Source organism: Mycolicibacterium vulneris (genome assembly GCF_002104765.1).
Taxonomy (GTDB): domain Bacteria; phylum Actinomycetota; class Actinomycetes; order Mycobacteriales; family Mycobacteriaceae; genus Mycobacterium; species Mycobacterium vulneris.
Genome location: NZ_NCXM01000003.1, coordinates 57,672 through 115,342 on the forward strand (window position 1 = coordinate 57,672; position 57,671 = coordinate 115,342).

Genomic DNA, 57,671 nt, shown 5'->3' on the forward strand with positions numbered 1-57,671 from the left:
CAAGGCGGCTAACGCCCTGTGTATCTCAGGCTTGGCGGGCCGGTTCGTCGTCAGTATGTAGGTCGTCCGCCCGATCCTGGAAGGATGTTCGTCCCGAATGGCAGCGTACTTCTTTGCGAAGCCGACCAACGTCTTCTTCATCCAGGAGGCGGTCCACTGACTGTGATCGTTGACGGTCGAGTGCTTGAATTGCCGATAGATGACCTGTTCAGCAGTGGCAAGGTTTTTCGTGCCGTAGTACTCAGCTATGTCGATGACTTCTTCGCCGCCCCCGGACTGGGTGTCCGCAGCGGACGTGCCTTCGACGGCGATCATCACCATGCGGCTGGTCGGGTCAAGCATGGACAGCGATCTCCGTGCCGCCCAGACGTAGTGAAATTGATCGCCGTCGCGACTCGGGCGTACGTACTCAGCGGAGTCCATCAAGCTAGATTACGAAGCGCGACAATCCGAAAGCCGCTGAACTCGATAGTTCATGCCGATCTTCAGGGTTGCGAGAATCTCCACAGTTGAGATCCGCGATGGCTGATCGCGACGATGCTGTATCGAATATCCGAGTTTGGCCAAGATACCTTCCGGTAAACGACAAAAATATTTGCCGCCAGATCCCTGGCCATATACGCCTTGGCTACGGGCACAGGCGGATCTTCAGCGAAGTCATCAGACTGCATTTCGTTTACGAGATCGAGGACAGCCCGCTGCTCCTCGCTAGATAGACCCAGCAGGACGCCCAGAGTGCCACCCGAGAACGACACACGCGACCGCTGTGCTCGCACTTCCTGTTCGAACTGCTCTTCGTTGGCGATAGTTAGCCCCTCGCGCGAAAGCCTCGGCGTCTGAATTTTTCTGGTTCTGAGGCTACCCGCCCAACAGACTTTCTCTTCCCTAATCTCGAGTGATGGCCCGGACAGGAGCTATGCACCGGCAACGCCTCAGCTACTATTAGGTGGCTGGATTGAGCCCGGTAACACCGGGTCTGGCACTGCTCATGGTTGCGGTGGCTGTAATGCTCTACGTCACACCAGCGCTCGTGTCTCGTCTCCGAGACGGCAAGCGAAAGGAGGCAATGCGTATGAACGGTGACTGCAATGAGAGTCAGATGCTTATCGCATCTACAACTGTTACATCAGCTCTGATGACAAACATCGCTGCCGCAGCTGTAGTGCCGGGCTGAGTCCAGCAAACTCGCACATTGGATGCCTGTCAGATCTGGCTCATTTGGTCAGAATCCGATTCGTCACGCGGCGACCACATGAGCGACGGGCGCCGATGGTGAACCGGACCGCCGCTCAGACAACGACAACTCGAGTTGGTAAGCCGATAATTCCGAGATGCGTCACTGGGCGCAGCGGGGGTCGCGGCAATCCCGACGAGATGGCTCTGCTCAACGCGAGCCGACCTCGCGGGAGATCTCAACGATCTGCCCGCGGATCGCCCAGCACTTATCGACCGGTTCGGCTGGCAACAGTTCGCCGGCCAAGCACCAGTGATCGCCGGGGTTCCAGGTGCCGGCCGGTCGGTGCGGTCGGACCAGTTGCGGCACCGTGCCGAGCACCGCGCGCTGTTCGTCGCTCAGATAGTGGGCGATTTCGGTGCTTGGCGCCGGCAGCGCGGTCGCAAGTCGGGCCGCGACATCGGCGAGGACGGCGGTGTCGGTGTGGGCCTGGAAGGAGGCGATCACGCCATCGAGGATGTTTTTCATCTTCAGGTCCGGCCGCGGCTCTCCGACGGTATGCGGCGATCGGATCGTCACTGTGACGGCAAATGGTGTGCCGGCGCGCAGCGGTATCGGAGCCACGGTGGCGGTGTGGTTGCGCTTTAGTGCCAGCCACACCTGGGCGACCCTCCGATCTTCGGGGAAGGCGCCGAGCTCGACCCAGTCGAACGACGCCAGCTCTCGCACTGCGTGCCATCGTTTGAAGCCTGCGGATGCTGGTTGTAGCTCGTAGCGGTAGTAGAACGGATAGTCGGCGCCGTCGCTGGCGGGTGGAACTTTGGTGCCTTGTTCGAAGCGGATTCCGTTCGCTCCCGCTGTTTTGAAGGCGTCGATGTTGTACAGCAGGAGGTTTTCGACGTCCGAGTCGTCGGGTCTGTCGCCGACGAAGGTGGCGTGCAAGATCTGCCCGGCGGAGGGCTTCAGCTTCCGGAGCAGCGTGCGCAGGTCGTTGCGCAGATCGTGTTGCCACGGTGGACGCGCGGCACCGTAGCGGAGGTAGTCATCGGCCCAAGCCTGAACGGCACGGCACTGTGTGGTCGGGCCCTCGGTGCGGGCGCGGCCCTCGGGAAGCGGCGCCTTGGCGTGGCGGCGAACTGCCGCGGCCGGGCGGGCCGGCTGAGCGCGGTAGCAGGAGCCGCATGGCGGCGGCAACGGAAGCGTGTGTTCGGCCGCCCACTGCTCGAGCTCGGCCACCTCGACGGCGCAGACCTTTGTGTACGAGCCGGTCGCGGACTTACCTCGACGAGGGGCGATGTGGGAGCAGGGGGCGTGGTGCACCTTCGCCTCGGTGGGACTGTGGCTGGCTGCAATGTTGAGCACATAGCCGGTGCGATGGGTTGCCAGCCATGTCGCGTAGCCGCGGTCGTCGTTGCGGAACTCATGTGCTGCCACGGGTTCATCCTGCCGCGCGATCCGCATTTCGTGACACTGGCTGTCAGCGGGACCGGGATAATGGTGGACGCACACGGACCGAGACGGGGAGGCGGCCAATGAGTGGCTCCGGGGTCGGTGAGCTGTTCACGTCGAATGAGTCGCTGCAGGATGCGCCGGCGGTGCGGCTGTTCGCCGCCAAGAATTTGGCTTCCTACGTGACGTTGATGGAACGGCACCTGGATGGCAGCGCGAAAATCACTGAGGCAGAACTTGTCTCGCGTATCGAGCAGGATTTAGCCGAGGTGGGGCTGCCGGATCAGACTGGCTTGGGGCTGATCAAATGGTGGGCCAGTTCAGGGTGGTTGAACCGGGTCTCCGATGGCACTGGTCAGGCCGCGCAGAACGTGTGCTCCCTGACTGAGGATGCCCGAAGCGTGCTGGCGTTTCTGCGGCGGCAGCGGCGCGCGGACAGCGTGGCAACCGGTGGGTCGATGGTCAGTATTGCCAGTGGTCTCAAGCGGATCGCCTCGCAGCTCGACGGCGATCCCGAACGGATCCGCATCGACCTCGAGGAGCAGATCGAGGCGCTCTACCGCCAGCTCGAGGACCTCGCCGAGGGGCGGCGACCCCAGCCCAATCTGGTCGACCTCGCCGATGAAGGACGGGCGATTGCCTATCAGATGGAGCAGATCATTACCGATATCGTGCGTTACGGCGGGATGCAGAACGAGATCACCACGGCGTTGATCGAAGGTCCCGAGGATTCCGACACCGCGTTTCGGGACCGGTCGCGGCGGCTGTTCACTGACTACGAGGCGCTGTTCGATTCCCGGGAGAGGGCTTCCTACACCGCTTTCACCCGGATGGTGCAAGACCCGGATCAGCGGGCCCGGTTGCGCTCGGATATCACCACCGTCGTTGAATCGCTGCCCGACCTTGACGCCAGTCTGCGCGAGGTCATGGTGCAGTTCTTCCCTCGGGTCGCCGAGCAGATCGGTGAGGTGATCCGGATCGAGCAACGCTGCGCGCTGCGGATCAAACGGTTTTTTGCGGCCGGCACCGCCGAGCAGGCACGCGGGTTGGCTCGCCAGATCAATGAAGCCATCGGTGTGGGGCATGCGTTGTTGAGGCAGTCGGTGGTCGACTCCCCTACCCGAGCGGAGTTGCCGATCGGGCGTTCAGCGTTGACCAGTGTGGGTGCGATCGCTTTCGATATTCAGGATCCCTCGCCGCCGCGCCCGGCGCGGCAGGCCGAAGCCACCGCTGACCTGAGCGGGTTCACCGGTCTGGCCAGCCAGGTCGACATTCCGCAACTGACTGAACTGGTGAACACCGCCGTGCAGGCGGGGCCGGTGTCGTTGCCGGAGATGATCGGCATGGTTGATGCACCGTACCTCGGTGATGTGGTGGTGTTGTGGGCGTTGGCGGTGCGCCAAGACCCCGACGCCGCGGCCTCGGCGGCAGCGTCGCGGGTGCGGTTCCGATCGCGCGACGGGGTCGACCGGGAAATTGAGGTGCCGGCGTTGATGTTTCGTGACCGAGCGGCCAGCGCAGGCGGGCTATGAGCACGCATCTGGACAATTTCAACTTCGACGACCTGCCCGACGTCGACGTCGATGCCTCGGTTGCCGATGCGGTTCGGGTGCCACGCTTTGACGGCGACGTCAGCGAATTGTCCAACCAGGCGTGCTGGGCGTTGCAAAACCTGCTGACCCGCCGCTACTTGACCAAGCAGGACTCCCCTGAGCGGTGGGCGTGGCTGCTGGAGCACCGCAAAGTGCTGGCGTCACGGTTGTGTGAGCTTGATCTGCGGCTACGGATCCACGACGACCTCGAGGTCGCCTACGCCGAACCGGCTTTGCTAGACAGCCCAAATCAGCACAGCCGCAGGGTGTTACGCCGCGAACCGATGGGCACCTATGCCTCAATCGTGGCGTTGCATTTGGCCAAGATCATGCGCACCTCACACGACGAGCATGTGCTGATCAGCAAGGCCGACATCCACGACCTTTTCGCCAACGTCAGGCATAGGGTCGATCGCGACGAAGCCATGCTGCGCAACCGCATCGACGAGGCCATCACCAAGCTGGTCAAAACGCAGATCTTGCTGCGCACCCGCGACGACGACGACACCTACGCCACCAGCCCGGTGATCCTGGCGATCATGACCGGACAGATGGTCGACGAACTCAGCAAGGAATTCGAGCAGCTACTTACCCGCGGCGCTGATCGCGACGCCGCCGAGACCGCAGCCGACGATGAGGGCACGCTGATCGACGACGGGGAGGGCCGCGACGATGACGACTAGCTCGCCGGCGCGGCAGGTGTGGCTGTCTCGGCTGCAGGTCATCAACTGGGGTGTGTTCGACGGCTATCACGACCTGCACCTCAGCCGCAACGGCACGTTGATCACCGGCGCCTCGGGAAGCGGGAAATCCTCACTGCTGGACGCGGTCTCGCTGGCATTCCTGGCGGCGTCGCGGCGGAACTTCAACGCCTCAAGCGACAGCACCGCGGCCGGATCCAACCTAGGTAAGCGCACCGTCGACAAATACATTCGCGGACTGTGGGGTGAGCGCCAGGAGGCCGGCGAACGCGCCAAGCCGATGTATCTGCGTGGCAGCGGGCCGGCCTGGTCAGCGGTGGCGATCACCTACACCGGCAGCGACGACACCGTCATCACCGGGCTGGTCCTGAAATGGCTGGCCGCGGGTGCCGACACCGACGCCTCAAGCTCTTATCACCTGATCAACGCCGACGCCGACATCCTCGAACTGTGTAACACGTGGCGCGACAAGAACTACGCCCGCAGCGTGTTCGAATCGGCCGGCTGGCGCGGCAAGCGCGATAACGAACGCTGGTACCTCGACCAGCTGTACACCAGGATCGGCATCCACGGCTCGACGGCCGCCCTGCAGCTGCTGGGCAAGGCTAAATCGCTGAAAAGCGTGGGCGGGCTGGAGCAGTTCGTCCGCGACTACATGCTCGACACCCCGGAGAGCATCACCGGGATCCGTGATGCGGTCGAAGCGATCACCCCGCTGGTCGATGCCCGTAAAGCGTTAGGGGTGGCGCAGTCCAAACGTCGGGTCCTTGGCGACATCGAGATCATCCACGACCGCTACGTGACCGAGTCCGCGCAGTTGGCCAGCATTGGCATCGTCGACAAACAGATGGTGCATGACTGGGTCGACGAGCTGCGCCTGGCCGCCATCGGACCCGAGGTCAGCGTGCTGGACGCCGACATCGAGCAGATCGGCGCCGAGCGCGATGAGTTGAATTCGAAAAACAGGGTGCTGGTCCGCACCCGTGACGAACTCACCGCCCGCATCGCAAAGGCTGGGTCAGGTTTGTCAACGCTGCGCCACGAACTCGCGGTGGCCGAAGACCGCGCCGACACGACTTCGCGGCGCCGCCATGACTACGACACCCAGATCTTCGACCTGGGTTGGGCCGCGCCCCAGGTGCAGTCCGCCGACGATTTCGACACCATGCGCGCCATGGCGCAGACCGAAATCGTGCGGATCGCCGAGGAGCTCAAGGCGCTGCGGGAACGGCTGGCCAACGAGGAGGGTCCGCGACGTGTAGCAGCGCGTGACCAGATGACGGCCGCCCGCGAGGAACTCGCCCGCGTTGAGCGGCTCGGCACATCGGTACCGGCCAACGAAGACCGCATCCGCGGAGAGATCGCGGCGGCGCTCGGCGCCCCGGCCAAGCAGTTGCGGTATGTGTGCGAGCTGCTCGACCTTAAGGCTGAATACACGCCATGGCGCACCGCTGTTGAAAAAGTCTTGCGGACAACAGGTCTGGTGTTGCTGGTGCCCGACCGCTACCACCGTGAGGTGCTGCGCTATGTCAACGACCACCACATGCGGGGCCTGGTCCGCCTCGAGCACGTTCCCGCTGGCGGGATCGCGCCGATCGCGCCGCAGTCGGGCACGTTGGCTGAATGCCTCGGGCTGACGGATGCGAAGCATGAAAGCGCCGGCACAGCAACGCGACTGATTGCCAAGGTCGGTGACTATGTGCGCGTCAGCGGGACCGACGAATTCCCCCACCACAGGCGTGCGATTACCGTCGAGGGTCTCTACAAGGAAAGCGAGACTCGCTCGGTCAAAGACGACCGCGCCACATTGTCAGCCTCGCAATACATTTATCAAGGCGACATCGCCGCCAAGATTACCGCGCTGCGAATCGAACTCGAGGACGCCACCGCCGACTTCGAGGCCAGCGACGCCGCGATGACCGAGCTGCATAACACAATTGAGTCGCTGTCGATCGGCAGGGACCGGTGGAACACCCTGCACGTGAGTTTCACCATGTTCAGCGACATCGACACCGACGGCGCCGACACCGAGGTTCGCCGGCTCCAAGAACAACTCGAAGCCCTCGAGGCCGCCAATCCCGACCTGGCCAAACTCGAGAATCAGGCCGAAGATCTACTTGATCAGAGCAGCGCGCTGACCGGACGGATCAGCATCCTGACCGAACGCGAAACAGCCAGCGACGATCGCCGCACCAAGCTGCTGGATCTGCAGGAGACACTCAAACCCGGCGTGGTCGGGCCGAGCGCGCGCGCCGCGCTGGAGATCTATCGGGGGCAACTGTCGATCCCCCTTGAGATCCTGGCGCCCGCCCCTTACAAGGCTGAACTCGTCCGGGCGATCGAGAAAGACCAAGGCACGCTGCAAGATTCAGTTAATCGATTGACCAACGAGTTGAAACGGATCATCAGCAACTTCGATGCACAGTTCGAAGATGCGATCCCCAACAACAGCGACGATCTCGACGAAAAGATCCACGACTACGTTGCGTTGTGCCGGCGCATCGATGACCGCGAACTGCCCCAGGCCCACGACCGTATGCTGCGGCTGATCACCGAACAAGCGCCCATGGCAGCGCTGCACCTCTACCAGAAAGCCGAAGAGGAAGCCCAACACATCGAGGAGCAGATCGCTCGGGTGAACCGCGGCTTGGGATCGGTGGAATTTAACCGCGGCACGCGGCTGTCGCTGCACGCCGACCCCAAGAAGCTGACTGCAGTCACAGATCTGCACGAACGGGCCCGGCGGATCTCGGGGCGCTCGCTGGCGGTGTCGATGCGCGATGAGAAGGCCACCCACGATCAGTACCGCGACATTCTGGAGCTGCGGAACCTGCTGGCCTCCGACAGCGCTGAGGCCCGTCAGTGGACGCGCGACGCCCTCGATGTACGGAACCGCTTCACCCTGTATTGCGCCGAAACCGACTCCACGACAGGTGCACTGATCCGCACCTACAGTAATGCCGGCGCCAACTCGGGTGGTGAGCAGGAAAAGCTGATGGCGTTTTGCCTGGCCGGGGCGTTAAGTTTCAACCTGGCCGATCCTTCCACGGGCGATAACCGGCCGGTGTTTTCACAGCTGATGCTCGACGAGGCGTTCTCGAAATCAGACCCGGTGTTCGCCGATCAGGCGCTCTCGGCATTCCGTAAGTTCGGGTTCCAACTGTTGATCGTGGCGACCGTGCAAAACACCACCACCATCCAGCCCTACATCGACAGCGTGGTCATGGTGTCCAAGCGCGATACCCCCGGCACCGAACCGATCGCCTCCACCCGCACCGTGACCGTGCGGGAATTCGCCGAGATCAGCCACGAGCTTGCCGGCACACCGGCAGCCGCCACGGTGCGGTGATGCCGCGGTGATGTTGTCGGTGGAGGCCGCGATCGGTGAGCTGCGCCGGCGTTGCGCCGACTTATGGCTGCACTGGGCACTCGGGCAAGACGGTCCGTGGCCGCTCAAGCTGAACCTGAAGGCCCCCCAGGGCACGCTGTTCGACGACCACGTCATCGCCGCCACTGCCTGGGCCGGCTCCTGGCGCTCAGCCATCGACGAGCAGCGAATACCCGGCCGCATCGTCACTGCCGCGCGCCGCGCCCGCCGGCTGGGCACCCACGCGCTTCCCATCACATGGGTGATCGATGACCTTGACTCCGCGCTCTCGGTCGCCGACCCTGACATCGTTGCCTCGTATGAGCTGGCTGCCGACCGATTCGCGCAGGCCTTGGCCACACCGGAAGTCGCGTGGAATCTGCTGAGCGACATCCCTTTTAAGTCCGGCAAGACCATCGCTGGCCTTGACGACGATGAGTGGGCGACCGCGCTCACCGCGGCGACCCACCTCGTTGCGGTCGGGCCTGGTGATGCGACCGTGCTTCGCCAGATCCGCATACCTGGCGTGCACAGCAAATGGATCGAACAGAACGCGACCTTGCTGTGCGCGATGCTAGGCACCGACTCCGAGGGGGCTGATCCACTGACGCGGCTCATCGCCCGACTGGGGCTTGACGCCAAGCAGACGCGCCTTCAAGTGACGTTGGCCTGCCCGAGGCTACGCGCTCACGCCGCGGGGCTGCGGCGCTTTCAGACGACCATCCCCATCCTCAACGACACCGTGCTGGCGCCGGCGATCATCCTGATTGTCGAAAACGAAGCTCCCGGTCAAACACTCGACCTCGATCTCGGCGGGGTTGCGGTGATCGGCGGCCTCGGTAAGGCCGCGCCAATCTTGGCCCAGCTAAACTGGATTCATACTGCAGAGCGGCTTGTGTATTGGGGTGACATAGACCGCGCCGGGCTTGCGATACTGGCGTCGGTGCGACAGGCCGGGCTGTCGGTGTCCAGCATCCTGATGGACGAGACGGTCCTCGACGCGCATCGCGGTGCCTGGCACACTACCGGCACCCAGCAGGCCACAGACACGATCCCCGCCGAACTCACTGATAACGAGGCTGCGCTATATCAGCGGCTCAACGCCTACCACGGTGAACATGGTCGCGAACTGCAGCTCGAACAGGAGCATCTGCCGAAATCAATGGTAGACAACGTGATCCAGGAATCGACAGTGGCTTCAGCAGATCTGCCCACATAGCGCCGCGGCAGCGTAGGACACGACGACGGGCGCTTTTGGCACCACCTGCATGTTGACCGGCATTCAACATCAACCCCCGCCGTGGCTACAATCTTCGCTGCATCTCTACCAAAAGCTTTTCGTGGGCCAGATAATCCTCAGTTGCGTCAACCGCGAGATGTGAAGTTGCTTGCGACGCTCGCAGTCTTGGCCGGAATTGCTAAGCCGGCGTTGCACGACTGACGGCCAATCATGCTGATGTAACAAAATCGAAATGACCGGTAGGACAACGTACTTGGACGAACCTACACCTCCTACGAGCCGAACTATTGTCGAGATGCAACGAAGATTGACAAGACACGCCTGTCTACTTTGACGAAACTTCGCCGTGTCGCGGTGGCCTGCTAATCTTCGTTGCAAAAGCGCAGGTCAGCGATAATCATCAGGACAGTGCAGAAGGATGTTCCGTGCCGCCTGCCTACCGGTCGAATCGGTGATGCCACGTCTGCGGGCGGTAATCCCCCACATCCATATCGGCGTTCTTCTGATCGTCGGGGTTCTCGATCCCATCCAGTTCGGGCATCCATAGCATCTCGATGTCGATATCACCAGCAAGTGCCGCAGAGACTTCGTGCCAGTCGTAATCTGGCCCATCGTCGGTGTCATCGTCAGGCATCTGTTCACTGGTATCCCACTCCGTTCCGTTTGGAATTTTTTTCAATTGCTTTCGCAGTGAACCAGTTTCGTTGATGTGATTCCTCGCCGACGTTACCCACCCACCCCGGCATGCAATGTAGATCAGTGCTTCTTCTGCGGGAGTCTGGGGACTCTAAGACCTCCCGGTACGAGTCGCCACCACCAGTCGAGAGCAAGACTCGCGCATCGCAACCCACCAACTCCGAGGCTGGGGGGCGCACCAACACCGGAAAATCTGCTATGAAGTCGTCGTCTTGCGCCCCCTTTGCCGGCGGGCATGACATCGCGTCACAACATCGCGAACATTGGCCTCCGACTGACCATGCCGCAGCCGATTAGTCGTTGAGGATCTCGGTAATCCCTTCTCGGTAGGTGGTGACGTCGAAGTCGGGGAATCGGCTGGCTAACTTGGTGGAGTCGAAGATGTTGTCGTCGCGGTAGCGAGGCAGCAATTAGGAGGCTTCCTTGACCGCGGGGTTGAACCATCCGCCGATCTTGAACACAACCTCGGGGACCGTCGTATAGCGGATGTCGCGCATCGTGACCTCTGAGGAAATGTCGAGCATCTGTGCGTAGGTGAGTCGTTCCGGATCGGTTGGTAGGTGCCAGGTTTGGCCGTAAGCGTCGGGCGTGTTACCGATCAATCCCATGCCGCGGCTGGCGTCGGGGGTCCAGATCAGGGTTCTTTTTGTGTGAGCGTTGACCGGGATCATTGGTCGTTTGCCTTGTTTGATCCGGTCGAAGATAGCGGAGTTGGTAAGGCTCTTGGTTTTGCCGGGTCCATAGAATTCTGGCGCCCGGCAGATGACGGCTTCGATGGTGCTGGCGTGCATCTCTAAGAGCAACATCTCCGCGATGTGCGCGCGCACGGCCGCTTTGCGGCTGACTGGTTCAAACGCGGTGTCTTCGACCTGCGGTGCGGAGGTCCGCGGGTACATGTAGGTGTTGTCGAAGAAGACCAGCTTGGTGTCGTGTTTCTGGCACGCAGCGATGGTGTTGGCCATCATTACTGGGAATTGGTGCTCCCACAGCGTCGAGTCGATGGGCAGCCCGACGGTCAGGTAGGCGATGTCACTGCCCGCGTTCCGGTGGTCTCAACCTTGAACTCCCATCAACTGGCGGCCTTGTCCGGGCTCAACCTGCTGATCCTGGTGTCGGTATACATCAAGTTCTTCGACGGACCGAAACTGCTTGCCACGCACACCGTTTGGTCGCTCGGATGGGTGCTGGTGTTCTCCTACCGCATCGCGACCGGCGCACACGCAGACCCCTACCTGGCGACAGCAAAGGCGCTCGCGGGCATCGCGGTGTGGGTGGCGACACCGATAGCCGTGCACTTCGGTATCTGGGTCCTGCGCGGCGGCGCCGACTCGGCGATGACAGATGAACTGACCGGACTGCTCAACCGCCGCGGTCTGCACCTGCTGCTCAACGGCTTGGTCGCCGGCAATCCCGCCCACAATGCCCCCGCTGACACCACGGTGATGATCATGGTGATCGATCTCGACCGATTCAAAGAAATCAACGATACGTACGGGCATGTCGTGGGTGACGACGTGCTTATCCGCACCGCCCGCAGAATCAAGGCGGCGATGCGAAATCCCGCCCTGATTGCCCGGATCGGGGGTCAAGAATTCGTCGTGATTGACGTCGTCGCACCGCACCACGTGACACTAATTGCCGAACGCGTACGCAGCGTCATCGCTGCGCCCGCCGATCACGCCCACGTAACAGCCAGCATCGGCGTCACCACGGTATCCCGAGAACAACTCACCAACCCGCTACACGACACCGCCGCAAGCCTGGAGCAGGCGATCACCCGCGCCGATCACGCGATGTTCACCGTCAAACGACAGGGTGGAAACGCAACAACCATCATTGCAGACTCTTCTCCCCTGACTCCCGGATCGGGACCGCTAAACCCCGCCTGAGAACCGCGCCCGCACAGGTTGATTCAGCGGAACATTCCGGCAAGCGTGACTTATTCCTCGTCACCACCAAATGAGAATCGGGTGACATCCAGGTGACATCAGACTCGAGAAGGTGCCATCGCGCTGAGTCGATCAAGATTCACCGCTCGTCGATCGAACAGTCGACCGGCATGCCCGGAATCGCGCTCGATTCCAGAGTTCAGGGCGCCTGCAAGTTCGGTGATGCGATGCCGCACGCCGGTTCGGACGCTCAGCGCAGAAGCTGCTCGTTGCAGACGTCCAACCGCTAAATTCGGCGCTTGTGGATCAAGCGCAGGTGCGTATCTCGGGCCTACAGAATGGAGGGTCCGCTTCGCACTACGCCGTAATCGGACCATTAGTTCCGCCAGCGTGGCCTGCGCTCGTAGCGGTCGTCATGGTGCGGAACCAATCAGCTTCTCGCACGCGCAAGCGTCCTCCAGTTCGCAGAGCTGACCAATCTCAGCGTAATGAAGATCAGGCCCGAATGCTTGTCGCGTCTCACATCAGTGTGGCCATTTGGCCACGGTGTGGCCAAATGAAGCGAGATGTGGCCAATTCGTTTGAGAACTCCGCGCATCGGGTCGCTTACTCGGACCAGTAACCGAAGATCCTGTGACGAACTGTTCCATGCGCTCGGGTCTCCAACTCCTGATCAGCTGCCCAGCCAGGTTCGCACCCAAAAGCCATGGCTCCGTTGGCGCGGCCCACGGAGGGCCGCCTGCTGGCCGAGCAGGACGCAGACGTTTTGGGTGCGATTCGCCCTGCTGCTTATCCATCCCACGTATGGCGCCGCTGCTCTCGACATCTGTTCGCTAAAAAATTGGCCGACGCCCGAGCCCGGCCTGTATTAGCGGAACTGTCGGCTGGTCTGCAAATATTTTCGCTCCGCGCGGATATAGGAGGTCGTAGGGGACGGTCTTGGCGCGGACTGTGTTGTGAGTTGGGCGATCAACACTGCGCTGAGGCTTGCCGCGCCCAGAGCGTCCTTATGTGCGGCCCACCATACCTGCAGCGCCGCTGCTGCATCGACCGATAGTGAGATATTCTCTCGCGCTGCCGCTTTCACCAATTTACTGATTGCGGTGTGGGTATCTCCGCCCCCTAATGCCACATACACAGCGCATTTCTCGCTCTCGCTGAGACATTGGCTGCATGTTTCAGCGAGCGACCAGGCTAACTGGACATAGCTCATCTTTGCTCTCCTCGCAAACCTTGGGTGACAGGCGCGGACAGCACACCTGCCGCGAAAATTATTGGCGCGTGACAACAGCGGCGTAACTAACGAATGGCGGCGGCGACATCGCCGGACATGGCGCCGAGTTCCGGTCCCCAGCTCGACCAGCCATGATCTCCGGTAACCGGGAAGTCGAAGTGGCCATTCTGACCTCGAACGGTCCGATACTGCGAATAAAACGACCGGCTCGTGCCTTGGGCCTCGGCTGCTGCGCCGAGCATGGCAGCTGGGTCACTTGCTGTGTCCGTCTGGGGGCTGAACACCCATGTGCGAGTCTTGTTTTGTGCCAGAAGTGCAACGTGCACGTACGGGTCGTGCCACTTCCATCTGCCTGCCTGCGGCGGACCCCACATGGCGTTGCCGTCGACTCCGCCGAACTGCTGAAGGCCGGCGAGAATGGCGCCGTTGAAGGCGGTCTCTGACGGGTAGAGAAATCCTGACATTGAACCGGCGTACCGGAAGCGGTCGGGATGGAAAGCTGCGAGTGCCATTGCGCCGTAGCCACCTTGCGCGGCGCCGATGATGGCGTGGCCGCCTGGCGCCAGACCTTTGTTGGCGGCTAACCAATCGGGCAGTTCACTCGACAGGAAGGTCTCCCACTGCTTGCTGCCGTCATGCTCCCAGTCGGTGTACATGCTGTACGCACCACCTGCAGGTGCCGCTACCGAAATCCCTTTTCCGGCCAGCGCGTTCATGGCGTTGCCCGCGGTGACCCACGTGCTGACGTCAGGGCCGGCGTCGAAGGGGTCCAGTAAATAGACAGCGTGTGGCCCGCCAGCCATAAAGGTCACGGGTATGGCACGACCCATGGCCGCAGAGGGCACCATAAGGTTCTCCACCCCGGCCGCGTGAGCCTGTCCAACCCATCTGTGCGCATCCCCGACCACCGCTGCCCCCACCACGAGCGCCACGGCAGATAGCAATCGTAACAATGTCAGTCGTCTTCGCATGCCCGCCTCACTTGTTTCGCGGGAGCGATCCAACTCGTTCGCTCCGCACCGACGCTCCATGACCACACCATGAAATCCGAGTGCGGCGCTCGCCGCTTGCGCAGTGCTTCTGCGACGCGAAGACACCGCGCAGAGAACGCGATTCGTCGCCGATACCCACGTTGCGTCACGGCGCCTCCTGCGTCGGCAGGACGCGGGACTCGATACAAATCACCGTGCAGGCCGCAGAGTCCGGCGCCGGTGATGCGATGAGATCGATGAGCGGCGTCTGCGACAGCGGGTCGCTGGGCGGCAGGCCGTGGATATTGCGAGGCAGCCCAGGCCCGAGCCCCTCAGTTTTCTCCAGATGAAGATCACCGAGCGGTGGCGCCGGCCCGGTAACGGGAGGCAGGTCGACGGGAATTACGCCCGTGGCATAGGCCGCAGCCCAGCCCCACACATTGCGGGCGTACGACATCGAGTTGTTGTAACGCAAGATCGCGGCCATCACCTGCGACTGGTCCCGTAAGTTCATACCACCACTGCACAGATACCGGGCAGCAGCCAGCGTGGAGTCGTATAGATTTTGCGGATCGACCACGCCGTCGCCGTCGCCGTCGGCGGCGTATCGCACCCAGGTGGCAGGCAGAAACTGCATGGGTCCCATTGCCCGCGCATAACTCATTCGCCCGTCGACAATGCGTTGGGCCACAACCTCGTTGCCGGGCAGCGTGCCATCCAATGCAGGTCCATAGATCGGCCGGACCGCGTTACCGCGAGCGTCGGTGGCACCGCCGTTGCCATGCGCAGATTCGACGCGTCCGATGCCGGCCAAAAGATTCCAACTAATCCCACAGCCAGGGTTAGAAGCGGCCATCTTTTCCTCGGCATTACGGTAAGCAGACAGGGCCGTAGACGGAATGCCCAGTGCGCTTGGGGAATTCACCACCGCCGCCGGGGGTGGCACCGGCCTGTCGGCCTGTGCGATGTGAAGGCCCGACGGTGGTCGCGCGGCGGCAACCACAGACGGACCTGAAAGCTCATTTACCACGTTCGTGAAAATTGCCACCGGGGTAACAGGAGCTCGAGCTGGGGCGGGTGAGACCGCGATACCGGGACGCCCCACACCGCTGACTGCGCACGCAAGGACCAGCGGAATCAACGTTGCGACATTCAACGTCGGGTTCACCACCATGCGGATGACCTGCTTGCTCAACGCCCCGCGACGACGCTGGCTACCCTGCCAAACACTCCGAGCCTCAGGCGCCCCGGCTATGAACGACTTTTTGGCAGGTGGCTTCAGGCGGTGCAGAGCCATGTTGTCTCAGTAGCGATTTTGGGTGGGAATCGACATGGTGTCGGCGTCGTCGCGGTACCGCGCGTGGTCGCCGTAATCCGTGGCACGCTGTTGCTTGCTGCTTTCCTGCTTGTCGTTCTCGAACGACTCGAGGATGGCTTCTTGGGCGTCCTTCGGCAGCAGGTGCAGGCTTTCGCGAACCCGGGCTTGGCGGCGGGCTGCGGCCTTACGCTCCGGCATACCGGGGGTTGCGGTGATCTGCGGCGGCACACCGGTGATCTCGTCGACACCGCCGTCGTGGTGGCCGGCCTCCAAGTGGGCCTGCTCCTCGGCCATGGTCGCCTCGTCTTTTTCCTCCGACATACCGATCGGGCCGATCCGGCGACCGTTGAGGAACTGTTTGACGACTGGCTCGTCGCTGGTCAGCAGCACCTCGCGCGGTCCGAACATGACCAGCTTGCGGCGAAACAGCATGCCCATGTTGTCGGGCACCGTGCGGGCGATGTTGATGTTGTGCGTCACGATCAGGATCGTGCAGTCGATCTGGGCGTTGATGTCGATCAGCAGCTGGCTCAGGTAGGCGGTACGGACCGGGTCCAGACCGGAGTCCGGCTCGTCACACAGGATGATCTGCGGGTCGAGCACCAGCGAGCGGGCCAGCCCGGCACGCTTGCGCATACCGCCGGAGATCTCACCGGGGAACTTCTTCTCATCCCCGCCCAGACCCACCAGCTCCAGCTTCTCCATGACGATGTCACGGATCTCGCTCTCCTTCTTCTTGGTGTGCTCGCGCAGCGGGAACGCGGTGTTGTCGTAGAGGTTCATCGACCCGAACAGCGCGCCGTCCTGGAACATCACCCCGAACAGGGTGCGGATGTCGTAGAGCTCTTTGGCGGAGCACTCGGTGATGTCGGTGCCATCGACGATGATCGAGCCGCGTTCGGGGCGCAGCAGACCGATCAGCGACTTCAAGAAGACCGACTTACCGGTACCGGAGGGGCCCAGCAGCACGCTGACCTCACCCTCGGGAATGTCCATCGTGACGTCTTCCCAGATTCGCTGAGCACCGAAGGACTTCGTCAGCCCCTCAACCTGGATACCGATGCCCATGTTGCTCATCGTCGCCGACTCGACCGTGTGGATGCTTCCCTCGAAAGAGCGCACTTAGCTCTCCTCTTCGAGGCATGACCCTCGTGGACGCGGGCTTCGGGTGGCTCTGCGGGCTCGAACGCGTGTCGCCGGCACTGGCTGGCTCTGGGTCCTCATCCAAAGGCCGCATTGGCAACCAAATGCCCAAAATCAGTTTCGACCGCAGGCCAACACTGGAACGCACCAAGCGTCAAATCGGCGCTGCGATAGGGCCGCACAGCTATTCGCCGACTACGACTGCCTCGCGGTCGTTGGATTCGGCAATGGCGGTAGCGTAGCTGTGCACGTGCCACCGCATCCGCCGTGAAGCGGCCCTGGCATCGCGATCCCGGATCGCTGCGGTGATCGCGCGGTGGGCCTTCTCGGTCACAGCTCGAACTTCGGTGTCAACGAAGGCCGCATCTTTGGTGCCGGCATAAATCGCCTGCGACAAAGCGGTCATCAAGCCAATTAGGAGTTCGTTGTGACTGGCGACCGCGACACCGACATGCCAATCCAGGTTGGCCTGTAAAAACTGCTCGAGACTGGCCTCCGTGTCGGAGATCGTGTCGTTGGCCCGCTCGAGTTCAGCGAGGTCCTCGTCGTCGCGGTTGCGGGCAGCAAGTTCGGCGCAGAACGGCTCCAAAGCCTCCCTTGTCTCCATCAGGTCGACTAATTTGATGCGTCTGCCCCGGATGAGCATGCTCACCGTGCTGGCCATCGACGTCGTGGTGGGGCGCTGCACGAAGGCGCCGCCCGCACGCCCGGCTTTGACCCGAATTAAGTTTTGCACTTCGAGGATTCGCAGCGCTTCGCGCACCGTGGCCCGACTCATCTGCGTCTGTTTGACTAGGTCGCGTTCCGCCGGTAGAGCGACACCCTCGGCCAATTCTCCATTGAGGATCCGCTCGCGAAGCAGACCGGCAAGCACGTCAGGCGCCTTGGGCGCGTCGAATGGGCTAAGCGTGGTGCCGGATCGCGAGGGAGTGGTCACGGCATCCGCTGCATCCATCGCATCCCTAATGGTTTATGGTCAGACCTAAGATACCATTTATCCATTTGGCGTACCGATCTTCGGTACCCGAGGGCTGGCAGGAGAAACGCCGATGCGTTGGGAGCTCTCCAAAGAACAAGAGCTGTTCACCACCTCGCTACGCGAATGGTTGACCGATCGGGCTGGCGTGCAGGCGGTTCGGGGCTGGTTGGACGCTGGCGATCTGTCCAGCTTTGAGCGGCTGTTTGTCGGCGAAGGCTGGGCCGGCGTTGGTTTCGATGAAGAGCTCGGCGGCCAAGGCGGCGGCCTTCTGGAGCTCGCGCTCACTGCCCGGGAGCTCGGGCGCGCTGCGGTACCGTCGGCCGGCTGGCTGCAGTCGGCGATCGTCGTTCCGGCGCTCACCGACGAGCCAACTTTGGCCGTTGCCGCATCCGAGTCCGGCGAGGTGACCGCACTAGCGGTGCAGGCGGACCGCATTCCGGCCGCGGTGACCTCGGTAGACGACCGCACCGAAAGGCTGTTTGGGCAGATACCCTGCGTGCTTGGCGCCGCACGGGCGCGGCAGTTCCTGGTCCCCATAACCGATGGCGAATCAATATCGCTGTGGCTGGTGGATGGCGCTGATCCGGGTGTACGGATTCACCCCCGGTCGCTGCTGGACCGTTCCAGGGATGTGGCTGATGTCGTGCTTGATGACGTCACGGCACGCCGCCTCGAGCTCGACGCGGCCGCAACGATAAACGAAATCGCGGCGCGGGCGGGGGTTCTGGTTGCAGCCGACGCGTTGGGCGCATCGGAACGTATGCTCCAACTCGCCGTCGATTACAGCAAACAACGTGAGCAGTTCGGTCGGCCGATCGGATCATTCCAGGCGGTCAAGCATGCCGCCGCCCAGATGCTGGTCACCGTGGAGTCCTCGTTATCGATTGTGTTCTACGCGGCACAATCTGCCGAAGAAGGTTTACCTGAAAGAGCGACCCATGCGGCGGTCGCCAAGGCGCAGGTCACCGGTGCGGGAGCTGCGCTCGCCGACAGCGCGCTGACCCTTCATGGCGCGATCGGCTACACCTGGGAGCACGATCTGCACCTCTTTTACAAGCGGGCCAAGCTCGACCGCGTGCTGTTCGGCACGCCGACTGCGTGGAACGAGCGGATCGCGGATGCGCTGCCGCTAATCCCCGCCTCGGCATGACCTCCGGCGGTTGAGCGAGACCGCAGGAGGTGACCTATCTTTTTGGTCTGTCCATTAGTATCATTGATCCTTAGGGTGATTACTTACATCGAGCGGAGAGTGTTGTGGACTTCCAGTTGAGCGATGATCAGCAGACGATCCGCGCTGCGGTCGCCGAACTGGCAGCAAAGTTCGACGACCACTACTGGATGACCAAGGATCAACAGCACGAGTTCCCAACAGAGTTCTACGATGCATTCGCCGACGGGGGTTGGCTGGGCATTACGACACCAGAGGAGTACGGGGGCCACGGATTTGGCATCACCGAGGCGTCCATTCTCCTGGAGGAAGTCGCGGCCAGCGGTGCGGGAATGAACGGCGCAAGCTCTATGCACATGTCGATATTCGGCATGCATCCGGTGATCGTGCATGGATCCGAGGAACTCAAATCGCGCACTCTGCCCCGTATCGTGACCGGTGATCTGCACGTATGTTTCGGTGTCACCGAACCCGGCGCGGGACTGGATACCACAAGGATCAGCACGTTCGCGCGCCGCGATGGCGATCACTACGTCGTCAACGGGCGCAAGGTGTGGATCTCAAAAGCGCTGGAGTCCGAGAAAGTGCTGTTGCTGACCCGCACCACCAAGTTCGAGGACGCGACCCGCAAAACGGATGGTATGACGCTGTTCTTCACCGACCTCGACCGCAGCAAGGTCGAGATTCGCCCAATTCCTAAGATGGGTCGAAACGCGGTGTCCTCAAATGAGTTATTCATCGATGGCCTCGAGATCCCGGTTGAGGATCGTGTCGGCGAAGAGGGCCAAGGATTCCGTTACATCCTCGACGGCCTAAACCCCGAACGCTGCCTCATCGCCGCCGAAGCGCTGGGCATTGGGCGTGCTGCGTTACGGGCGGCGGTGCGCTATGGCAACGAGCGTGTGGTATTCGGCCGGCCGATCGGGATGAACCAGGGACTCCAGTTCCCGCTAGCCGATTCGTTGGCCCGACTGGACGCCGCCGAACTAATATTGCGCAAAGCGACCTGGCTCTATGACAACGGGAAATCTTGTGCCCGCGAGGCAAATACGGCCAAGTACCTGTGCGCCGATGCGGCGTTCGACGCCGCCGATCGCGCCCTACAGACTCACGGTGGCATGGGTTACTCGGAGGAGTATCACGTAGCGCGGTACTTCCGCGAGGCACGCCTTACCCGCATCGCCCCGATCAGCCAGGAAATGGTGCTCAACTACCTGGGTGAGCACGTACTCGGCCTGCCGAGGAGCTACTGATGACCCCGCGCGACGTCTTCCGGCTCGACGAGCGATCGGCGCTAGTGACCGGTGCGGGCAGCGGGGTCGGCCAAGCGATCGCCCGCGCCTTCGCCGCCGCGGGTGCCGCCGTTGTCGTGACCGATATCGACAAGGACGCCGCTGTGGCCACCGCGGAGTCGATCACCACCGCCGGCGGTACCGCGCAGCCTTTAGTGCTCGATGTGCGCGACTCGGCAGCAGCGAAGGAAGCCGCCTCGGCCGCAGCCGAATTCGGCCGCGGCGCGCTGCACATTCTGGTCAACAACGCCGGCGCCATCGCACCCGCGATGTTCGCCGACCTTTCCGAGGAGAAGTTCCGCCGTATTATCGACATCCACCTCATCGGCAGCTTCGTGTGTAGCCAAGCGGCGCTGGGACATCTGCCGACCGATGGCACGGGGCGCATCATCAACGTCACCTCAGCGGCCGGCCTGACCGGGACCATCGGCCAAGCCAACTACGGGGCCGCCAAGGCCGGCATCATCGGCCTGACGAAATCGCTGGCCCGCGAGCTGGCGCGCCAATCCATCACCGTCAACGCCGTTGCACCGTTGGCTGCCACCGCGATGACCGCAAACATCCGCAGCAACGAAAAGCTGGCTGCCAAAACCCTCGCCCGAATCCCCCTGGGCCGGTGGGCCTTCCCGGAAGAGATCGCACCGACATTCGTTTTCCTGGCCTCAGACGCCGGGTCCTACATCACCGGACAGGTGCTGCCCGTCGATGGTGGGACGGTGATCTGATGCGCCACAAAGTAACGGGGCGGTTCGCCTCAACGGGTCGCGAGGTCTACATCGTCGAGGCGGTACGCACCCCGATAGGCAAATCGCATCCCGAACGTGGCTGGTACCGCGACACGCATCCCAATGCGATGTTGGCCGCGTGTTACAACGAGCTGGTCAAGCGCACCGAAGTCCCGCCTGATGTGGTCGAAGATCTGGTGATCGGCTGCACGGCCCCGTTCGGTGAACAGTCACGCAACATTGCCCGCAACGCCTGGCTACAGGCGGGCTATCCGCCCGAGGTGCCGGCCGTCACGCTCGACCGGCGCTGCGGTTCGGCGCAAACCGCCGTAGAAATGGCTGCGGCGCTGGTGGCCTCGGGCACCCACGACGTTGTCGTGGCCGGCGGCGTCGAGCACATGGGTCACGTGCCTATCGACTCCCCAATCAAGGTCTCCGAACTGTATGGCGACCCGTGGCCGGCCGAGCTGCGCGACCGCTATCCCTTTGTGCACCAAGGCGAAAGCGCTGAACTCATTGCCGACCGCTGGCAGCTGGACCGCGAAGAGATGGATGTCTTCGCGGCGCGATCGCACCAGAACGCCGCCAAGGCCATCGCCGACGGCCGCTTTGTCACCGAGATGGTGCCGATGACACTCGACGGCCAGACCCGCTATGCCGACCAGTGTGTGCGCCCGGAGACCACCGTGGAAACCCTGGCCAACCTTAAACCGGTGTTCCGCAAGGAGGATGGGCGGATCACTGCTGGATCGTCCTCGCCGATCAGCGACGGTGCGGCTGCAGTGCTGTTGTGCTCCGGCGACGCCGCGCACCGGCTCGGATTGCGGCCGCGCGCCCGCGTTGTGGACCAAACCACCGTCGGCGTCGATCCGATCATCATGCTGACCGGGCCCATCCCGGCGACGCAGAAGTTGTTGGAACGCAACAATCTCAGCATCGCTGACATCGACCTATTCGAGGTCAACGAGGCGTTCTCGTCCGTGGTGCTGGCATGGCAACGCGAGATGCGTCCGGACACCGATCGCGTTAACGTCAACGGCGGAGCTATCGCGCTGGGCCACGCCGTCGGCGCGACGGGGGCCAGGCTGATCGCCACCCTGATCCCTGAACTCGAACGCCGCGACGCCGACCTTGGCCTGGTGACGATGTGTTGCGGCGGGGGTCTTGGGACGGCAACCCTGATCCAACGGGTACCCACGTGATCGATTTCAGGCAATTTCTGTCACGAGGTGACGGAGTCTGGTGGGGTCAGGCCGCCGCGGAGCCGCGGCCGTTGGTTGACGCGCTGATCTTACAGAGTGCCCGGATCGGTCCGATCCGGACGTTCACCGGTCTGAGCTGGAACGACCAGCTCGACATCACGATGCCCGGCCGGATGTCGATGGTGTCCTATGGCGGGCTTGGTGAGCTCCGCGAACTCAGCAAATCGGGGCGGCTCGACGTGGTGCCCTGTCACTACTCGGCGCTGCCGCGGATGTTCGCCGAGCGCCGTCTGCCGTGCGATGTCGGGTTGGTCCAGGTGTCACCGCCTGACGCCGAAGGGATGTGCTCACTGGGTGTTGGGGTCGACTATGTCGCGGACGCCATTCCGCACACGCCGACACTGATCGCTGAGATCAACGCCCAGATGCCGGTCACTCTGGGAACTAAGCCGATATCAGTAGATCGCTTCGCCGCCACCATCAGCACTGACCGTCCGCTGCCCGAGGACACACTGCGGGCGCCGGGCGAAGCCGACCGGGTCATCGCCGCCCAGATCGCTCAGCTCATCGACGACGGCGATACCGTTCAACTCGGGGTCGGATCGTTGGGTGCGGCCGTGCTCGGCGCACTGGCTTGCCATCAGGATCTGGGCATCCACACGGGGATGATCACCGACGGCCTGCTCCGATTGGTCGACGAAGGCGTGGTCACCGGCAAGCATAAGGAGATCGACACCGGCCTGGTTGTCGTGGGGACCGCGCTGGGCTCGGCAGAGCTGTATAAGCGTGCCGGCGACCTGCCGGTTCGCTTCCTGCCAACCAGTTATACCCATGCACCGCAGGTGCTTTCGCAGCTACGTTCGCTGGTCTCGGTCAACTTCGCCGTCGAGGTCGATCTCACCGGCCAGGTCGGTGCCGAGGTTAGCCGCGGCGTCTATATCGGTGCCGTCGGGGGTCAGGTGGATTTCGCTAGGGCCGCCGCTTTGACCGGCAAGCGATCCATCTTCGCGCTGCGGGCGACTTCACACGCCGCCTCGACGATCAAGCCCGCGCTCGAAGGCGGGGTCGTCACGACCACGCGCTCCGACGTCGACACCGTCGTCACCGAATATGGCGTCGCGAATTTGCGCGGGTGCAGCCTTGGTGAGCGAGCACGCAGGCTCTGCGCGATCGCCGCCCCTGAGTTCCGTGACCAGCTTGACCGCGAAAGGAGCAGACTGTGAATAGATTGCCCGCACATGTCGACATCCGCGAGGTGGGTCCGCGCGACGGCTTTCAGAATGAACCCGAAACCATCGCCACTGCCGACAAAATCGATCTGATCAACCGGCTGGCGCGGACTGGGCTGCACCGCATCGAAGTTGCCAGTTTCGTGCGACCCGACGTCATCCCCCAGCTGTCCGACGGCGTCGAGGTGCTGCGCGGCATCGATGTGCCCGACCATGTATCGCTGATGGTCTTGGTGCCCAACAGCAAAGGACTCGACAACGCGCTCGCGGTGCGCGAGACGTTCTCCGAGGTGGCGATCTTCGTCAGCGCGTCGGAGACACACAACAAGAAAAACGTGAACCGAAGCATCGCCGAGTCGATGGCAGACAACGAAATTATCGCCAAGCGCATTGTCGCCGAGGATCTGCGCTGCGCTGCCGTCATCGCCACCTCCTACGGTTGTCCCTTTGAGGGCAAGGTGCCGATGAAGCGGGTGCTCGATATCGCTGAGCAATTCGCAGCCGCGGGCGCCAGCGAGGTCGGGTTCGGCGACACCACCGGGATGGCCAATCCCGCCTACGTCGGTGAGTTCTTCGCTGCCGCTATCGAACGGCTGCCCGGCGTAGAGGTCACCGCCCACTTCCACAACACCCGCGGCCAGGGCCTGGCCAATGCTTACGCCGCGTTGCAGGCCGGATGCACCAGCTTCGAATCCAGCTTCGGCGAACTTGGCGGCTGCCCGGTGCCGGCTGGTTCGACCGGAAACATCGCCTCCGAGGATCTGATCAGCATGTTCCAGGAGATGGGCGTGTCCACCGGAATATCACTACCAAGCCTGATTGATGCGGCTCGCGCGGCCCAAAGTGTGCTGGGCCGCAAACTCACCAGTCACTCTATCGTCGCCGGCCCGATCAACTGGGCGCCCAACCCGGGCGCTCCGTCCTGCCGCTAAGCAGTCCATTCACTCAAAGGAGAGAGCAGACTATGACCAACCGCGTCGCATTCGTCACCGGCGGAGCCCAAGGCATCGGTCAAGGTATTTCGGAAACGCTGGGCGCCAAAGGGTTTCGGGTCGCAGTCGCAGACCTCAACCTGGAGGCGGCCGAAGCCACCGCGAAGCGAATTGCCGAGGCCGGCGGTGAAGCCATCGCGGTCCACGTTGATGTGACCGATACGAACTCGGTACGCGGCGCGGTGAAAACAGTCGCCGACGAGCTCGGGGACATCGAGATCGTGGTGAACAACGCCGGTTGGGACGACTTCATGCCGTTCCTGAAAACCTCAGAAGACTTCTGGGACAAGATCCTTGACATCAACTTCAAGGGCGCACTGCGCGTCATCCACGCCGTGGTGCCCGGCATGGTCGAACGCGGGTTCGGCCGCGTCATCAACATCGGTTCCGATGCCGGCCGCGTCGGGTCCTCATTGGAAGCGGTCTACTCAGGCGCCAAGGGCGGCACCATCGCATTTACCAAGACCCTGGCCCGTGAGGTGGCGACCAAAGGGGTGACCGCGAACACGGTCTGCCCCGGCCCGACCGACACCCCCGCGCTGCGCAAGTTCGCCGACAGCTCCGGGCAAGACGCCGACAAGGTGATCGGCGGGATGACCCGCTCCGTGCCTATGAAGCGTTTAGCACAGCCCTCGGACATCGCCGCTGCCGTCGCCTTCTTCGCATCCGACGCAGCGGAGTACATCACCGGCCAGACGCTGTCGGTCAGCGGCGGCCTCACCATGGCGTAGCGGTCAGACCGTTGTGCACAAACCAAGGAGGTACATCAATGGTGCTGTCCGAAAACGGTTCTCCGGTAAGCCTGCGCATCGCGAAATCGGTGGTCGAGATCACGCTCAACCGGCCTCCGGCCAATGCGCTGGGCATGCCGATCATCGACGGGCTGCACACCGGGCTCGATGCCGCTGACGCGTTGCCCGCCAAGGTCATTGTGGTGTCCTCGGCGCTGACCGGCTTCTTCGCCGCCGGCGCCGATATCAAGCACATGTCGTCGGTGGACGCGGCATCGTTCGGTGCATACGGTGATGCGCTGCGCGGCGCTGTCGAGCGCCTGGCCGCCCACCCAGCGGTGTCGGTGGCCGCGGTCGACGGGCTCGCGTTGGGCGGCGGGCTGGAGCTGGCGATGGCGTGCTCGTTGCGCGTCGCCGGTTCATCGGCGCGGCTCGGCCTGCCTGAGGTCAAGCTCGGCCTCATTCCGGGCGCGGGCGGCACCCAGCGGCTGCCCCACCTGGTCGGCCGCGGGCGGGCCCTAGACATCATGCTCACCGGCAGGGAGGTGGACGCCGGGGAAGCGTTGCGCATCGGCCTCGTTGACCGGCTTGTGCCGGCGGGCACCGCGGGCGAGGCCGCGCTGGAGCTGGCCCGCGAACTGTGCACTGCCTCATCGCCCGCGCAGCGCGCGGTGGTCCGGACAGTGGCCGCGGCGTACGACCGACCGCTGTCGGAGGGTCTGCACTATGAGGCCCAACAGGTCCAAGCGGTGTTTGAACAGGGCGAGGCAATCGAGGGCATCCGGGCGTTTATCGACAAGCGCGCCCCCGAATTCGTCGGATCAGAAGGAACTTCCGATGATTGACCTCGAACAGCGTTATGAGACGTTGCTTCTCGAGTTCCACGCGGACGCTGTGGTCCAGGTGACGTTGAACCGGCCCGACCGGTGCAACGCGATGACAATGCTCATGTTCGAGGAACTCGAATCGGTCGCGCGCGCGATCGGCGACGATCACGACGTCCGGGTGGTGGTCCTGACTGGTGCGGGCCGGGCGTTCTGCGCGGGCTACGACCTCGACGAGGCCGAGGAATTGGCCTCGTTGTCGGCCCTGGGTATGCTGGATCGTCAGGAGCGGGCCGCCCGCGCGCTCAGCGCCGTTCGTGCGATACCGGTACCGGTCATCGCTGCGGTGAACGGACCCGCAGCCGGTGGCGGCATGTCGCTTACCCTGATGGCTGACATCCGGCTGGGGTCACCTGCGGCGAAGTTCAGTGCCGCGTTCGTACGGATCGGGCTTTCAGCGGGTGACCTGGGCGCCTCCTGGCTGCTGCCCCGGTTGATCGGTCCGTCGGCCGCCGCGGAAATCGGTTTTACCGGCCGCGTCGTCGAGGCCGATGAGGCAGAACGGCTCGGCCTGCTCAACCGGATGACCAGTCCGGACGACCTCCTCGACCAGACGCTGGCGATGGCGGGTCAGATCTGCGCCAACTCTCCGGGCGGCATTCGGATATCCAAACGGGCATTACAAGCCAACATGGAAGTCGCCTCCTTCGCGGCAGCGCTCGAACTGGAAAACCGCGGGCAGGCACTACTTACGCGCTGCGACGACATGGTCGAGGCGCTGCAGGCCTTCAAAGCCAAGCGACCGCCGAACTTCTCCGGGCGGTGATCATGGGCACTGTCACATCGCAGTGGAATCGAGTGTCGCGGCGCCCGTTTGCCGACGTCCTCGATGAGCTGCGTGCGGCGCATACACTGACCTTCGAGGACCACGGCTCGGGCATCGCGGTGATGTCGGTGAACCGCCCGCAACGCGCGAATTCTCAAACGGTTGAGATGTTCGGCGAAATTGCTTGGGCTACAGCTGTATTGCGCAACGCGCCGCTGCGGGCACTGATCGTCACTGGCGCAGGGGGGAAAGCGTTCTGCACCGGTTTCGATCTAGACGAGATCGATGTCCTCACCCGGATGTCGGTGTCAGGCTTCACTGATCTCGTCGAGACGGCCGCCGCTGGATCCACCGGGCTGCGCGCCCTGCCGTATCCAGTCATCGCAGCGGTCAGTGGCCCGGCGGCCGGCGGTGGTTTGTCATTAGCACTAGCTGCCGACATCCGAATCGCCGACCAGACCGCCAGTTTCAGTGCAGGATTCGTGCGGGTCGGGCTATCCATCGGCGAGCTCGGGACATCCTGGAACCTGGTCAGGTTGATCGGACCCGGCCGGGCCGCCGAGTTGACCTTTACCGGACGCACGGTGCGGGCCCCCGAGGCCCAGCGAATCGGACTGGCCGACCGGCTCGCCGAGACGGGCCGCGCACTCGACGCGGCGATCGAGCTGGCCCAAACCATCGCGGAAAACTCTGACGACAGCATGAGATCCACCAAAAACGCACTGCTCCGCAATCTCGAGACCAACTCCTTCCAATCCGCGCTCGAGGTGGACACCCGCGGGCAGGCTCTCGCCATTCAGGTGCCTACGACCCGCAGCGCTCTGGCGAGCCTGCAGGAGCAGACGCAATGACCGGATCAGGAGAGCTCTCAGCAGGGCTCGGTCCCGCTGACGACCTCCGGCACCGGTCGGTCGCCGGAGAGAGAACGCGCGACAGTCTGTTCTGGGAACTGATCATGCCCGAGGAGGAGCTCGGCCTGCAGGTCTACCTCTATCTAACTGGCAGCGGGAAGGCCGGCTACAACGTGTGCGTCTGGGGTCCAAACCCAGAGCCGCTAGCACAGCACCTGCACCAAGGGCGGATACCGGATCACGCTGACCTCGACGACTTCTCATTCGACGGACTCACACTGACGCAGCCCGAGCTGCGGAAATCCTGCATTCTCAATTACCAGCGCGACGACGTGAAGATCGAGTTCGCCTTCGACGGCATCCACGATGCCTTCAGCTACCACCACAATCCCGACGGACTGCCCCAGTGGTTCGCGGCCAACCGAATCGAGCAAACCGGGCGAGTCCGCGGAGCAATCGAAGTCGCCGGCCGACGCATCGACTGGGACCGCATGGGTCACCGCGATCACTCGTGGGGAGTCCGCGACTGGGGCATCCCACAGCATTGGAAATGGTTCGTCGCCTATACCGAATCGGGCCGTGCGCTCAACGGATGGATTTGGATCGCCAAGGGCGAGTGGGGCTTTGCAGGCTACGTAGTGCGTGACGGTGTCACCCACCCGATCTGTCACATCGACCACCACGCCGACTACGACGCACAGCTGCGGCAACGTCGATTGCGAGCGACCCTGACGGACACCACGGGTGAGCAAACCGAGCTGGAACTCGACGTCTTCGGCGTGATCGAACTACCTACCCACGATAGGCTACAGACTGTCATACGCGAAGGTGCCTGCCAGGCGGTCATCGACGGTGAACCCGGCGCCGGACAGTTCGAGACCCATTGGCAAGGAAGCTATCTGGACTACCTCGCAGCACAAGGCACCTGATGTGGTCATGGTCTGACGCCGAACTGCAACACCTCGGCCGCTTCCTGGCCGACCATCATCTTTGCGGCGCCACGGTCACCGCTGAGGCCATTGGCGACGGGCACTCCAACCTGACATTTTTGGTGTCAGACGGCCACTCACGCGTGATAGTGCGCCGACCACCCCCGCCGCCGCTACCGCAGGGTGCACACGACGTGTCACGGGAGGCAACGCTACTCAAGGCGTTATCGCATACTCCTGTACCGACCCCGGCGGTGTTGGCCACCGCTGCGGCCGGTGAGTTGCTCGACGTGCCACTATTTGTGATGGAGTTCGTCGATGGCGCCGTGATCACTCAGTCCACCCCGGCACCGGCGCACGACCTAGAAACGCGCCGGCGGATCGGCGAATCATTGGTGGACACCCTCGCCGAGCTGCACTCGGTACCTTGGCGTGAGGTCGGGCTCGGCGACTTCGGCAAACCGGACGGATTCAACGGCCGCCAAATACGGCGAATGCGATCGCTCATCGCGGTCGAGGGAACCCTACCGCCAGCGTTCACCCCGCTGGACACCTGGCTGCAGACAAACCTCCCAGGAGAATCCGCAACGTGCATAGTCCACAACGATTTTCGGATCGCCAACACCATCGTCGACATCGCAACAGGTTCGGTCGCTGCCGTGCTTGACTGGGAGCTAGCCACCGTCGGTGATCCGCTCGCCGATCTGGGGTACTTCCTGACCTCCTACCCTGCGCCGGGGGAGCCGCTGGTCCCAACGTCCGCGATGGGTACCGCGGTGCTCGAGGCCGGCTACCCCAGCCGCCGCGCGCTGCTCGACCGATACGCCGACCGCACCGGCGCCGATGTGTCGGTCGTCAACTGGTATGCCGCGCTCGCGATGTACAGGCTTGCCGCACTTTATGAATACAGCCGCAGGCGGTTTGAAGATGGTGTCGGCGACCCGTACTACGCCGAACCTGGTTTAGTCAGTTCCTTCCTAGCCGCTGGCGAAAAGCTGGCAGCCGAAAGTTCTGCGTTCGCTTAGTGCCCGTCATGCACTCACCCTTGGTGCCAGCAATATCCCTGGTTAGGGGGACGCGGTCCGTAGACAGTTGCCCTAGCGTGACCAAGGACGACCTGTCGTGAATTGAACTCACCACACGGGCGACTCTGAATAGTCCACGCCGCATAGGGAATCAGCCATGAATAGTCCTAGGCCGCTCGCCATGACGATAGTCCTCGCCGCTGCGCTCGGTGCCGCTGCCGCGACATCGATCCCCCGGTCGACTGCGGCGCCGGCGCCGCAGGTCGAGTATCTGTATAACGTCACGGTGCGCCGCCACTTCAACTTTGCCGCTGACGACGCGGTCGCTTACGGCTATGCCCTGTGTGACAAGGTCCGCGCGGGCGAGAGTTACGCCCAGGTGATCGGTGACGCCAAGGGTGACGTGACGCCGAATGACGAAGACGCGACCAACTACTTGGTCTCGTATTCGGTCAACTTACTTTGCCCAGACCAGATCTGGCAGCTGAGGAACTCAGCCGCTGGCTATCAGCCGTCTCCGTCGTGAGCCCGCTGATGTATGACCACAGGAGTAGCTCGATGCCGGTTTCTCGATCCACGAACATTCGCCACGCCTTCTTCCTGCTCGCCGGCGGTGTGGCTCTGATACTGACGTGGCCCCACGCATTTGAGTGGATGGCTGCTGGTGGAAACATCCTCGATCCGTTCGCGTTCTTCCGCGATGCGATCGCTGCCGGTGGCACCGCCGCATTCTTGGCCATCGACATGGCCATCGCCTGGCTGGTGTTCATGGTGTGGGTCGTGACGGATAGCAAGCGCATCGGGCTGGGGTACAAATGGGGCTGGGCCTTCGTCGCCATGTCCTATGTCGGTGTCTCCTTGGCGTTCCCGGTGTACCTCGTCGCGCGAGAACGATTCCTGGCCAAGCAGTCCCGCCAAGCAGTCGAGGCGGCACCCTTTTGACGCGGACGGGGCCGGATACGTAGCAGAGCCCGCCTGCGGCTCGGTCTAGCCGCGCATTTGAACAGATTTCGATCCTCGCGACGACGCAATTCTCGACGCGAGTTGGACGATTCACGCAGCAACACGACTCGAACGTCAACCGTCAGTGGATGCGTGCGTGGCGCCAAAGGGAGCACCGCGCGGTGTGAAGGCCCTAGCGGACGTCGTCGGTGATCTGGCTGTGGGAGACGGCGAAATGGTCTGTGAGATTGTCGATCCCGCGCCGCTCACGTCCCATTGCCGAGGTTTCGTCGCTATTGAGCCCCTCAACGGCCTCGCCGGCTTTGCGCCGCCGCTGTCTGCGTCCGTCGACGATCAGCGTGATCAGGCCACATACACTGATGGCGACGCAACACCAGGCGACAACCTCGTTGGACAGACTGAAGGCGGCGGCCAGTGCAGCGACGCACCCGACGGCGATAAATGTGACGAACATTAGCATCAACGCTCCTCCAGGACTATCATCGGCGGCAAAGGACGGCTGGGGCCCGGAGCCCCACGGCGAGCCGGCCTGCTCAAATTCAGATTTCCGCTAGCCACCATTGCGTGCGACGTTCGGCGGCAGGCCGGATACGTTGGGGCCATTGGCATCCTGCGTTAGGTCAATATCGTGATCCAACTCGGGCAACGCCGGGATCATCGAGCAGATGAAGCTCATCGCGAATCCACACTGCCCGGGGTTGGGCCCGGCGTGTGCCGGCGAGGACAGGCTGATGACCGTCGCTAGCGCCCCTACAATGACGGTCAATCCCACGGTGATACTGCGCATAGTGCTCCTTAGGACGGGGACTGCGTAGTGCCGATTTGCTGTCTTTAGTTCGGTGGGATGCCAGGCGGTGGATACACGCCGCGCAATATCCATGCATACCAGTTGATTCCGTACTCAAGTTCGTCGCTGAAGTCGTAGTCGGGGCTGGGATCTTCGTTCATGTGATCAGACTCCAATCGTTGATGGTGGATGTGAGAAGGCGCTCCTCGGTTCCAATTTGGGTCGGACGGTCATTTTGGCTGGCCGTACACTGCGACGACGACGGTACGGTTGAAGCTGTTTGCCGACCACACGCCGATCTGGGTGTTGGCGCAGTTGGCCATGATCGCGAAAGATGCCGGGTTGTAGACCCATTGGTTGAGGATTTCCACACCGCTGATTGCCAGAGCTGGGTTGATCGCTACCGTTTCGGCCGCGATTCCGCGGTAGCCGGCGTTGTTGGCCCGGTCTTGTGGCGTGGTCCCGTCCGAGCCGATGTCGCCATCGATGTTGCGGTTATTCAGCACGTCGTTGGTGTGCCATTGGGCGGCGCGAACCAACTGCGGGTTGACCCTGACGTCGTTGGTGCAACCCGCCTGATGCTGCACGGTATAGACATTGGACACCACGCTGTCGTTGAGACGTTTGTTGTTAGGTACGAGTGTGTTGTCGTCGTTGTCGGCCCGCGCATTCGCACTCGCCGGACCGACAGCAATCAGTACACCAACTGTCGTAGTCAAAATCAGAGTTCGATGCCGCACTGTCGTCTCCTCGCATTTCATCCCGGTGACACCCAGCGGCCGCCGATTGACGACGCCCCGCCAGGGATTTGATCGATGAACTGGAGTGCCGGGATTTGCTGCGGCGCAGTGATATTGACTTCGCTGACTGACGGTGCGGCGTGTCGGTGCTCTCGGTCCCCGCGGAACCGGCATTTGCCCGGCGATGCGCAACACCCATGCCGATATGGCGCGGAGCTGGCTGTCAGGTGCCAATCGGTGCTGCATCATCAGACCTCAGACGGGGTCGAAGTGTGAGATCAGCCACCGGCCGCCGACCTTGTCGAGGGTGACGCGAACGGTGGATGCCGTCGATGTCGGCGCGTCCTGATTGATGATGACGCTCTGGTCGACGAACAACAGCACTACTGCGTGGTTTCTCGTTGCCTGCACCGATGCGGCGGCGGGGACGGTGGCGATCGCAGAGATCTGCTTCTGCTTTGCTCCCGGGATTACGACGTCGTGGGTGAGCGACGTGTACGAGTCCAGGAACTGACCTGTCATGCGGCCTCGAGCCGCCTCGAGGTCTTTTTCCACGGTTTCGGGTTTGTAGGACAGCAACGCGATCGTGCTCTCGGTGGCGGCTCGCACGGATTCAGAGCCCGCCGCTGAGGCGTCTCGTGCCGAAATGTCCTGCCATTTCACGTAGCCTGCGCCAGCCGCCAGCAGCATCGCCAGCCCAGGTAGCACCGCGTAGGCGATGGCCCGCGACCAGCGGGCCTCACCACATGGGTCCGTCAGCGGCTCACCGTCATCTGGCTCATTCGTCTCTGTTGACGCGTCGCTGCCTTCGGCGTCGTCAACGTCCACGGCCGCCGCCGGCGCCGGGTCGGCGGGGGTGTCGTCGACCGGGTCGATTTCGTCGGGGCGGCCGAGGCGGCGCCACGTCGGCCGCCTCACGGCACGAACCCGACGTTGGACACTTTCACCTGATCGCCGACCTTTTGCACGTCGATGCGCATCCGCCATTCGTGCGGCGACTGGGAGGGTTCATCAGCACTTGACGTCAGGACAGACAGAGCCACCAGCGCTCGGGCCGAGTCGGCCGTGTCGGACTCCAACCCCGCCTCAATTACCGTGCCGACCGTTTTCGCTTTAGCTTGTTTGACCACGTCGATGAACGGCTGGGACCGCTTGGCGAAGTCGTCGTAGAACTCGCCGGTCGCCCCGTCGAGAATGCGGTGCACATCGGCGTCGGCGTGCTGCCAGTCGATGGTTGTCAAATTCAGCGCACCCTGCCTGGCCACCTGGAGGAATTGACTTCGGTGCGCTTGGGCTTTGTGCGACTGGACGAGGTGAAACTCGGACCACCCGAGTAGCGCTGCGAGCACCGCGACGAAGACCGACCCGAACAGAATGGCGCGCCGCGTGGTCGACGTGGGTTTTGATGGTGTCGGGGTCGAGACTTCCGTTGCGGCGTCGGACGGCAGGGCAGTGTCCTCGGATGTTTCGACGCGGTCGATGTCCCTGGTGTCCTCGACAGTGTCGATGCCCTCGACGATGTCGCCGTCCCGGGCAGACTTGATGTCAGTGACTGTTGTCACCCTGTTGCTCCTTTCGTGTTGCTCCGTCGACATTCCGTCCATATGGTCAGCCGCCCGGTGGAACCAGCATCGCCTGCCACGACTTGTCTTTGGGGGTGGGGCGAGCCAGGTCAGACTGGGTGTACTGCTTGCCGTCGGGTCCGGTGTAGGTGCCGGTCGCTGGGTCGTATTCGGCGGCGGCCAGCGGCGGTGCCGCACCGAGGCCGGCTCCCAGTTGCGGTCCGGGCGTGGCTGCCTGTGGCGGGGCGCCGGGCGGCAGTTGTGGAATGTCTTGGCCGGTGTACGTGGCGTTGGGGTCGCCTTTCCAGTTATTGCCGTCATTGAGCGGCACATACTGTTCGTCGCTTTCACACAACTTGATGGTGGGCGCGCGCTTGCCGGGTCTGGTTTCGCAGGGGATGTTGCGGGCGCCACGCACTTCGGTGATCGGCGCATCCTGCGAGATTCGGCAGTAGAGCTCGCCGGCCGGCCGTTCGGGGGCGTCCTCGAAGACGGGATTGCGTATCTGCTGGGCCGGCAGGAACCCGGTGTTGCACGGCGGCGGAAGGTTGAGGTTGAGGTTGAAGGCGAGGTACTGGCCCTTGTATTTCTGTTTAGTGTTCGCGTTGGCGACCAGACCGGCTGATTCGGCGGACACGAACTGGGGAAACACGGCGAGAAGTTGTTCGACGTCGTTGCGATAGCTCAGAGCGACCTGGCTCGGAGCGACCAGATTGGCCATCAAGGTGGGCAGGGTCGGTTGTAGCCGGTCGACCAGTTGGCGTGCCTCCCCGAGTGCTGGACCAGCATTTTCGATTATGCCTGCCACGGACTGGTCGTGTGTCTGCAGTTCGCGAGTCACTGTGGCCAGATGCGACGCCCACGCGGTGATTGCATCCGAGGATTTGGTCTGCGAGTCCAGGACCGGGGGCAGGTTGTCGATGAGAGAGACCAACGGGTCGAGGTTTTGACGGGCGTCAATCGACAGGTCGCTGACGCCTTTGACGAGCCGGGAGAGTTCGGGGCCGAGACCGCCGACCGCGGTGTAGGACTCGTCGATGACCGTCTTGAGGTTGTCGCGCGGTACCGCCTGCAGGCCGGTGACGACCGCGTCGAGGACCGAATTGATGTCGGCAGGCACCGAGGTGTCTTTCAGTGCGATCACATCACCGTTTTTTAACGGTGGCGCGCTGCCATTTCGCGGCAGCAGCTCGACGTACTGCTCGCCGATCGCTGACTGGCTGTGTACCTCGGCTTTGAGGTCTCGCGGGATCGGGGTTCCGGAATTGAGCGACAAGACGGCGGCCACGCCGGTGTCTGTCAGCCGCACCGACTGCACTCGGCCGACCTCGGTGCCGCGGTACGTGACGTTGCCGGTGGCATATAGGCCGCCGGCTTGCGGCAATTGCATGGTTACTGTGTAGCGGCCGACACCGAACAGCGTGGCCGGCAATTTCATGAAGTGCAGGCTCATTAGGGTCAGCGCAGCCAGGGCGATCACCGTGAAGATGGCCAGCTGAATTTTCGTCTGTCTGTTCAAGTGCACGTTATGGCCCCTGGTCGCCGTTGTACGGAATCGAGATTGGGTTGGCCTGACCGAACCGGCCCGGGTTCAGGCACGGGCTTGGGTACTGGCCGACAGTCCGGCCCCACTGCAACTCGAGCGCGGTGAGGTTGCACTCGTACCTGGTGCCGGTGAACAGGCCCGCATCAAGACGGCTGAGCGTGAGGTCGATGATCGCGGTCAGGTTGGCGTAGTCACCCCGTTGCCATTTTTCGATGGTGTCGGTCGGGAACGGAATGGTCGGAAGGAAGTGCAGTGCGCGGGTCAGGCTGGGTCCGGCATTGGCCAGCGACTCCAGGACCGGTCCGACCTCTTTGAGCTCTTTGACCAGGTTGTCTTTGCTCTTGTAGACGGTGTCGGCGGTCAAGGCGCTGAATTTGCCCAGCTGATCGGCGGCCTCGACTAGGGTGCCCCGCTCGTCGTTGAGCACTGCCAGCGCGTCCGGAATGGTCTTGAGCGCCTTATCCAGAACGGGACGTTGTGCGGCGAATTTTGCGGTCAGATCGTTGAGGCTGTCGCTGGCGGCGATAATGTCACCGGTCTGGTCGTTGAGGTTCGCGGCAAACTTGTCCAGTTGCCCGACGAGGCTTCGCAGGTCTTTTTCGCGGCCACGGAAGGCGGTGCTCAGCGCTTCGACGATGTCGCCCACTTGGCCGACGCCGCCGCCGTTGAGCACCATCGAGACCGCCGCCAGAGTCTGCTCGGGTGTCGGGAATGCGCCCGCGCGAGACAACGGGATCAGCGAGCCATTTACCAGCTTGCCCTGCGGCGGTTCGCTTTTCGGTGGGGCCAACTCGATGTGCTGCGTTCCCAAGAGCGTGGTCTGGCCGATCTTGACGGTGGCGTTGGCGGGAAGATTGACGTCGCCGTCAAGGCGCATGGTCACCAGTGCATGCCAGCCCTGCAGCTCGATCTGGGTCACGTGGCCGACGAGCACGTCGGCGACCCGCACCCGCGCATTGGGTTGGATGTTGTTGACATCCCCCATTTGCGCACGGATAACAAACGAGTTCGGACCGTTGCCTTGCGTGCCGGGCAGCGGCAGCGAGTTCACTCCACGCCAGCCGCAGCCAGACAGCCCGGCCATCACGGCCAACAGCGCAAAGCTCACCACGATGCGGCCCCAACGGTTACGCCTCATGAGCCGGCTCCGGGAGGCACCATCATGCCGGACAAGCCAGCCGCTGGGTTGGTGGGGACCGTCGGGCTCGACTGGGGCGGCGCTTCGGCGGGCAAGGGCGGCGACCCTGAGGGCGCGGCCGAACCCGCCGCCGGGGGCGGCGCGGTTGTGGGAGCAGCAGCCGGCGGAACGTAGTCAGGTCGCATCCAGTTCTCGCTGTAGGTGACCTCATTGGGCCTGGCCTGCGCGCCGACAAACAAGTCTTCGCCGATCGGCGGGAAGTTGTACTGGCGGGTCTTCATGATCGGCGCCAGGTACTGCACGCACAGCTTCGACGCCTGCTCGGCACCCAATCGGGAGGCCGCCTGGATGGCGCCGCAGAAGAACTGCAGCGGGTTGGCGAAGTTGTTGATCTGCAGCGCGCCGGTCAACGCGCCGTTGGCGGGTTCGTAAATGTTGTACAGGTTCACCAGCGGCGTCGGAGCGATGTGCAGGGTCTGCTTGATGTCGTCGAGACTGCCGACCACTGCGGTGCTGATCGACGTCAATTTGTCCGAAGCGGTGCCGACGGCCTCCCGGTTGTCCGCGATGAAGCTTTGGACGTCACCGACGACTGCGTTGAGGTCCTCGACGGCCCTGCTGACCTTGTTCGGATCGTCGGCCAGCAGCGACGATGCACTGGCCAAGTTGTTGTTCAACTGGCTGAGTAGTCCGCTGCTATCGCGCAGCGCCGTAACCAAGACCGACAGGTTCTTCACGGTGCCGAAGATGTCCTTGCTGTGGTCACCGAGCGCCGACACCGCCTGCGACAACTTGATGACGGTGTCGCGGATGTTGGCTCCCTGTCCGCGTAGGTTGTCGGCCCCACTGTTGATCAGTTCACCCAGGGTGCTTACCCCACCTGGTTTGGTGGGCTGCAGCATGTCGGTGAGGCGCTCGAGCTGCGCACGCACTTCGTCCCACTCGACCGGCACCGCCGTGCGGTCCTGCGGAATGGTTGCACCGCTACCCATGGTGGGGCCATGCGTGTAGGGCGGCGTGAGCTGGATGGCCCGGCCGGTCACCAGTTGAGGCGACAAAATCGCGGCCTTGGCGTCTGCAGGAACCTTGTAGTGCCGGTCGAACCAGAACGTGATCTTGGAACGCAGCGGCTGCGGCTCGATCTTTTCGACCTTGCCCACCGGGACCCCGCGGATACGGACGTCGTCGCCCGGGAAAACGCCGCTGCTGTTGTCGAAATAGGCGACCACCGTGACGCGTGCATTCTGGTCGGAGGCGCGCATGGCAGCGAACACTCCTGCAGCCAGCACCACCGAAAGGGTGGTTGCCAACGCCAGACGAGCGTGACGGACCGCCGCCGCGGCCGACTGGCGCAGGTAAGACAGCCACTCCGTCACGGTTGACCTCCCGGCTGGTTTGGTGGCCCCACGTCGACGTTGATCGGCGGGGATGTCGGAGCGGGAATGGGGACAGCGGGGCCGCCGGGTGGCGGTCCGCCAGGCGGCGGGGCCGGCGGCGGCTGCCGGTAGGGGTAGCAGCCAGGGCCCGGCAATGCCGCGCCAGGCGGACCGCACGGGTGGTCGGCAGGGTTGCCGGTGATCGCGTCCGGGATCGACGTGCGAGGCGGGCCACCCTGGCCGGTCCGGGGGTAGGGCACCGGTAGCGGCGGGGTTCCGGCCTGGCCGGTTTGCGGGTCGGTGATCTGCGACGGCAGCAGGGTCGCGGGGTCCAGCCCCAGGTCGGAGAACGCCGAACTGATGAATGGTTGCAGGAATTGACCCGGTAACACGTTGGCCACGTAGGCGTTGAAGAACGGCCCCGAGGCCAGGGACTCGCCCAGCGACATAGCGTAGGTGTTCAGCCCCTTGATGGCCTGCTGGATGCGCTCCTTGCGGTTGTCGACGATGGTCAGCACTCCATTGAGCTTGTCCAGCGCGGGCTGCAGTTGCTGACGGTTCTCGCTGATCAGCCCCTTTAATTGCCGTGACACCGCGGAGATGTTGACGGTGATTTGGTCCAGGGCGGAGCTTTGCGTGCGTAGCTGCGCCAGCAGCGCGTTGGTGTCGCGCACCAAACCGACGACTTGGTCGGTGCGCTTGGCCAGCACTCCGGTGGCCTTGGCCGCGTTGTCGAGCAGGCTGCGCAGCTGCGCGTCGCGGCTGTCGAGGGTTTGCGCGAACCGGGCAACGCCTTGGACCGCGTTCTTGAGGTCCGGCGGGGTGTCGGCAAAGGTGCGCGCCAGGGTGGCTAATGAGTCGGACAGCAGGTGCGTGTCGAGCCCGCTGATGGTGGTGGTCAAATCGCCCAGGGCGTCGGGCAATTGATAGGGCGACGTTGTCCGTTCGATCGGGATCGGACCGGCCAGTTGGCCGCCGCCGCGTGGTGTGACCTCAAGAATTTTGGCGCCGAGGAGGCTTTTGGCCTTGATCGCCGCTTCGGTCAGCTCACCGAGGTGAATGTTGCTGGCGATGTTGAACTGGACCAGCACGCCGGACTCTTGTAGGGCGATGCTGGATACTTTCCCCACCGGATAGCCCGAGACCTCCACGCCTGCTCCGCCGAACAGGCCACCGGCATCGGCGAAGTACGCCGAAAATTCCTTGCCCTGTTTTAAAAACGGCAGCTCCTGCCATTGCAGCGCGCCCATCACCAGCCCGGCTGTCACCACGATGCCGATGGCGCCCACAATCAACGGGTTGCGTTGCGAGAGTGGTTTCCTCATTTCGGGGTGCACCGCCCCGTCGGCTGCCCGGCCACTTTCACAAATACCGGCTCGCCGCCCTTGCCGTTCAGCTTCAAGACGACGTCGCAGAAATAGAAGCTGAAGAAGTCGCCGTACATTGCCTGACGGTTGAGCGCCCGGTACTTGTCGGGCAGCACGTTGAGCAAGTTGTCGACGCTGTCGTGATCGGCCATCACGGTTCCTGCGACGCGGTCGGTTTCGTGCACCACTTTCTGAAGCGGCTCGCGGGCGTGGGCAAGCAAATCGGCGATGCTGCCGGTGGCCGCGTTGGTGTAGGCCACCGCGTTGGTGATGTCGGTTTTGCGTTCCGCCAGGCCGTGGATCAGTCCCGACAACGACATGACGGCTTTGTCGAGCTGGTTGCTTTGGCCGCCCAGCGATCCCAGCACGACGTTGAGGTTGTCGACGACCTGACCGATCAGCAGATCGCGGTCGGCCAGCGTGTTGGTTGCCGCCGCTGCCTCGTCCAGAAAGGTGCCGATCGTGGCTCCCTCGCCCTGCAGGGCTGACATCAGCTGGCCGCTTAGCGCGTTGACCTGCTGCGGCTTCAGCGTCCGAAACAATGGCCGCAAGCCGCCCATCACCGACTCGAGGTCCAGGGCCGGTTGGGTGCGGGCCAGTGGGATGGTCTGGCCGGGGCGAAGGACTTTCGGGCTGCCGGCCCCCTCCTCCAGTCCGAGGTAGCGGCCACCGATCAGGTCGTCGTAGCGGATGACCGCGCGGGTGCCTTCGGTCAGCACGGCCGATGGCGCGGCGGTGAAATCGACCCGGACGGTCGCGTCCTCGTTGACAGCGATGTCGCTGACCTTGCCGACCTCGACGCCGGCGATTCGGACCAGATTGCCCTTCTTAAGCCCTGAGACGTTGGCGAACTCAGCGGTGTAGGTCTGGCCGCCGCCGAACCGGAACTGCGCGAAGACGGTCAGCAGCACGAACGCCACCAGACCGCAGATCGTCATGAAGATGCTGAGGCGTACGACAACGCCTCTCAGGTTGTCCTTCACAGCATCTCCTCCTCGTCACGCGGATTGTTGGCGCTCACGGCGGTGTCCCTGGCCCCGGCGGCGCGGGACTCAGTGGTGCCGGCGGTATCCCCGGCCACAGCGGAACCCCACCCGGCCCGTAGAGCGGTGCCCCGTAGGGCGCCGGCCCGGGCGGCCCCGGCGCGGGACCTGGTATGCACTGGCGGATGCTGACCGGCTGCGGAATGCCTCGGGTGACGGGCAGGTAGTCAACCCAGCAGGGATGCCCGAGGCCCGGGTTCGGTCTGATATCAACCCCGGTCCCCCACCCGGTGTTGGTGATCATCTGTCGCACCGGGAAGTTCTTCGTGGGATCAGGTAACGACCCGCATCCTGGCTTGCCGCCTGGTCCTCCCTTGGCCGCGACAACGGGCAGATTGTCGGGGTAGATGTAGGGGTCGTTACCCAGCTGCAAGGTCGCGTCGAGCACAGTTGAGCGACCATCGCCGCCCCAGACTTGCTCACCGCCGTGGTCGAGGAACCACGCTGCGCCCTGCACGAAGCAGGTGTACTCGGGGTTGTACTGCAGCAGCAGGTTTGTCGTGGGTTCCAGGTTGTTGACCGACGTGATGAAGCTGTTTCGCGTGGGGCCGAGCAGGTTGGTTCCGGCCTTGGACAGCCCAACCACGTCGAGCAGCAAGCTGTCCAGCGCTTTCTGGTGACTCACGACTGTGGCGCTGGTGGTGGTCGCGGCATCCAGAATCGCTGTGATGTCCTGCGCTGCAGCGTCATAGGCCTTGTTGAAGTCGGTCAGTGAGCGCCAATCGCGGTCGAGGGTACGGCTGCGGGCGTTGACCGCCTGGAGCACCTCGTTCAGATCGGTGGTGGCCTCGCCGATGCGCTGGCCTCGTCCGCGCACCCCGTCGGCCACCGCGGTCAAAACCGCGTTGAGCTTTTGCGGATCGACCATCTTGAGCAGATCGACGACGTTTTCGAAGACGGTATTCACCTCGCTAGTCACGTTGCTCGAATGCAGAACAGCGCCGGCGGCCAGACGTTTAGGGCTCGGATGCTCGGGTGGAATCAGGTCGACGAACTTGGCGCCGAAAACCGTTGTGACGGCGATCTTTGCCTCTACGTTCGCCGGGATGTATCGCACCTGATCGGAGTCGATGTCCAGCTTGAGACCGGCGCCGCCGTTTCGGCTGTCGATTTGGGTAACGTGCCCTACTTGCACGCCGCGCAGCATGACCTTGGCGTCGGTTTCCATCACCAGCCCAGAGCGATCTGCCGTCAACGTGACCGGCACAGAGGAGCGGAAGGTGCCCTGAAAGGAAGCCCACGCGACAAACAGGACGGTGCCGATCAACGTCAGAAGGCCGACCGTCCACCACCCCGCGTGCACGCGGTGCTCTCCATACCTGATCTTCCCGGATTTCATGCCGTTAGCTCGCCAAATGGAAGTTGCCGGTCTTGCCGTAGATCGCGAACGTCATGACGACGATCAGGATTGATCCGGCGACCATCGAGGCGCGCACGGCGCGGCCCACGGCTTCGCCCACTCCGGCCGGCCCGCCGCTGGCGGTGTAGCCGTAGTAGGTGCAGACCAGCATGATCATCAACGCCGCTGCTTCGGCTTCAAACACCGACCACAGCAGGTCTGTCGTACTGAGGTAGGTGTTGAAGTAGTGGTCGTAGACGCCCGAACCCTGCCCGTAGATGGCGACCGTGAGGTTGCGTGCGGCGAAGAACGCCGTCATCAGGCCCACACAGAACAGCGGCAGTGCCACGACCATCCCGGCCACGACTCGGGTGCTCGCGAGGTAGCTCACGCTGCGGATGCCGACCACCTCGAGCGCGTCGATTTCCTCGTTGATCCGCATTGCGCCTAGTTGAGCTGTGCTGGCGGCTCCGATGGTGGCCGCCAGCGCGACCATGACGGTTCCCTGCTGAATCTCGCGGGGGTTGAAAAATGCCGACGCGAACCCGGTGAGGGCTTCCACGCCGACGGATTCAAACTGGTTGTAGCCCTGCACCGCCACGATGGCGCCAGTGGTCATCGTCAAGAAGCCCAGGATCACGACCGTTCCGCCGATGACCGCAAGAGCTCCGCTTCCCATCCCCATTTGCGCGATCAGCCGTAGCAACTCGGAGCGGTAGCGCAGGACGGCATCAGGAATCCCCATCAGAGTGGTCACATAGAAACGCGTCTGCGACCCAATCCGGTTCCACTCGCGTGCAAAGCCTTTCGGCATTGCCATAAGTCGCGGGTGAAGCTTGCTCGGCGTACTTAGAACCACGATTTCACCTCACGTAACGATGAACGAGATAGTCACGGCGGTGACGACGATGTTGGTCAGGAACAACACGATGAAGGCGAACACCACGGTTTCGTTCACCGCGTTGCCAACGCCGGCCGGCCCACCGCCAACAGAGACGCCCTTGTAACAGGCGATCAGTCCTGCCGCGAGCCCGAAGAGCGTCGCCTTGATCATCGAGATGACGACATCGGCCATGTGGGTCAGGGTGGTCAGGCCTGTTACCCATGCGCCAGCCGAGACGTGCATGAGAAACACCGAACAGAAGAACGCGGCGACTAGTCCGGCCGCGATGACCACCGAGCTCAGCGCCAGCGACACCGTCGTCGACGCAAGGACACGCGGCACGACGAGTGCCTGGATTGGATTGATCCCCATGACGCGCTGTGCGTCGAGCTCCTCGCGAATCGTCCGTGCACCCAGATCGGCGCACATGGCGGTGGACGCCGCGCCGGCAATCACCAACACCGTCACGATCGGCGCGCTCTGGTCGACGGTGAAAATCGCGCAACCTGTGCCGGAAAAATCTGCAGCGCCCATGTCGGCGAGCAAGACGTTGAACAGGAATCCCGAAATTACCGCCCACGGGATCGACATCAACACCCCGGGCACGGTCGACACCCGCGCCACAAACCAGCACTGGAGTAGGTATTCGCGCCACGCGAAGGGGGGCTTGACCATCGCCGCGAACGTCTCGGCCGTCATGGAGAAGAAGTCGCCCAATCCGCGAATCGGCTTGGTGAGCGGATGGGACGCCAAGGTCACCATGTGTGCCCCCACCGAATGGTCGTCAATGGGCCGCAACGGGAAGCGGTTGTCGCCGCGTCGAACTGTTGCTGCACGGATCGATGCGCAGCCGGTGGTCGGCGCGTGGCCGCGGCGCGTCGGCGGTACTGTTTTCGCGCTACACCTGGATCGAGCAGGCAGACCGGCACGCAGCCCGTTGGGGCCGTCCGAACCTTTATCTGCGTATCATCGGGTTCCGCCTGCGGCATGACGGGAACGCTATCGACGGTGTGCGCACTTCGACTGCTCCACCACGAGGGATTATCGGTCTCCCATCAGAGTCACTTTCTGTTCGGAGATCCGCCGAGCTAGACGTTGCTGTTCATGCGTCAAATTAGGAAGCAGTCAGCTGATATGCCGTAGCGGTTGTGAGTTTGTACCGCGCAAACCACGGAATGCTCGGTGGCGCCGCGTTTCGCCTGAACTGCGCTTCGCCCGGTCGGCCCCGGCCGACAGGTCCGCGTTGCATTCTGCACTTTCCCGCTAATAGCCTGTTCAATGTCAGCGCTGTAGCGTGAAGTAGTACGCCCTATCTGCGTTAAGCCCCGGACGCCACTCGCGGCAGCGGTGCGGATTGGCAACGGCCCAGACGCCGACCCGCGACGCTCAGCCCATCCCGGTATTTCAACAGCGATCGGGCAGCGTGGGGAGTTTCCAGCTTCTGTCAGGTCGCAGTCGCAGGCGTCAATTTCCGGTCTGCGGGGTGATCTGCGGCGGTCAGCGGGCGCGGTATTCCTGCCTCGCATCCGAGGACTCAGTGTCGTTCTCCCGAGCCCGCAGGTCTTTTCGTCGAATTTTGCCGGAGGTGGTTTTCGGCAACTCGATGAATTCAATCCGCTGAATACGTTGATAGGGCGCAAGCTTTCGGTGCGCGTGGACGAAGATCTCGTTAGCGGTGGCCTTATCTGGCGCCCAGCCGGCCGCCAGGCTGATGTAAGCCTTGGGCACCGCCAGCCGGATCGGGTCAGGAGCTGGGACCACCGCCGCCTCGGCCACTGCCGGATGTTCGAGGAGCACACTTTCCAATTCGAATGGCGAGATCTTATAGTCGGATGACTTGAAGACATCGTCGGTGCGCCCGACGTAGGTAAAGTACCCGTCGGTGTCGCGAATAGCTACGTCGCCGGTGTGGTAGTAACCATCGCCAGAGTTCACGCCATTGCTACCCTCGTCGCCCAGGTAGCCGGCCATCAGGTTCACGGGCCGGGGATGAAGTCGCAAACAAATCTCACCCTCACTGGCGGGCTGGCCTGTCAGCGGGTCAACAAGCTCGATATCAACGCCGGGCAGCGGGCGGCCCATCGAGCCAGGCTTCACCAGAGATCCCGGAGTATTGCCGATCAGTGCCGTCGTCTCGGTCTGCCCGAACCCGTCGCGAACGGTCAGTCCCCAGTGTTTGTGAACGTGCGCGATGACCTCAGCGTTCAGGGGTTCTCCAGCGCTGAGCAACTCTCTGAGCATCGCCGGCTTGGTACCCAGTGTGGCCTGAATGAGCATCCGCCACACCGTCGGCGGAGCACACAGCGACGAGACATCAGCCTGTCGCAGCATCGTCAGGAATCGCGATGCGTCGAACCGCGCGTATTTATAGACCAACACCGTGGACTCGGCGATCCACGGCGCGAACAGGGAACTCCACGCGTGCTTGGCCCAGCCCGAGGCGCTGATGTTGAGGTGTACGTCGCCGGGACGCAGTCCAAGAAGATACATCGTCGACATGTGCCCGATGGAGTACGACTGGTGGGTGTGCTCGACGAGCTTTGGCTGGCTGGTGGTGCCAGAGGTGAAGTAGATCAACATCGGATCCTTCGCGCGTGTGGCGGTCGCCAGCGCCGAGCGCGGGCCGGCAGCGTCAGCGAGCCCGTAGGTTCGCCACGCGGCAGGGGCATCGCCGATCGCGATCCGTCCGAAATCTCCTGGGATGGCGGCGAATTTGACAACCTGATCGGCAGAGGTGATGACATGACGCACCGCGCCGCGAGTCACCCGATCGGCGACGTCGTCGGGTCCCAACGCGGTCGTGGTCGGCAGGATCACGGCGCCCAGTTTCATGAGCGCCAGCATCGAATCCCAGAGCTCGACCTGATTGCCCAGCATCACCATCACACGGTCGCCCGCCATAACGCCGCCAGCGGCCAGCGAGGTGGCGAGCCGATCAGAGCGTGAGGCCATCTCGGCGTACGAGTAGAAATCATCTGAGCCGTCCTCGCCGATGATGCGCAGCGCACACCGCGGATTGCCTACGGCGAGCGGGTCGAACCAGTCCAGTGCCCAATTGAACCGTTCTCCGAGGGCCGGCCACCGAAAGGCTGCGGCGGCGCGGTCATAGTCATCGCGGTGTTGGACCAAGATGTCGCGGGCGGCGCGGTAGGCTGCTCGGCCAGCTGTCGGGTCCATCGGGCGGGGCTCCTCACGTCGGTTCATCTGGGAAACTTGCGGTGACGGCACCGAGACCGGGCCGCGGCGATTCGAAGGAGGGCGCGTGGAACGTCGCGATCCCGCGTTGCGGTCATCTCGGGCTGAACGCGTCGCGGCCGATCTGGAACACGAGATCCTCAGTGCGCGGCTTCCGGTCGGGTCCCACCTGGGGCGCCGCTCGGAAATCATGGACCGCTTCGGCATCAGCCCGACGGTCATGAACGAGGCGCTGCGCATCTTGCGTGATCGCGATCTGGTGCATGTTCGGCCCGGACCAGGCGGCGGAATCACCGTAGCGAGCGCACCCGCGCAAGTGCGGCTGGGAGCGCTTGACCTCTGGTTTCAGACGTCGACCCCTCATCCGTTGGACCTGTTCGAAGCCCGGTTGTATCTCGAGTTCGGCATGACCAAGGCTGCGTTTGAACGCGCGACGGGCGACGACGTCGCTGCCATGAGATCGGCCATGGTCACGATGCGCGCCAGCGCACACGCTGCTGAATTTTTCGACTCCGTTCTGGCGTTTCACCGCGTCGTCGCCGCCGCCGCCCACATCCCCGTCCTGGAAGGGATGCACCAGCTCGTCGTGACCAGCATCAAGGCGGTGCTCAGTCGCGTGGTGTTCATCCCGGATTACGAACCGATGCTCGCCCGGAGTCTGGACGTTCACGACGACATCGTGGCCGCGATTGCGCTGCACGATCAGGTGTCGTTCGTGGAGGCGATCAATCGCCATGATCAGGACCTGATCCGCGCCGACGACCCGGATCGCACTCCTCACACACCGCAGCACCCGTGAGCTGACCCCACCGGTCACCGCCGTGCTCGGCCCCGGGCCCGATCCTGCTTGCATGCCTGCTACATCTACCACCGCCGCGGTGTGATCCACAACATTGTGCATATATATCTTGAATTGTGTATGCATGTTCATTATTCTCGGAGAAACCGACCATCACAACGTTGTGCGGAGCCAATCATCAACGCCGAGCTAACCGTTCCTGCCGGCCTCGTCGATGTCCACACCCACGCCATCGACGCTGACCTGCCCGATCTGGGGCGTCGCTATCCGCATGACCACTGGCCCAGCCTCGAGCGTGACAGCGAGACCGAAGCAGAGCTGCTGTTCGGTGGGGTTCCATATCGGCGCATCGATCACCGGTGCTGGTCACCGCACGCTCGAATCATCGACATGGACCGGGACGGCGTTGCGCTGCAGGTACTTTCACCCATTCCGGTCACGTTCTGCTATCCCGCTTCGCCAGCCGGAACCGCTGAACTCGCGGCCGCACAAAACGAGTTCTTCGCCAAAGTCACCACCGAGCATCCGAACCGCTTCGCCGCGCTAGGCGCCGTCGCCCTACAGGACCCCGACCGAGCCGTTGACGAACTGCGCCGCTGCATGGGCCAGCGCGGGTTTCTCGGTGTCGAGATCGGAACTCGGGTCGGAGACACCGAGCTCGGCGACCCGAGCCTGGACCGCTTTTTCGGGGTCGCGCACGAACTCGGCGCCATGGTCTTCGTCCACCCCTCAGACCAGGACCTACCCCAGCGTGTCATTGACACGGGCGTGGGCTTTGGTGTCGGGATGCCGACCGAAACAGCACTGGCCGCAGCAGCGTTGATCGCCAGCGGCGCGCTCACACGCCGGCCCGACGTGCGCATCTGCCTGGCGCATGGCGGAGGCGCACTGCCAGCCATTATCGGGCGACTCGACAAAGGAGCGACACTGACCGGCGCGTCTGCCGACTCATCTATGCTTCCGAGTCGGCAGGCCCGCCAATTGTGGTGTGACTCACTGACTTACAGCACCGACGCACTGCATGTAGCGGTCGGCGTCTTCGGCCACGACCACATCGTCTTCGGATCAGACTACCCGTTTCCCGCGATGCCGCAGCCCGTCGACGACATCGTCAACACCCTGCATGCCGATCTGCATCAGCGGATCTGCCGCACCAATTTAGAGGAGCACTATGGCGCACTTCTTGGGCCTGGGCCTGACCCACTATCCGCTACTAGCCGGCACCGACGAGCACATGGCCGACCTGCTGCGATGGACGCTCACTGACCCCGACATCCCCGCCCCAGCCAAGGATCCCGCGACATGGCCCGCCTCGATGCAAGCCGAATGGGGTAGCGACGGCGGCCTCGCCGCAGCAGCGCATCATCGAAAGCTTCTGGTGGAGAACCTTGCTCGCTGCCGCGACGCCCTCGACGACTTTGCGCCGGACATCGTGGTTGTGTGGGGCGACGACCAATACGAGAACTTTCGCGAAGAGGTCGTCCCCCCGTTTTGCGTCCTCGCCTATGGCGATGTCGATGTCAACCCCTTCGAACTGATGACACGCCGCGGCAGCCCGAACGCATGGAGCCTGCCCGACGACACCACCATCACCCTGCACGGCGACGCCGAGGGGGCCCGCCGACTCGCCGACGACCTCATCAGCAGCGGATTCGACATCGCCTACTCCTACCGCAAGCGCAGCGAAGCACCTTTCCCACACGCGATCCTGAACACCCAACTGTTCCTGGACTACCCCAACGCCGGATCCCGCTTCGACTATCGGCTGATACCCATCACGGTCAACTGCTATGGGCAGCACGCGATCGCACGTCAGGGAGGCCTGGCGCGGTTCGCCGAGATCGCCGACGAACAACTCGATCCGTCCGGGCCGACACCGGCGCGCTGTTTCGAGCTGGGCCGGGCCGTGGCACAAGCTTTCCGCAGCACCGATTTACGGGTCGCGCTGGTGGCCTCATCGAGCTGGTCGCATGCATTTCTGACCGACAAGACCTGGCACATCACACCTGACACCGACGCCGACCTGCGGCTCTATCAGCTGTTCGTCGACCGGAACTACTCCACCTGGAAAGCCACTCCGAGCCACGACATCGTCGCCTCTGGACAACACGAGATGCTCAACTGGTTTTGCTTGACCGGAGCGGTCGACGAGCTCGGCCTCGACCTTGTGTGGTCGGAGTTCGTCACAACCGATGTCTTCAACTCGAACAAGTGTTTTGCAGTGTTCACCGAAGGAGGCGCGCAGTGACATCGACCGTCCCAGGCATTGGGTTCGAAACGAAGACCATCGAGGCTGGTGGCATCCAAACCAGTTACCTTGAGGCCGGTTCGGGTGACACCGTGGTCATGCTGCATGGGTCCGGACCCGGAGTCTCGGCGCAGGCCAATTGGCAGCTCAATATCCCGTCGCTGGCCCAGCACTTCCGTGTCGTTGCCCCCGATATCGTCGGCTTTGGCGCAACCGAGCGGCCCGAGGACGTCGTCTACTCGCTGCGCTGCTGGACCGACCATGTTTGGGCATTTCTGGACGCTCTCGACATCGAAACGGTTAGGGTCGTGGGCAATTCGTTGGGCGGTCGGATCGCGCTGCAGATGGCCGCCGACCACCCAGACCGAATCACCAAGATGGTGCTGATGGGCGCACCCGGCGTCGGGATGACACCCACCGAGGGACTGGCGGCTCTGCGCGCCTACGAGCCTTCACACCGGGCCATGAGCGATCTGCTGCGCAACTACTTCGCCGTGAATCCATCGCTGATCACCGACGAACTCGTGGAGATCCGTTACCAGGCGAGCATTGCCGACGGCGCCTACGAGGCGTATCGCGCCATGTTCTTCGACCCGCGACACGCCGGATCAGCGCTGGGAATCACCGAAAGCGAGGTGCGCGCCATCACCACACCGACGCTGCTCGTTCATGGCCGCGAAGACAAAGTGGTCCCCGTGCAGGTCTCCATGACGATGCTGGGACTGCTGCCCCACGCCGACCTGCACGTGTTTAGCGCCTGCGGACATTGGACTCAGATCGAGCGAGCCAACGAATTCTCCGCGGTGGTCACCGATTACCTGGGCCGCTCATGAGCACCGGTACCGAGACCCGGCGCCCGGTAGAGACCGAGGCTCCCGCATACCGGCCGATCGTCGACGACGACCCGACTGCCCAGCGGTTCCGAGTACATCGGTCGGCGATGACCTCGCCGACCATCCACCAGGCCGAGGTCGAGCGCATCTTCGCCAAGTCGTGGTTGTACGTCGGACACGAGTCCGAAATCCCCGAACCGGGCGACTTTGTACGCCGACCCGTGGGCGGCCGGCCGATCTTCATGGTACGAGGGGCAAAGACTGGAAACGTCAACGTCTTCCACAACACCTGCACACATCGTGGAGCACTCGTCTGTCGGCAGGACTCGGGCAACGCCAAAGTATTTCAATGCTTCTACCACGCGTGGACGTTCAACTCCGAAGGCCAGCTCAAAGGAGTGCCTGATCGCGACGCCTACGCCGGCGGTGTGAACTTCGACGAGTTGGGGCTCAAGCGGGTGACCCGCGTCGAGTCCTACCGCGGCTTCGTCTTCGCCAGCTTCGACCCCGGCATCCAAGACCTACCAAGCTATCTGGCCGGCGCCAAAGACTACATCGATCTCGTCGTCGACGGCTGCGGCGGATCGGTCGAAATGGTCCGAGGCACAAACCAATACAGCTTTTCAGCCAACTGGAAGCTGCTGATTGAGAATAGCCTCGACGGCTATCACGCCGAGTCCACCCACGACACCTACTTCAAGTACCTGGTGTCGCTCGGCACGGATCTACGCGGCGGCGTCAATGGTCGCGAAGTCGATCTGGGCAACGGTCACGCCGTGATCGAGTACAGCTCTCCGTGGGGGCGCCCGGTCGCCAAGTGGGAGCCGCTATTCGGCGAGGAAGCACGCACCGAGATCGACCGGCTGCGCGCCGATTTGATCGCCCGCCACGGCGAGGAGCGCGCGCACGCCATGTCCGAGGTAAACCGCAACCTGCTGATCTACCCCAACCTGGTTATCAACGACATCATGGCTGTGACCGTGCGGACCCTGTATCCGTCGGCTCCTGACGCCGTCGACGTCACCGCCTGGGCGCTCGCTCCGGTCAACGAGCCTGCTCCCCTTCGTCATCGCCGATTGGACAGCTTCCTGACCTTCCTGGGGCCCGGAGGTTTTGCCACTCCCGACGACCTGGAGGCGCTGGAATCCTGCCAGCACGGATACGCCAGCGGCGGCGTGGAATGGAACGACATCTCTCGCGGCATGGGACGTGTCCCGATGGCCAACGACGAGGAACAGATGCGCGCGTTCTGGCGGCGCTGGCAGCACCAGATGGGCGCCGCGGCGAACTTGGGAGGTGACCAGTGACTGCCGCGACCGTCCCGGTGTCGCGTCAACAGATCGAGGACTTCCTCTACACGGAAGCCGCGTTGCTCGACGCCTGGACGCTCGACGAATGGTTGCAACTGTTCGACGAGGACGCCAAATACGAGGTGCCCTCCAACGACGCACTCGACGGAGATCCCACGCGCGATCTGATGCTGATCGACGACAACCTCACGCGGTTAACAGCCCGAGTCGAGCGACTCAACAGCCGACGCGCCCACCGCGAGTACCCGCACTCGCGCACCAATCACCAAGTTTTCAACGTGCGCGTCGACGGATCGGCCGAGGACATCTCGGTCACCGCGTCGTTCACGGTCTGGCGATTCCGAGCCCGCCGATCCAGCTGCTATGTGGGCCACTACCGCTACCTGCTGCGACCAGCCGGTGACACCTTCCGCATCAAGACCAAGCGCGCAGAGCTCGCCATGACCGACCTACGCGACGTCGCCGACGTGGCGATCATCCTATGAGCCTTCCGCTGTGGGGCCGGACCGTCGTCGTCACCGGCGCGGCGTCCGGTATCGGCTTAGGCATCACGACGCGCCTCATCGCTGATGGCGCAGTCGTTTTCGCGGCAAGCCGCAGCAAGGAAGACCTCGACCACGTGTACGCCAACGCGGCGATAGTCGACGGTTTCGTGGGCGAGCTGGACGATCCCGGTGTGGCCGACGATCTGATCGCTACGGCCGTTGACGCGCTTGGCGGCGTCGATGTGCTGGTCAACAATGCCGGCGGCGGGACTATTCGCCCGACCCTCGAACACACCGAAGAGACTCTGCGAGCCACCATCGACAACAACCTTTGGACGACGATCTACAGTGTGCGAGCGGTTCTGCCGCACATGGTTTCTCGCCACCACGGGCGCATCATCAACATCGGCGCCGATTCGGTGCGGACCGGCCTGCTGGACCACGCGATGTACAACGCCGCTAAGGGCGGCGTGCACGCGATGGTCACCGGCCTGGCACGTGAGTTCGCTGGATCCGGAATCACGGCAAACACTGTGGCGCCCTGTTACGTACGCACACCAGAATTGGCCTCACTGCTCGAATCTGGCCAGGCGCCGCCGCGCCTGGGGCGGGTCGTCCAGGAAGGTACTGCCATCATCCCGATAGGTCGTCCCGGCAGTCCGGACGAGGTCGCATCGGCGGTTGCCTTTCTCGCCGGCGAGGACAGCCGCTTCATCACAGGGCAAACGATCTACATCAACGGCGGCAGCAGCATGGGCTGATACGCCCTCTCCAACCGAAGGACTCAACTCCGATGACCCTCACCACCGCTGATATTCGTGTGGCTGCGGACCGCCTGATCGCTGCCGCCGCCGCACTCCAGCAATGCGACCCGGTACGCGACATCTTAGGCGCAGCAGATGTACCGGCCGCGTACGCGGTGCAGCGCTTGCTCACCGAGGATTCGCTGCGACGCGGACGCCACATCGTTGGTCACAAGATCGGCCTGACCTCTCCGGCGGTGCAGCAACAATTAGGCGTTAACCAACCGGATTCCGGTGTGCTCTTCGCCGACATGCAGTTCTCGTCAGGTGCGGTCGTCGCCTGGGACGTGCTGCTACAACCCAAGGTCGAAGCAGAGATTGCCTTCATCCTCACCGAAGACCTCGACGGCGACTTGTCCGACTCGCAAATCAGGGCCGCCGCGGGCATCGCTTTACCGGCCATCGAGATCGTCGACTCGCGGGTGCAAGACTGGTCGATCAGCATCGTCGACACCATTGCTGACAACGGTTCGTCCGGGCTGTTCGTGTTGGGCTCTGAAGCGAAGGTATCTACCGACCTCGACTTCGTCTCGCGCACGATGCGACTCACTCAGGATGGTGTTGTGGTCTCCAGCGGCCGGGGCTCGGACTGCTTGGGCAGCCCGCTCAACGCGTTGCGCTGGCTGGCTCGCACCGCCCAGGACAACGGCTCGCCGCTGCGCGCCGGCCACATCGTGCTCTCTGGCGCCCTGGGACCCATGGTTCCCGTGCGACCGGGAAGCAGCTACACCGCCGAAATCGACGGAATCGGCGCCGTCGAAGTATCTTTCGAGGAGGCAGCATCATGACGCGCATCAAGGTCGCCGTCATCGGTTCGGGCAACATCGGCACCGATCTGACCATCAAAGTCTTGCGGCTGTCTCAGCACCTGGAGGTGGCTGCGATGGTCGGCATTGATCCGGCGTCCGACGGGTTGCGGCGTGCACAGCGCCTTGGCATACCGACGACAGCGCACGGTGTGCAAGGCCTGATCGGCATGCCCGAGTTCGATGACATCGCTGTTGTTTTCGATGCCACCTCAGCAACCGCACACCGCGACAACGTCCGTCTTCTAGCCCCCCACAACAAGACGCTGGTCGATCTCACTCCCGCGGCAATAGGTCCATTCGTCGTGCCGACGGTCAACCTGGATCAGCACCTCGACAGCCCGAACGTCAACATGGTGACCTGCGGCGGGCAGGCCACCATCCCCATCGTCGCTGCGGTCGCCGCGACAACGCCGGTGCTCTACGCCGAGATCGTGGCCTCCATCGCGTCGAAGTCCGCGGGCCCGGGGACCCGGGCCAACATCGACGAGTTCACCGAGACCACCGCACGCGCGCTCGAGGTTGTCGGCAAAGCCCGCCGGGCGAAAGCCATCATCGTGCTGAACCCCGCCGATCCACCCCTGATCATGCGCGATACCGTGCACTGCCTAGTCGGCGAAAGCGACCTCGGCAGCCTCGAACAACACGTCACCGCAATGGTGGATGCCGTCGCGACCTATGTGCCTGGCTACCGCTTGAAACAACAGGTGCAGTTCCGCCGTGTTGAAACCAACGACCCTGCAGCCGAATTGGTAGATCCCACCCACGGCCGCCCAAGCTGGCAAGTGTCGGTCTACTTGGAAGTCGAAGGCGCCGCTCATTACCTACCCGCGTATGCCGGAAATCTTGACATTATGACCTCAGCCGCGCTGCGTGTCGGTGAAAGCCTCAGCGCGCGAGCCAAAGACCGAGTCGCATGACAACAACGCTCTACATACAAGACGTCACGCTGCGCGATGGCATGCACGCCATCCGTCATAGGCTGGCGACCGAGCAGCTGCGCCACATCGCCGCTGCCGTCGACGCGGCCGGCGTTGCGGCCATCGAGGTGGCTCACGGCGACGGTCTGGCGGGTTCTAGCCTCACCTACGGACCGGGCAGCTGCACTGACGGGCAATGGATCGCCGCCGCGGCCGAGGTCATCACGAGAGCGCGCTTAACGACACTCCTGCTGCCGGGCATCGGCACCGTCCACGATCTCGTGGCCGCCCACGACCTCGGTGTCACCTCTGTGCGCATCGCCACCCACGCCACCGAAGCCGACATCGCCCAACAGCACATCGCCAAAGCACGCGACCTAGGTATGGACGCCTCCGGCTTTCTGATGATGTCGCACATGGCGGCACCCGATTGCCTTGCGCAGCAGGCGAAGCTGATGCAGGACGCCGGTGCGCACTGCGTATATGTCACTGATTCTGGTGGACGCCTGACGATGCGAGACGTGCGAGACCGAGTGCGCGCCTACCGCGACCTGCTGGACTCGACCACGGAGATAGGTATCCACGCCCACGAAAATCTCTCGCTTTCGGTCGCCAACTCTGTTATCGCGGTCGAAGAAGGCGTCTCTCGCGTCGACGCGTCGCTCTGCGGGCACGGCGCCGGGGCCGGCAATTGCCCCATCGAGGCGTTTATCGCCGTCGCCGATATATACGGTTGGCAGCACGGATGCGATCTGTTCGCCCTGCAAGACGCCGCCGAAAATCTGGTCCGCCCGATCCAGGACCGGCCCGTCCGAGTCGACCGTGAAACACTGACACTGGGCTACGCCGGTGTGTACTCGAGCTTTCTACGCCACGCTGAACGCGCCGCGCGGGACCACGATCTCGACGTACGCGACATCCTCATCGAGGTCGGCCGGCGCGGGCTGGTCGGCGGCCAGGAAGACATGATCGAGGACGTCGCGTTGAACCTGGTCGGCGTCGCGGATTAGCCGGAGCTACCCCTACGCGGCGCCACGGAAGATCGCCCGCACGGCCCGACTCCACATTCATATGACCCGACTCCACCATATGACCCGACTCCACCTGGATATTAAAGCCGGACGTCCGTCGACATGGGGGTAACTTTGATGGCCTTGTCAACTGACCTTGACCATAGGTCTGACCATTACTATATTACTGCTGTGTTGTTCCGAGACCTTTCGTCGTGCACAAGCGACCACGCATGAACGAGATGTCGTGACGGCACGACCGATATCGAGCTTTCGGTGCGGGGAAGGTCAGCAGCTTCTCGGCTATCACTGGGCTGCTACTAGGACACACGTGGACGGCGCGGGGGTCGTCGTGCTGGTGCATGGCATGGGTGAGCACATTCGCCGCTACGAGCACGTTGCTCAGGCGCTCACCGACGAGGGTTTTGCCGTGTATGGATATGACCATCGTGGGCACGGCGGTTCGATTGACGGCAGCCGTGAACCCGGCCATCTCGGCACTAATGGGTGGTCGGCACTCGTCGACGATCTAACAGCGGTGATCGATCACGCGCGATCATCACACCCTCGAGAGCCGGTCTGCATAGTTGCCCATAGCATGGGCTCCTTTGCCGTCCAACAATTCCTGTTAGACCATGGCTCCGACGTTGACGCGGTAGCTCTGACGGGAACTGCCGCTCTGGACCTTCTGGAGCCGGCGTTGGATTTGTCCAGCGATCTGGACCTGTCCGCATTCAACGCTCTGTTCCAACCGGCGCGTACCGACTTCGATTGGCTTTCTCGCGATGAGGCCGCCGTCGACGCCTACGTTACTGACCCATTGTGCGGGTTCGGGATTGATGCTGCCTCGCTCAAAGACATGTTCGCCGGTGCCCGCCGGCTCGCCGACCCCGGTCAGTTAGCGCGCATACCGAGCGACCTACCGGTATACGTGGCAGTCGGTTCCAAAGATCCCGTCAACGCCGAGCTCACCCTGCTATGGGCATTGGTGGATCGGTATCGCTCTGCAGGACTCTGTGATGTTTGCGTTCGCGTCTACGACGACGCACGCCATGAGATTCTCAACGAGGTCAACCGGGCCGATGTCATAGCCGACCTTATTCAGTGGCTACGCCGCGCATCGGCCGGAAGGACGAATGCATGACCGATACCAAAACCGCTCTGCCGGCGCCCAAAGACCTCGCCGAGTCGAGTGCTCTGATCGTTGGCGGCACTGCCGGCATCGGGTTGGCTTCGGCCCGCGCACTGGCCGAAGCCGGCGTGCCACGGATCGCGGTCGTTGGGCGCAACGCCGAGCGCGGCCAGCTGGCGGCGAAATCGATCGCCGAACTAGGTGCAACGGCGCACTACATCGCAGGTGACGCAACCGATTCCAACGACGCAGCGGCCGTCACGGCACAAGCCGATCAGCTCCTGTCCGGTATCGATATCTTGATGTGCAGCACCGCCGCCGACGTGCGACCTGAGTTGTTCATCAACATTCCAGCGACTGATATAAGTCGGATGCTTACCGAACTTGCGCTGCCCTGCATGCATATGGCCGCCGCGGTCCTGCCAGGCATGCGTACTCGCCGAGGCGGCGTGATCGTGAACGTCGCGTCGGACGCGGCCAAGACGGCCACACCGGGTGAAACGATCATCGGTGCGGCAAAGGCCGGCATCGTGATGTTCACCCGGACGATCGCCATCGAGGAAAAACGATACGGCATCCGCGCCAACGCACTCACGCCGTCATTGGTCCACGGCACCGCCTCGACGGAGCGCATCACAGCCGACGGATTCAGCGGCAAACTCTTCGCACGCGCTGCACAACAAGCCCAACTCGGCGTGCCGAAAGCCGACGATCTCGCTGCATTGACGGTGTTCCTGTGCAGCCCGGCGGCCGCTCGGTTGACTGGACAAGCGATCAGCGTCAACGGCGGCATCTCAGCGGCGTAGCGCTCTTCCGCGCGACAACGCGGGGGCGAAGGCGCGCCCGGCCTACGCCATCAACAGGAAGCGATTCAGCGTGACGGATGAATCCGACGAGGTTGTGAGCCGCGTCGACAACGGTGTCGGCTTTGTGACCCTCAATCGCCCGAAGGCGATCAACTCGCTGAATCAGACCATGATCGACCAGCTCAGCGCCGTCCTCGCGGCGTGGGAGCAGGACGCCACGGTCGGCGCGGTGGTGCTGTCCGGGACCGGGGAGCGCGGGCTGTGCGCGGGCGGCGACGTGGTGGCGATCTACCAGAGCGCACGCGCCGACGGCGTCGAGGCGAAACGGTTCTGGCACGACGAGTACCTCCTGAACGCCAAGATCGGTCGCTTCCCCAAGCCGTACGTGTCGCTGATGGACGGCATCGTCATGGGCGGTGGGGTCGGGGTGGGCGCACACGCCAACACCCGGGTGGTGACCGACACGTCGAAGGTGGCGATGCCCGAAGTCGGTATCGGCTTCATCCCCGACGTCGGTAGCGCCTATCTGCTGTCGCGGGCGCCGGGAGCGTTGGGCCTGCACGCCGCGCTCACCGGTGCGCCGTTCTCCGGCGCCGACGCGATCGCGCTGGGTTTCGCCGACCACTACGTACCGCACGACAAGCTGGACGCGCTACGCCAGGCGATCGCCGCCGACGGCGTCGCACAGGCCATCGCCACCCATGCCATCGAGCCACCGGCCAGTACCATTGCTGCACAACGGGATTGGATCGACGAGTGTTATACCGGCGACACCGTCGCCGACATCGTCGCCAATCTGCGGAAACACGGCGCGGGGCCCGCCAATGACGCCGCTGACCTGATCGCGACCCGCTCCCCCATCGCGCTGTCGGTGACGCTGGAGGCCGTGCGCCGCGCCGGCAAGCTAGACACGCTGGAAGACGTTCTGGCCCAAGACTATCGGGTGTCGTCGGCGTCGCTGCGCTCGCACGATCTGGTGGAGGGCATCCGCGCTCAGCTGGTCGACAAAGACCGCAACCCGAAGTGGTCGCCG

At 63.3% G+C, this 57,671-nt stretch carries 52 protein-coding genes and 2 pseudogenes (2 of these 54 cut by a window edge); 32 read left to right on the forward strand and 22 right to left on the reverse strand.

Annotation, left to right across the window (positions count from 1 at the left end; translation table 11 throughout):
- Both B8W69_RS03595 and B8W69_RS03600 read right to left on the reverse strand, forming a co-directional pair.
- Positions 1 to 423 carry the start of a hypothetical protein gene (locus B8W69_RS03595; protein ID WP_085288617.1) on the reverse strand. The gene continues 5,952 nt to the left of window position 1, outside the view, so only the first 423 of its 6,375 coding nucleotides appear in the window; the start codon lies at positions 421 to 423; its stop codon lies off the left edge, out of view.
- Positions 424 to 1,384: 961 nt separating this feature from the next.
- The gene (locus B8W69_RS03600; protein WP_133057965.1) at positions 1,385 to 2,608 is read right to left on the reverse strand and encodes a hypothetical protein; all 1,224 of its coding nucleotides are present in this window, start codon (positions 2,606 to 2,608) and stop codon (positions 1,385 to 1,387) included.
- 98 nt (positions 2,609 to 2,706) lie between these two features.
- Here B8W69_RS03600 and B8W69_RS03605 point away from each other — a divergent pair, with 98 nt between their 5' ends.
- From B8W69_RS03605 to B8W69_RS03620, 4 genes are read left to right on the forward strand one after another with little or no spacing between them, the layout of a single operon-like run.
- Positions 2,707 to 4,155 (forward strand): DUF3375 family protein, encoded by a 1,449-nt coding sequence (locus tag B8W69_RS03605; protein ID WP_085288619.1) that lies wholly within the window; start codon positions 2,707 to 2,709, stop codon positions 4,153 to 4,155.
- Positions 4,152 to 4,898 carry a DUF4194 domain-containing protein gene (locus tag B8W69_RS03610; RefSeq protein WP_085288620.1) on the forward strand — a complete coding sequence of 249 codons (747 nt, stop codon included), beginning with the start codon at positions 4,152 to 4,154 and terminating at the stop codon, positions 4,896 to 4,898. Before B8W69_RS03605 ends, B8W69_RS03610 begins: the two co-directional genes overlap by 4 nt.
- Positions 4,888 to 8,265 carry an ATP-binding protein gene (locus B8W69_RS03615; RefSeq protein WP_085288621.1) on the forward strand — a complete coding sequence of 1,126 codons (3,378 nt, stop codon included), beginning with the start codon at positions 4,888 to 4,890 and terminating at the stop codon, positions 8,263 to 8,265. Before B8W69_RS03610 ends, B8W69_RS03615 begins: the two co-directional genes overlap by 11 nt.
- A gap of 10 nt (positions 8,266 to 8,275) precedes the next feature.
- A complete protein-coding gene (locus B8W69_RS03620; RefSeq protein WP_245843112.1) occupies positions 8,276 to 9,502 on the forward strand; it encodes a Wadjet anti-phage system protein JetD domain-containing protein in 1,227 nt (408 codons plus the stop codon).
- A 457-nt stretch (positions 9,503 to 9,959) separates the two neighbouring features.
- Here the strand turns inward: B8W69_RS03620 and B8W69_RS03625 are convergent, their stop codons facing one another.
- Both B8W69_RS03625 and B8W69_RS03630 read right to left on the reverse strand, forming a co-directional pair.
- Positions 9,960 to 10,157 carry a hypothetical protein gene (locus B8W69_RS03625; RefSeq protein ID WP_085288623.1) on the reverse strand — a complete coding sequence of 66 codons (198 nt, stop codon included), beginning with the start codon at positions 10,155 to 10,157 and terminating at the stop codon, positions 9,960 to 9,962.
- Between the two features lie 472 nt (positions 10,158 to 10,629).
- A complete protein-coding gene (locus B8W69_RS03630; protein ID WP_245843091.1) occupies positions 10,630 to 11,181 on the reverse strand; it encodes an NAD-dependent epimerase/dehydratase family protein in 552 nt (183 codons plus the stop codon).
- Positions 11,182 to 11,277: 96 nt separating this feature from the next.
- On the opposite strand from B8W69_RS03630, the gene B8W69_RS03635 reads away from it, so the two are divergent.
- On the forward strand, positions 11,278 to 12,108 hold the full coding sequence (locus B8W69_RS03635; protein WP_133057967.1) for a GGDEF domain-containing protein: 831 nt from the start codon (positions 11,278 to 11,280) through the stop codon (positions 12,106 to 12,108).
- 1,299 nt (positions 12,109 to 13,407) lie between these two features.
- Here the strand turns inward: B8W69_RS03635 and B8W69_RS03640 are convergent.
- The 4 genes and pseudogenes from B8W69_RS03640 to B8W69_RS03655 form a co-directional block, all read right to left on the reverse strand.
- Positions 13,408 to 14,313: an alpha/beta hydrolase-fold protein gene (locus tag B8W69_RS03640; protein ID WP_085288625.1), complete on the reverse strand. Its 906-nt coding sequence runs from the start codon at positions 14,311 to 14,313 to the stop codon at positions 13,408 to 13,410.
- A gap of 169 nt (positions 14,314 to 14,482) precedes the next feature.
- Positions 14,483 to 15,487 (reverse strand): annotated as a pseudogene (locus B8W69_RS03645) (lytic transglycosylase domain-containing protein); the annotation flags it as partial.
- A 129-nt stretch (positions 15,488 to 15,616) separates the two neighbouring features.
- Entirely contained in the window at positions 15,617 to 16,699 is a 1,083-nt protein-coding gene (locus B8W69_RS03650) for an ABC transporter ATP-binding protein (RefSeq protein WP_085288791.1), read from the reverse strand.
- A gap of 259 nt (positions 16,700 to 16,958) precedes the next feature.
- Positions 16,959 to 17,729 carry a FadR/GntR family transcriptional regulator gene (locus B8W69_RS03655; protein WP_085288626.1) on the reverse strand — a complete coding sequence of 257 codons (771 nt, stop codon included), beginning with the start codon at positions 17,727 to 17,729 and terminating at the stop codon, positions 16,959 to 16,961.
- A 94-nt stretch (positions 17,730 to 17,823) separates the two neighbouring features.
- Between B8W69_RS03655 and B8W69_RS03660 the strand changes: the two genes are divergently transcribed.
- From B8W69_RS03660 to B8W69_RS03725, 14 genes are all read left to right on the forward strand, one after another.
- Positions 17,824 to 18,903, forward strand: coding sequence for an acyl-CoA dehydrogenase family protein (locus B8W69_RS03660; protein WP_085288627.1), 1,080 nt, complete (start codon positions 17,824 to 17,826; stop codon positions 18,901 to 18,903).
- Positions 18,904 to 19,007: 104 nt separating this feature from the next.
- The gene (locus B8W69_RS03665; protein WP_085288628.1) at positions 19,008 to 20,174 is read left to right on the forward strand and encodes an acyl-CoA dehydrogenase family protein; all 1,167 of its coding nucleotides are present in this window, start codon (positions 19,008 to 19,010) and stop codon (positions 20,172 to 20,174) included.
- The gene (locus tag B8W69_RS03670) at positions 20,174 to 20,938 is read left to right on the forward strand and encodes an SDR family NAD(P)-dependent oxidoreductase (protein ID WP_085288629.1); all 765 of its coding nucleotides are present in this window, start codon (positions 20,174 to 20,176) and stop codon (positions 20,936 to 20,938) included. Before B8W69_RS03665 ends, B8W69_RS03670 begins: the two co-directional genes overlap by 1 nt.
- Positions 20,938 to 22,140 carry a thiolase family protein gene (locus B8W69_RS03675; protein ID WP_085288630.1) on the forward strand — a complete coding sequence of 401 codons (1,203 nt, stop codon included), beginning with the start codon at positions 20,938 to 20,940 and terminating at the stop codon, positions 22,138 to 22,140. Before B8W69_RS03670 ends, B8W69_RS03675 begins: the two co-directional genes overlap by 1 nt.
- A complete protein-coding gene (locus B8W69_RS03680; RefSeq protein ID WP_085288631.1) occupies positions 22,137 to 23,363 on the forward strand; it encodes an acetyl-CoA hydrolase/transferase family protein in 1,227 nt (408 codons plus the stop codon). The genes B8W69_RS03675 and B8W69_RS03680 overlap by 4 nt, the downstream gene beginning before the upstream one ends.
- Entirely contained in the window at positions 23,360 to 24,301 is a 942-nt protein-coding gene (locus B8W69_RS03685) for a hydroxymethylglutaryl-CoA lyase (protein WP_181447329.1), read from the forward strand. Before B8W69_RS03680 ends, B8W69_RS03685 begins: the two co-directional genes overlap by 4 nt.
- A 32-nt stretch (positions 24,302 to 24,333) precedes the next feature.
- Entirely contained in the window at positions 24,334 to 25,092 is a 759-nt protein-coding gene (locus tag B8W69_RS03690; RefSeq protein ID WP_085288632.1) for an SDR family NAD(P)-dependent oxidoreductase, read from the forward strand.
- Positions 25,093 to 25,136: 44 nt separating this feature from the next.
- Positions 25,137 to 25,937, forward strand: coding sequence for an enoyl-CoA hydratase/isomerase family protein (locus tag B8W69_RS03695; RefSeq protein ID WP_439330585.1), 801 nt, complete (start codon positions 25,137 to 25,139; stop codon positions 25,935 to 25,937).
- Positions 25,930 to 26,742 carry an enoyl-CoA hydratase/isomerase family protein gene (locus B8W69_RS03700; RefSeq protein WP_085288634.1) on the forward strand — a complete coding sequence of 271 codons (813 nt, stop codon included), beginning with the start codon at positions 25,930 to 25,932 and terminating at the stop codon, positions 26,740 to 26,742. Before B8W69_RS03695 ends, B8W69_RS03700 begins: the two co-directional genes overlap by 8 nt.
- 2 nt (positions 26,743 to 26,744) lie before the next feature.
- The gene (locus B8W69_RS03705; RefSeq protein ID WP_085288793.1) at positions 26,745 to 27,593 is read left to right on the forward strand and encodes an enoyl-CoA hydratase/isomerase family protein; all 849 of its coding nucleotides are present in this window, start codon (positions 26,745 to 26,747) and stop codon (positions 27,591 to 27,593) included.
- Positions 27,590 to 28,522 (forward strand): DUF7064 domain-containing protein, encoded by a 933-nt coding sequence (locus B8W69_RS03710; RefSeq protein WP_133057968.1) that lies wholly within the window; start codon positions 27,590 to 27,592, stop codon positions 28,520 to 28,522. The genes B8W69_RS03705 and B8W69_RS03710 overlap by 4 nt, the downstream gene beginning before the upstream one ends.
- Complete coding sequence (locus B8W69_RS03715; RefSeq protein ID WP_085288636.1) at positions 28,522 to 29,547, forward strand: phosphotransferase family protein; 1,026 nt, start codon at positions 28,522 to 28,524, stop codon at positions 29,545 to 29,547. Before B8W69_RS03710 ends, B8W69_RS03715 begins: the two co-directional genes overlap by 1 nt.
- Before the next feature lie 181 nt (positions 29,548 to 29,728).
- Positions 29,729 to 30,073, forward strand: a complete 345-nt coding sequence (locus B8W69_RS03720; protein WP_245843092.1) for a DUF732 domain-containing protein — start codon at positions 29,729 to 29,731, stop codon at positions 30,071 to 30,073.
- Positions 30,074 to 30,105: 32 nt separating this feature from the next.
- Complete coding sequence (locus tag B8W69_RS03725) at positions 30,106 to 30,489, forward strand: DUF2834 domain-containing protein (RefSeq protein ID WP_085288638.1); 384 nt, start codon at positions 30,106 to 30,108, stop codon at positions 30,487 to 30,489.
- A 193-nt stretch (positions 30,490 to 30,682) separates the two neighbouring features.
- Here the strand turns inward: B8W69_RS03725 and B8W69_RS03730 are convergent, their stop codons facing one another.
- From B8W69_RS03730 to B8W69_RS03795, 14 genes and pseudogenes are all read right to left on the reverse strand, one after another.
- A complete protein-coding gene (locus B8W69_RS03730; RefSeq protein WP_085288639.1) occupies positions 30,683 to 30,964 on the reverse strand; it encodes a hypothetical protein in 282 nt (93 codons plus the stop codon).
- Between the two features lie 96 nt (positions 30,965 to 31,060).
- On the reverse strand, positions 31,061 to 31,297 hold the full coding sequence (locus B8W69_RS03735; protein WP_085288640.1) for a hypothetical protein: 237 nt from the start codon (positions 31,295 to 31,297) through the stop codon (positions 31,061 to 31,063).
- 44 nt (positions 31,298 to 31,341) lie between these two features.
- A pseudogene (locus B8W69_RS03740) lies at positions 31,342 to 32,058 on the reverse strand (CAP domain-containing protein).
- 234 nt (positions 32,059 to 32,292) lie between these two features.
- Positions 32,293 to 32,955 carry a hypothetical protein gene (locus tag B8W69_RS03745; protein WP_245843093.1) on the reverse strand — a complete coding sequence of 221 codons (663 nt, stop codon included), beginning with the start codon at positions 32,953 to 32,955 and terminating at the stop codon, positions 32,293 to 32,295.
- Positions 32,952 to 33,599 (reverse strand): Rv1363c family protein, encoded by a 648-nt coding sequence (locus B8W69_RS03750; RefSeq protein ID WP_439330581.1) that lies wholly within the window; start codon positions 33,597 to 33,599, stop codon positions 32,952 to 32,954. The genes B8W69_RS03745 and B8W69_RS03750 overlap by 4 nt, the downstream gene beginning before the upstream one ends.
- 46 nt (positions 33,600 to 33,645) lie before the next feature.
- On the reverse strand, positions 33,646 to 35,124 hold the full coding sequence (locus B8W69_RS03755) for an MCE family protein (protein ID WP_085288641.1): 1,479 nt from the start codon (positions 35,122 to 35,124) through the stop codon (positions 33,646 to 33,648).
- Position 35,125: 1 nt separating this feature from the next.
- On the reverse strand, positions 35,126 to 36,229 hold the full coding sequence (locus B8W69_RS03760; RefSeq protein WP_439330586.1) for a virulence factor Mce family protein: 1,104 nt from the start codon (positions 36,227 to 36,229) through the stop codon (positions 35,126 to 35,128).
- A 50-nt stretch (positions 36,230 to 36,279) separates the two neighbouring features.
- Positions 36,280 to 37,659: a virulence factor Mce family protein gene (locus B8W69_RS03765; protein ID WP_439330582.1), complete on the reverse strand. Its 1,380-nt coding sequence runs from the start codon at positions 37,657 to 37,659 to the stop codon at positions 36,280 to 36,282.
- Positions 37,656 to 38,984: an MCE family protein gene (locus tag B8W69_RS03770; protein WP_085288643.1), complete on the reverse strand. Its 1,329-nt coding sequence runs from the start codon at positions 38,982 to 38,984 to the stop codon at positions 37,656 to 37,658. Before B8W69_RS03770 ends, B8W69_RS03765 begins: the two co-directional genes overlap by 4 nt.
- Positions 38,981 to 40,009 carry an MCE family protein gene (locus B8W69_RS03775; RefSeq protein WP_085288644.1) on the reverse strand — a complete coding sequence of 343 codons (1,029 nt, stop codon included), beginning with the start codon at positions 40,007 to 40,009 and terminating at the stop codon, positions 38,981 to 38,983. The genes B8W69_RS03770 and B8W69_RS03775 overlap by 4 nt, the downstream gene beginning before the upstream one ends.
- Positions 40,010 to 40,043: 34 nt before the next feature.
- Positions 40,044 to 41,408 carry an MCE family protein gene (locus B8W69_RS03780; protein WP_085288645.1) on the reverse strand — a complete coding sequence of 455 codons (1,365 nt, stop codon included), beginning with the start codon at positions 41,406 to 41,408 and terminating at the stop codon, positions 40,044 to 40,046.
- A gap of 4 nt (positions 41,409 to 41,412) precedes the next feature.
- Positions 41,413 to 42,228, reverse strand: a complete 816-nt coding sequence (locus B8W69_RS03785) for an ABC transporter permease (protein ID WP_085288646.1) — start codon at positions 42,226 to 42,228, stop codon at positions 41,413 to 41,415.
- A gap of 48 nt (positions 42,229 to 42,276) precedes the next feature.
- On the reverse strand, positions 42,277 to 43,053 hold the full coding sequence (locus B8W69_RS03790) for an MlaE family ABC transporter permease (RefSeq protein WP_085288647.1): 777 nt from the start codon (positions 43,051 to 43,053) through the stop codon (positions 42,277 to 42,279).
- A gap of 735 nt (positions 43,054 to 43,788) precedes the next feature.
- Entirely contained in the window at positions 43,789 to 45,468 is a 1,680-nt protein-coding gene (locus B8W69_RS03795; RefSeq protein ID WP_085288648.1) for an AMP-binding protein, read from the reverse strand.
- A gap of 85 nt (positions 45,469 to 45,553) precedes the next feature.
- Between B8W69_RS03795 and B8W69_RS03800 the strand changes: the two genes are divergently transcribed.
- The 13 genes from B8W69_RS03800 to B8W69_RS03860 all read left to right on the forward strand — a co-directional run.
- A complete protein-coding gene (locus B8W69_RS03800) occupies positions 45,554 to 46,285 on the forward strand; it encodes a FadR/GntR family transcriptional regulator (protein ID WP_085288649.1) in 732 nt (243 codons plus the stop codon).
- Between the two features lie 81 nt (positions 46,286 to 46,366).
- Complete coding sequence (locus B8W69_RS03805; RefSeq protein ID WP_245843094.1) at positions 46,367 to 47,551, forward strand: amidohydrolase family protein; 1,185 nt, start codon at positions 46,367 to 46,369, stop codon at positions 47,549 to 47,551.
- Positions 47,457 to 48,533: a DODA-type extradiol aromatic ring-opening family dioxygenase gene (locus tag B8W69_RS03810; RefSeq protein ID WP_085288651.1), complete on the forward strand. Its 1,077-nt coding sequence runs from the start codon at positions 47,457 to 47,459 to the stop codon at positions 48,531 to 48,533. Before B8W69_RS03805 ends, B8W69_RS03810 begins: the two co-directional genes overlap by 95 nt.
- Positions 48,530 to 49,366, forward strand: a complete 837-nt coding sequence (locus B8W69_RS03815) for an alpha/beta fold hydrolase (RefSeq protein ID WP_245843095.1) — start codon at positions 48,530 to 48,532, stop codon at positions 49,364 to 49,366. Before B8W69_RS03810 ends, B8W69_RS03815 begins: the two co-directional genes overlap by 4 nt.
- Positions 49,363 to 50,673, forward strand: a complete 1,311-nt coding sequence (locus tag B8W69_RS03820; protein WP_085288652.1) for an aromatic ring-hydroxylating oxygenase subunit alpha — start codon at positions 49,363 to 49,365, stop codon at positions 50,671 to 50,673. Before B8W69_RS03815 ends, B8W69_RS03820 begins: the two co-directional genes overlap by 4 nt.
- On the forward strand, positions 50,670 to 51,161 hold the full coding sequence (locus B8W69_RS03825) for an aromatic-ring-hydroxylating dioxygenase subunit beta (RefSeq protein ID WP_085288653.1): 492 nt from the start codon (positions 50,670 to 50,672) through the stop codon (positions 51,159 to 51,161). The genes B8W69_RS03820 and B8W69_RS03825 overlap by 4 nt, the downstream gene beginning before the upstream one ends.
- Entirely contained in the window at positions 51,158 to 51,922 is a 765-nt protein-coding gene (locus tag B8W69_RS03830) for an SDR family NAD(P)-dependent oxidoreductase (RefSeq protein WP_085288654.1), read from the forward strand. Before B8W69_RS03825 ends, B8W69_RS03830 begins: the two co-directional genes overlap by 4 nt.
- A 32-nt stretch (positions 51,923 to 51,954) precedes the next feature.
- On the forward strand, positions 51,955 to 52,752 hold the full coding sequence (locus B8W69_RS03835; RefSeq protein WP_085288655.1) for a 2-keto-4-pentenoate hydratase: 798 nt from the start codon (positions 51,955 to 51,957) through the stop codon (positions 52,750 to 52,752).
- Positions 52,749 to 53,690 (forward strand): acetaldehyde dehydrogenase (acetylating), encoded by a 942-nt coding sequence (locus B8W69_RS03840; RefSeq protein WP_085288656.1) that lies wholly within the window; start codon positions 52,749 to 52,751, stop codon positions 53,688 to 53,690. The genes B8W69_RS03835 and B8W69_RS03840 overlap by 4 nt, the downstream gene beginning before the upstream one ends.
- The gene (gene dmpG / locus B8W69_RS03845) at positions 53,687 to 54,700 is read left to right on the forward strand and encodes a 4-hydroxy-2-oxovalerate aldolase (protein WP_085288657.1); all 1,014 of its coding nucleotides are present in this window, start codon (positions 53,687 to 53,689) and stop codon (positions 54,698 to 54,700) included. The genes B8W69_RS03840 and dmpG overlap by 4 nt, the downstream gene beginning before the upstream one ends.
- Before the next feature lie 331 nt (positions 54,701 to 55,031).
- Positions 55,032 to 55,844, forward strand: coding sequence for an alpha/beta hydrolase (locus tag B8W69_RS03850; protein WP_245843096.1), 813 nt, complete (start codon positions 55,032 to 55,034; stop codon positions 55,842 to 55,844).
- Positions 55,841 to 56,638 carry an SDR family NAD(P)-dependent oxidoreductase gene (locus tag B8W69_RS03855; RefSeq protein WP_085288658.1) on the forward strand — a complete coding sequence of 266 codons (798 nt, stop codon included), beginning with the start codon at positions 55,841 to 55,843 and terminating at the stop codon, positions 56,636 to 56,638. Before B8W69_RS03850 ends, B8W69_RS03855 begins: the two co-directional genes overlap by 4 nt.
- Positions 56,639 to 56,708: 70 nt before the next feature.
- Positions 56,709 to 57,671, forward strand: the 5' portion of a protein-coding gene (locus tag B8W69_RS03860) for an enoyl-CoA hydratase/isomerase family protein (RefSeq protein ID WP_085288659.1). 75 nt of this gene lie beyond the right edge of the window; only the first 963 of its 1,038 coding nucleotides appear in the window; the start codon lies at positions 56,709 to 56,711; the stop codon falls past the right edge of the window.

What these genes read in the sequence shown, in the direction of transcription:
- B8W69_RS03605 (WP_085288619.1), top strand. Translation starts at nt 2,707, where the DNA reads ATGAGTGGCTCCGGGGTCGGTGAGCTGTTCACGTCGAATGAGTCGCTG.
- B8W69_RS03610 (WP_085288620.1), top strand. Translation starts at nt 4,152, where the DNA reads ATGAGCACGCATCTGGACAATTTCAACTTCGACGACCTGCCCGACGTC.
- B8W69_RS03615 (WP_085288621.1), top strand. Translation starts at nt 4,888, where the DNA reads ATGACGACTAGCTCGCCGGCGCGGCAGGTGTGGCTGTCTCGGCTGCAG.
- B8W69_RS03620 (WP_245843112.1), top strand. Translation starts at nt 8,276, where the DNA reads ATGTTGTCGGTGGAGGCCGCGATCGGTGAGCTGCGCCGGCGTTGCGCC.
- B8W69_RS03625 (WP_085288623.1), bottom strand. Translation starts at nt 10,157, where the DNA reads ATGCCTGACGATGACACCGACGATGGGCCAGATTACGACTGGCACGAA.
- B8W69_RS03630 (WP_245843091.1), bottom strand. Translation starts at nt 11,181, where the DNA reads ATGGCCAACACCATCGCTGCGTGCCAGAAACACGACACCAAGCTGGTC.
- B8W69_RS03640 (WP_085288625.1), bottom strand. Translation starts at nt 14,313, where the DNA reads ATGCGAAGACGACTGACATTGTTACGATTGCTATCTGCCGTGGCGCTC.
- B8W69_RS03650 (WP_085288791.1), bottom strand. Translation starts at nt 16,699, where the DNA reads ATGGGCATCGGTATCCAGGTTGAGGGGCTGACGAAGTCCTTCGGTGCT.
- B8W69_RS03655 (WP_085288626.1), bottom strand. Translation starts at nt 17,729, where the DNA reads ATGGATGCAGCGGATGCCGTGACCACTCCCTCGCGATCCGGCACCACG.
- B8W69_RS03660 (WP_085288627.1), top strand. Translation starts at nt 17,824, where the DNA reads ATGCGTTGGGAGCTCTCCAAAGAACAAGAGCTGTTCACCACCTCGCTA.
- B8W69_RS03670 (WP_085288629.1), top strand. Translation starts at nt 20,174, where the DNA reads ATGACCCCGCGCGACGTCTTCCGGCTCGACGAGCGATCGGCGCTAGTG.
- B8W69_RS03675 (WP_085288630.1), top strand. Translation starts at nt 20,938, where the DNA reads ATGCGCCACAAAGTAACGGGGCGGTTCGCCTCAACGGGTCGCGAGGTC.
- B8W69_RS03690 (WP_085288632.1), top strand. Translation starts at nt 24,334, where the DNA reads ATGACCAACCGCGTCGCATTCGTCACCGGCGGAGCCCAAGGCATCGGT.
- B8W69_RS03700 (WP_085288634.1), top strand. Translation starts at nt 25,930, where the DNA reads ATGATTGACCTCGAACAGCGTTATGAGACGTTGCTTCTCGAGTTCCAC.
- B8W69_RS03705 (WP_085288793.1), top strand. Translation starts at nt 26,745, where the DNA reads ATGGGCACTGTCACATCGCAGTGGAATCGAGTGTCGCGGCGCCCGTTT.
- B8W69_RS03710 (WP_133057968.1), top strand. Translation starts at nt 27,590, where the DNA reads ATGACCGGATCAGGAGAGCTCTCAGCAGGGCTCGGTCCCGCTGACGAC.
- B8W69_RS03715 (WP_085288636.1), top strand. Translation starts at nt 28,522, where the DNA reads ATGTGGTCATGGTCTGACGCCGAACTGCAACACCTCGGCCGCTTCCTG.
- B8W69_RS03720 (WP_245843092.1), top strand. Translation starts at nt 29,729, where the DNA reads ATGACGATAGTCCTCGCCGCTGCGCTCGGTGCCGCTGCCGCGACATCG.
- B8W69_RS03725 (WP_085288638.1), top strand. Translation starts at nt 30,106, where the DNA reads ATGCCGGTTTCTCGATCCACGAACATTCGCCACGCCTTCTTCCTGCTC.
- B8W69_RS03730 (WP_085288639.1), bottom strand. Translation starts at nt 30,964, where the DNA reads ATGTTCGTCACATTTATCGCCGTCGGGTGCGTCGCTGCACTGGCCGCC.
- B8W69_RS03735 (WP_085288640.1), bottom strand. Translation starts at nt 31,297, where the DNA reads ATGCGCAGTATCACCGTGGGATTGACCGTCATTGTAGGGGCGCTAGCG.
- B8W69_RS03760 (WP_439330586.1), bottom strand. Translation starts at nt 36,229, where the DNA reads ATGGCCGGGCTGTCTGGCTGCGGCTGGCGTGGAGTGAACTCGCTGCCG.
- B8W69_RS03770 (WP_085288643.1), bottom strand. Translation starts at nt 38,984, where the DNA reads ATGAGGAAACCACTCTCGCAACGCAACCCGTTGATTGTGGGCGCCATC.
- B8W69_RS03780 (WP_085288645.1), bottom strand. Translation starts at nt 41,408, where the DNA reads ATGAAATCCGGGAAGATCAGGTATGGAGAGCACCGCGTGCACGCGGGG.
- B8W69_RS03785 (WP_085288646.1), bottom strand. Translation starts at nt 42,228, where the DNA reads ATGGCAATGCCGAAAGGCTTTGCACGCGAGTGGAACCGGATTGGGTCG.
- B8W69_RS03790 (WP_085288647.1), bottom strand. Translation starts at nt 43,053, where the DNA reads ATGGTGACCTTGGCGTCCCATCCGCTCACCAAGCCGATTCGCGGATTG.
- B8W69_RS03795 (WP_085288648.1), bottom strand. Translation starts at nt 45,468, where the DNA reads ATGGACCCGACAGCTGGCCGAGCAGCCTACCGCGCCGCCCGCGACATC.
- B8W69_RS03810 (WP_085288651.1), top strand. Translation starts at nt 47,457, where the DNA reads ATGGCGCACTTCTTGGGCCTGGGCCTGACCCACTATCCGCTACTAGCC.
- B8W69_RS03820 (WP_085288652.1), top strand. Translation starts at nt 49,363, where the DNA reads ATGAGCACCGGTACCGAGACCCGGCGCCCGGTAGAGACCGAGGCTCCC.
- B8W69_RS03830 (WP_085288654.1), top strand. Translation starts at nt 51,158, where the DNA reads ATGAGCCTTCCGCTGTGGGGCCGGACCGTCGTCGTCACCGGCGCGGCG.
- B8W69_RS03835 (WP_085288655.1), top strand. Translation starts at nt 51,955, where the DNA reads ATGACCCTCACCACCGCTGATATTCGTGTGGCTGCGGACCGCCTGATC.
- B8W69_RS03840 (WP_085288656.1), top strand. Translation starts at nt 52,749, where the DNA reads ATGACGCGCATCAAGGTCGCCGTCATCGGTTCGGGCAACATCGGCACC.
- dmpG (WP_085288657.1), top strand. Translation starts at nt 53,687, where the DNA reads ATGACAACAACGCTCTACATACAAGACGTCACGCTGCGCGATGGCATG.
- B8W69_RS03855 (WP_085288658.1), top strand. Translation starts at nt 55,841, where the DNA reads ATGACCGATACCAAAACCGCTCTGCCGGCGCCCAAAGACCTCGCCGAG.